The following is a 56,074-nucleotide window of genomic DNA, read 5'->3' as shown; positions in this document are numbered from 1 at the left end:
ACCCGATCAGGCCGCCACCGATCACCAGCAGTGATCCTGTTCGGAGAATGTCGGCGTGCAGCGGGGCGACGTCGGCGGCGCTGCGGAGCGTGAACACGTGACCCGAACCCAACCGATCGAGTTGCCGTGCACGAGAACCCGTTGCCAGCAGCAGGGCGTCGTACGGGACCTGATCGCCGTCGTCCAGTTGCACGGCCGAATCGCTGACCGCGGTAGCAGTGACGCCGGTGCGAACGTCGACACCGTCGATGGCTGCACCCAGCTGAACCTGATCGACCGATTTGGTACCCAGCAGCAGCTCCTTGGAGACCGCCGGACGACGATAGGTAGCCTCCTGCTCGTTGCCGATCAGCGTGACGGACCCGGTGAAGCCCTCGGCTCGTAGCACTTTGGCGGCGGTGTACCCGGTGGCACCGGTGCCGACGATCACGACGCGGCCGGGTTGCCGAGTATTCACCCGCGTTCGACCTCGACCATCTCGAAATCGGCCTTGGCAGCGCCACAATCGGGGCACGACCAGTCGTCGGGAATATCGTCCCAGCGCGTGCCTGGCTCGATGCCGTCCTCGGGCCAGCCCAGTTCTTCGTCGTACTCGAATCCACACTGAACGCAGCGGTAGAGCTTCATGCCTTACTCCTGAAGTCGATTTTCTCGCGGACACCACAGTCGGGGCACGGCCAGTCGTCCGGTACCTCGGACCATGCGGTGCCGGCCGGAAAGCCCTCGCGCGGTGCGCCGTTGGACTCGTCGTACACGAACTCGCACACCGGGCACTCGAAGGCAGCCATCACTTCGCTCCGTAGGCAGCGAGGATCTTCTCCCGCTTGGACGGCTGGATGTTGACGCGAGTGATGTCGCCGTCGTAGTGATCGAGAACGCGGTGGTCCATCACCTTGCGCCAGACGGGCGGGAAATAGGCCAGAGAGATCATGCTCGCGTAACCGCTCGGCAAGTTGGGTGCTCCGTCCATGCTTCGCAGCGTCTGGTAGCGCCGAGTGGGGTTGGCGTGGTGATCACTGTGTCGCTGAAGGTGATACAGAAAGATGTTGGTCACGATGTGATCGGAGTTCCAGCTGTGCTCGGGGGTGCATCGTTCGTAACGGCCGTTGTCCTTCTTCTGACGCTGCAAGCCATAGTGTTCGAGGTAGTTGACCGTCTCCAGCAGTGAGAAGCCATAGATTGCCTGAATGACCAAGAACGGCAGCACGATCGGACCGAACACGGCAACGAGAACGGCGTAGAGGACGACGGACATCAGCCATGCGTTGAGCACATCGTTGTGAATACTCCACGTGCTCTTGCCCAGACGCTCCATGCGAGTCTTCTCGAGCTCCCAGGACGACCGCAGACTTCCCCACACGCTACGGGGGAGGAAGGCCCAGAAACTCTCACCGAACTTCGAGCTCGCCGGATCCTCGGGAGTGGCGACGCGAACATGGTGGCCGCGATTGTGTTCGATGTAGAAGTGGCCGTAGAACGTCTGTGCCAGAGTGATTTTCGACAGCCAGCGCTCGAGCTCGTCCTTCTTGTGGCCGAGTTCGTGAGCGGTGTTGATGCCCACACCGCCCATGACGCCGATGCTGATGGCCAGGCCGATCTTCGAGACGAGACCCAATCCGCCGTCGATGCCGAGCCACGAGAGGTTGTCGGTGGACCAGAGGTAGCAGGCGAACACCAGGCTCGCGAGCTGGAACGGAATGTAGGCATAGGTGCAGTATCGGTAGTACTTGTCTTCCTCGAGCGCCTTCATCACCTCGTCGGGTGGATTGTCGCCGTCGGGACCGAAGAAGCGGTCGAGAATCGGGAGCAATCCATAGACGAGCAGCGCGCCGATCCACCACCAGACCGGGGCCACCGCATTCCAGCCGAGCTGGTTGAAGGCCCACACCAGACCGGTGGCCAGGAACACCGCCGTGGGCGGAATCAGGCCCATCAGCCAGAGATGTCGCTTGCGGTCGTGCCACTCGTCGACCGGCGTCTGTGCCTGATCGTCGATGTTCGATGCGGTCATCGTTACTCCTCGTGTAAGTCCGATCACTATGGATTGGACAATACACCGAATTTGTCAGCCTGATGGACAAATCTCGAAATTTGTACAAACTGCCGATGTGGGTGTGGCCACGCCCACAGCGACACTTTTCGGTCAGATCCAGCTGCTACCTTCCGATTCGTTGTGGCCGGTAACAGTCGGCCGTGACATTCGTAGGTCCGTCTGTATCCCGTCGGGGGTACTTCACAACAGGAGTAGCTATGGACGCATTCATCGCCAAGATCATCGTCGACGTCATCCTCGGGCTCATCGGCAGCGGAAGCGCCGAGAGCGGCAGCACTGCAGTGAGCGCATTCCTCGGTTCCTGACGACGGGGGCTGCGCCGGTGCGATACCGGCGCAGCCTGCCCGAGAGTCGAGTCGCGGTGAGGGGGACTCGTTTGTACTCTTGGCCGCGAGACAGGGAGACCGCCACCGCGCCATGAGCAATGACAACGATGACCCGCACGGTGACAGCCGTAACTCTCGCGGTCGCAGCAGGCACCGACGGCCCAAGAAGACGAATCGACGCATCCTCGGGGGCTTCGGCCTGCTGGTCGTCGTCGCTCTCGGCCTCGGTGCGTGGTTGGCATACACAGTCAACGCCGCGTACACCAACTTGAACCAGACCAACGAATACGCCCAAGCAGCGAAAACTGCACTGCTGGCAGGAGATACGAGCAAGGCCGAGGACTCCGTCGACGATGCGGTGCGGACCTCGACCCGCGCGAAGGACGCCACCGACTCGCTGATCTGGACTGCTGCTGCGGCAATTCCGTATGTGGGGCAACCGCTGGACGTCGTTTCTCGGATTGCCGACGTCGTGCACGGTCTGACAGTCGACGTGCTGACGCCGGCGGTCGCGGTGGGCACCGCTCTCGACCCGAGTCAGCTGCGCGGACCCGACGGGGCCATCGACATCGGTGCTCTGCGCGACGCCTCGCCGGCGCTGTCTCGGGCCGCCGCCGCGGCCGCCGAGCTCGATGCGCAGTCGCAGGCGATCGGGGAACCGACGTTCATCGCGCAGATCTCCGACGCTCGGACTCGGCTGCAGGATCGAACGCACGAGCTGAACTCTCTGTTGGCGAACACCGACATCGCGGCCGAGGTGCTTCCGGCGATGCTCGGGGCGGACGGCCCGCGCAGTTACTTCATGGCTTTTCAGACACTGTCGGAATCCCGAGGGACCGGCGGACTGATCGGCGGATTCGGGATCGTGCGTGCCGTCGACGGCACGGTGACGGTCGATTCGCTCGCCAGCAATGCCGAGCTCCGGATTCCCTACGACCCGATCGATCTCGGTCCGGACTTCTTCGATGCCTACGAGACTCGCTTCCAACCGACACAGAATTGGCAGAACAGCAACGTCAGCCCGCATTTCCCGTACGCCGGGCAGATCTGGCAGTCGATGTGGGAGCAGGAGACCGGGGAGCGTGTCGACGGGGCGCTGGCAACCGACCCGGTTGCGCTCGGGTACATCCTCGACGTCGTCGGTCCGATCACGATGAGCGACGGTGAAGTGATCGATGGATCCAACGTCGTACGAGTCACGCAGTCCGACGCCTACTTCCGCTTCGAGAACGACAACTCCGCACGCAAGGCGTACCTCCAGGACATCGCCGCCAGGGTCGTCGCGAAGATGCAGGGCAACATCGCGTCGCCGCGCGCAATTCTCGAAGCACTCGGAAAAGCGGCCAGCGAAGGCCACATCGCCGTATGGAGCGCCGACGCGGCACTGCAATCGATTCTGGGTCCCACCAAGATCGGCCACGAAGTACCGGACAGCCCCGACCCGTACGCCGCACTGGTGGTGAACAACGGTGCGGGCGGCAAGCTCGACTACTACTTACAGCGCAAGGTCACCTACTCCGCGCAGACCTGTGACGGCGCGACGCGGACCACCCATGTGGTCGCAGAGCTCACCAACAATGCGCCCCTGCAGGACTACACCACGTATATCGCAGGCAGACAGAACGATTCGACTCGATACGACGGGCCGCCGGGAACCAATCGATCGGTGGTAGCGCTGTACGCAACTCAGGGTGCAACGTTGACGAACGCGACGATCAACGGCACGCCCCTGTTCCTGCTGACCGCCGCCGAACGCGGCCACCCGGTGTTCTACGTTCCGGTCGTCATCGAACCGGGTAGGACCGAGACCATCGAGTACAACCTCGTCGAACCGAACGTCGACGGCGAGGCCTCGGCACCGGTTCAGCCGCAATCGGTTCCGGTACCGACAGAAGTGGATTTCCCTGACTGCTCGTGATCGCAACGTGGCATGGGAACGGTGGGGCCCATCGGCCCGCGACAACTGCGCGGATACCCGGTCTACCTCGCCTATCTGCGCACGCTGCGAACGGCGGTGCTCGCTGCGGACCCGGGCGCGCGAGTGGTGATGACGCCGGAGTGACGGACCGGGAGGTTCAGGATCGTCCGTCGGACGCGGGATCCCGCCGATAGGCGTCGATAACGGACAACGAGATCCGCGATCAGAGGCGGCCCTCATGGATTGCCAGGATGACCAGAACGACCACAGCAATCGTGAGGATTGCTAAGAGCGCCACGTGGATTGGATGTGTCGAGCCTGGCGGTCGAACCCCGTTCGGACCCCTCATCTGGAGCATGTCACAGACTGTAGGCCACCTTCTCGGATTGTGCACAGGATGAGTGGTACAAACCGCCGCCGCGAATCGACTCGCACACGTGTTCGATAAAGCGTAGTGTTGCGGTCGGCGGGGCTGGGAGGGAAGCCCGGCTCCGCCGCCCAATCTGTGCACAGCTCCCGTGAAGTGGACGGTGATCCGATGGACGACGTAATGCGCAAAGCGAAGGAACTCGAGGCGGTGGTGATCGAGCTCGAGGCGTTGGATCATCGGCGCGTCGGACTGGGGGATCGGCTGGTGGATCTCGAGCACTTCTTCCGGAGAGCCGGGTGCCCCGAACTGTCCCAGCAAGCGCTCGACGCGTTTGTGGTCACGTACGCGGGCAGGGTGCTCGAGTTGGCCGACGGTATGCGCGGTTAGCCCTACGTCGGGAAGTCACGACTTCGCAGACCGGGTGGTTTCGTCTGTGGTTGACTTGTCGATCCAGGTCCGGATACGAGGAAAGCCGCTCTTCACAGTGAACAGTCTTCGCCAATGGTGGTCGCTCCCGGTCGACTACGGGTGGAACGTCGCGTACGCGCGGTCGCAACGTGGATTGTCCATCACCAGGGTTCTCATCGGGATCTTCTGCTGGCTGTACGGCACTGCCGCGGCGATCGCCCTGACCATTCCGGGGCTCGGAGACGGCACTCTCGGTCGCTGGGCCTTGTGGTTCACCGTCATCACGACATTTCCGGTGGGTTCGGCCTGGTTGATCGGCGGCTGGCCGAAATGGCAGATGTCGATCGCATTCGTGCTGTACGCCGATATCGTGCTCGCCGCGGTTCTGCTCAGCGTGGACGGGCCGTCGGAGATTCTGCCCATGGCGGCTTTGTTCACCGTCATGGGCAGCTACGTCGTGGGATTTCACGGCCCGAAACTGTTCACCGCACATCACGTGTTCGCGCTGGTGACCACGGCCGCACTCTACGTCTCTGCCCTGGTGGACGGCCGGGAGCAGCGTCTGCAGACCAACCTCTACCTGATCATGCTGATCCTGGTGATGTTCTCGGCACCTCTGATCTGCCACCCGCTCCTCATGCTGCTGCGCCGCGACGCCACCGGCGCGTTCTACGACCCCTTGACCGGAATGCGGAACCGGCGGGGATTCGATGCGGCGATCGGAAATCTGGAGTTTCGATCCGGTTCGGACGCTTCGGTCACCGCAGTGGTGATCGACATCGACAATTTCAAAGCAGTCAACGACAGGTACGGGCACGAGCACGGTGATTCCGTCATACGAACGACCGCGACTCGAATTCTCGAGGCTTTCCCCGCGCCTGCGATCACCGTTCGACTCGGCGGCGAAGAGTTCGCGGTCGTTTGCGTGGACGACCGCGATTCGGTGATCGAACGATCCGAATTACTGCGAATCCGACTGTGTGACAAGACGGATCGATCTCCGCTGACCGCTTCGTTGGGCGTCGCGGAGGCGGTTGTCGAGGCGCGGGACATCGAGGCCGACATCAACGATCTGCTGAGCCGTGCCGATCAGGCGATGTACCAGGCGAAAAGGTTGGGCGGCGATCGCGTCGCGCTGTACGTGGACCATTCACTGCCGAGTGGAGCCGTGGACGAACGGCAGTGACGGCGTCGACCGATTCCGAATCCGGATCCGGTCGACGCCGCGAGTGTCTGCTATTACCTCTAGCGGGCAACCTCGGCTGCGATCGCGGACTGCGTGCCGACGTCGAAGACCGGGTTGGTCAGGTGCACGTCGAGGGTGTTGCCGGGGCCGGCGATGATGGCATTGAGCACCGAGGTGAACGCGCCACAGTTCTGGAACTGCGGAATCGTGTAGGTGCCCTTGACATGTGAGTCGGTCTGGTTGTTCTGGATCAGATCGATGGCATCGAGCGAACCGGTGAGGTTGGCGGTGGTTTCCGCGGTGACGCAATTGGCACCCGCGGGGATCAGATCGAGTGAGGCCGACCCTGCCGATCCGGTGTCGATACCCAGCGGCTTCACCGAATCGATTCGGATCTTGAAGCTCTGCTGAACATCGAGATCCAAGGTGGGTGCCTCGGCGGGTCCGCCCTGGACGAGGGTGCCGGACACCGGGGTCGCGTCGACGATGGAGATTGTGAACTTCGCCAGCGTCGCCGGGCCGAGCTTGAGGTTGGCGGACGCTTGCGGGAGGGCGAGCGAACCGGTGACCGTGCCGCCGACGAGGTCGACGTCGGTGACCAGGTCGGTCGTCGGGAACACCACCGGCTGACCGGTCTTGGCGATGGTGGTCGTCGTGTCTGCCTGGAACGTGATGGGAAGCGTGTCGGCAGCGTTGGCCGGGGCGGCCACCATCGTTGCGAGTGCGACGGACGATGCCAGTGCCGCCATGGTGACGACAGTCTTGTTGCGGATCTTCACGTAGTTTCCTTTTCGAGGATGGGTTGTTTCTCGGACGAGGTCGAGCGTCAGGACAGGGTGAAGGCCGGATTCGGCTGGACCGACAGGCTGTTGACCGTGCAGTTACCGGACATCGGCTGGTTGGTCGACGTCAGAGTGTTGGTCATGTTGTCGAACGAACCGGCCAGGGTTGCCGGTCCGCAGTTGTACCCGACCAGCGAGAAGCCCACGTTGGACACTTCGCCGGTGGTGGCGCTGGTGGGGGTGAGGGTCCAGGGCAGGTTCTTGAGCTGCGGCAGATTGCACAGACGATTGGAACCGCTGATCTTGGCGTCGGTGATCGAAGCCGAGGAGCCGTCGGCGCTGGTGGTACCGATGAGGTTGATGGAGCAACTCACCGGCACTCCGAACGAGGCCGGTGTGCTCACGACGATTGTTCCGGGTGCAGTGAAGGCGGTGCCGGCAGGCGAGATGGTGGCGGCACCGGCGCTGGCGGCACCGACCGTCGCTCCGGTGATGGCAACGGCGGCGAGTACGGCGGCGAGTGTACGAGAGCGGGTCGGCGGGTTGAGCGTCATCGATCGATCCTCCAAGTCCAGAAGCGGCTCCGGAGCCCTCTCGGGGCAGCCGGTGGCACCGGAGCTCCGGTAGCCAGGAGGGACGTTAGGGCGACGAAACGTATGTCGGAATTGTTTCATTTCAACTCTGTGACAAGTCACAATACGGTCGGTACGTTTGTTGTACGCAATAGTAATGAAACTGGCTCGAATCTCGAAAGTCCACTCCGTCATGGGTTTTCGGCCCGGTTTATGGTCGTCGACGGGCCCGGGGGAGGCATGGCCGCCGGGTACGGTGCCCGTTATCGGAACGTTATGCAAAGTTACCGAAACGAGATAGTTGCGACGTCGTTCGCGACACCTCTGTCGTCCACGATCGTGAGTGCGAAAAGAAACCGACGAAAGTCGGGTTTGAAACACGTATCCACCCCCGCCGGACGGGGGTCGATTTTTCGTGTCAAACTGTGGTGTGACGTTCGCGCTGGCCGAAGCAGGATCCGCAGTCGACACGGACACGGGAGAGTTGACGGTGCAGCCGTATTTCGCCCCGGTCTGTCGGCTGGACAACGGCGCGCTCGCAGCGATCGAAGTGCAGTTGCATGGGCCCGAGAACGGTCCACTTGCCTCCGCCGACGCCCTCAAGCGTGCGGCCAGGGCCATGGACGCCAAGCGTGAGCTCGACGCCCTGGCATGGGGGGTCGCTCGACTCGAGCAGTCGGTGCGACTGCCGATGCTCGTCTCGATGGATGTCGATTCGCTCGCCGCCATCGACTCCGCCACCGAAGAGCAACTTCGCCGCGACATCGTCGTCGTCACCGAAGCGGCGCTCGTGGACAGCCCGGCTCGTACTCTCGCGGCGATCGACAAGGCCCGGCGCGACGGCAAGGTCGTCGCCGTAGACGATGTCGGTCGTCGGCCACAGTCGATGACGCTCCTCCCGCTCATCGAACCGGACGTGATCATCCTGGCGGGAACGATGGTGTCCGCACGTCCCGACCTGTCCACCGCGCGAACCGCCCACGCCGTGTCTGCTCAGGTGGAACGAACGGGAGCGGTTGTCGTCGCCAGCGGCGTCGACACGGCGCTGCATCGAAGCCGCGCGCTCGGACTCGGTGCGACGTACGGGGTGGGCGAGCTGTACCCGGCCGCGCAGTCGACCGAAGAGCTTCCGGCCGACGCCGCCGAGGTGATGCCTCCGTTCCCCACCTGGAGCACGCCCGCGGTCGCTCTGGAATCGCCGTACGCCATCGCATCCGCGGGAAAGAACGCCACGCGAAGCACCAAGCGCCTGTTGGTCGCGATGAGCACGTCGCTCGAGATGCAGGCTGCATCGGCAGGACCGGAAACGTTGGTACTCGGCACTTTTCAGAGGGCCGAACACTTCACTCCCACCAGCCGTGCACGCTGGGTGTCGATGGCCGAGCAGATCTCGTATGCCGGCGTCTACGGGGTCGGGATGGGATACGTGCAAGAGGGCGGCATCGTGCATGCGCCTCTCGATCCGACGGACTCGCTCGTCGAGGAGTGGAACGTGGTGGTGCTCGGACCACACTTCTGCGGAGTGCTCGCTGCCATCGACCTGCACCGTGGTGAGGTCGACGCAGACCGTGAATTCGACTACGTGATGTCGTACGACCGAGCGACCGTAGTCCGTTGTGCGCGTGCAATTCTCGCGCGTTTCTGACATACCCGTGACGGCGCTGCCGGAAGGGATGTTTCGGGCAGCCCGGGCAGGGCATACCGGTCAGCAGGTAATGAAGTAGTCCGGACTGCCGCATTGCTCAGGCCCCGTACGTTGAAGAAGCAGCGTACGGGGTCGACTCAGCTATTACCGTTCGGTCGAGGCTCTGTCCACCAATTCCTGCGCGATATCGCGAAGCTTTCGATTGCTGTCCTGCGATCGGTCGACGAGCAGAGCGAACGCCGCGTCGGCAGAAATGCGATGTATTGCCATCAACATTCCCTTCGCCTGTTCTATCGGTGCTCGCTGCGAGAGTGCCCTCTGAACATCGTCCGGCAGCCCGAAGTGGGTTACGTGCGCTGCGGTCATGGAAGCATTGTTGCGCAACTTGTTCCGACGCAGGTCAGGCATGATAAGACACACCGAATTCGCGTCGAACAGAGCTGTTGGCGTTACCGAATTCGTAGCTTTTCGTGACCGCAGTGTTATCGAACGACTGGGTGATCAGGCGGCAGGGTTGGACAGCGGTCGTCCGATCAAGAATTCGAGAGTGCGGTACGCATCGGTCCGGCGACCGTTGCTCGCATTGTCGTGGTAAGCGGCACCGGCGACGACAACGCCGACCGGAATGCGACCCGACTCGATATCGCGCGCCGTTTGCTCCGCGCAGTTACGCAACACCGGGCAATCGGCGCACAGTCGCCATGCCTTTTCTGCGCGCTTGCGTCCATGGCGGGGGAGTTGCTGCGAGTCGTAGGCATCCATGTCGTCGATGCACGCACCCTTGAGGCGCCAGACCTGGTCATCTGTCATCGTCGTGATCCGTTTCGCGTCGTGCCGATCGTTCCACGACCCACATTCCCCACCTCGGGTAACTCGAAACACCCAAATGCCTTGCGGCGCCGCGGACCGTAGGAGTCAGACTGCGCGACGGGCCGATACCCGCGCGGCTGCGCCCGCCGCCGCGATGGTCACCAGGGCTCCGAGCACGATGGCCGGGCCCTCACCGGGAGCCAGGACGCCGCTTTGCGCGCCGAGTGTCACTGCCGAAACCGGAACGCCGAGTTGGGCTGCCGCGAGTATCCCGAGTCCGGCGGGTTGGCCGGTCAGGCGCATGGCAACGTGCACTGCCACGGCACCGCCTCCCAATACGAGCCCCAGCACGATCATGCCCGGATGACTGCCCAAGGCACGCAGATCGAGGGACGCTCCGAGCCAGACGAAATACAGTGGCCCCAGAAAACCTTCGGTGATGGCGAACAGTTGTTTCGTCAGACGTCTCGGTTCTCCGATTGCGGCGACGGCCAGACCGAAACCGAAGCCGGCGAGCATCACCGACGCGTGAGTGTGGACCGCAAGGGCCGCGAGGCCGAACAGCAGAACCAGGTTGAGGCGCAATTCGAGCGCGAGCTTGCGCTGGGCAGAGGCGTGGTGGATTCGGCGGCGCAGTCCGGTGAGGTCGAAGTGGCGCAGGACAACGAAGATCAGGCCGGCAGTTGCGATGACCGCCGCCGATCCGAGCGCGGCGGGGACGGCGCGCGGTGGATCGATCACGAGGGGCAGCGCGACGATACAGACTGCGTCGGCAAGCGCGATCTGAGGCAGAAGGGACATCAGCCCGGGTGTGGCCGTCTTGCTGGACTCGACGATCGGCATGATGACCGCGGCCGAGGACGAAGCCATCAGCACCGCGTAGAGACCGAGGTGTGGTGAATCGAATGCGGCGGAGACGGCCCAGCCGAGCGCGGTGGCCAGCAGCCCGACGGCCACAGCCCGCACAGCGCCTACCCGGAGGCCGACCCGTAGTCGCGGGTCACGAATGGGAACCTGGCTGCCGGCCACGAACATGACGAGCGCAAACCCCACCTGCGCCAGGAAGCTCAGTGTCTGTTCACTCGGATCGATGACGCCGAAGCCGGTGTGGCCGATGGCAATTCCGGCGACGAGTTCTCCGATGACGACGGGTATCCGAAGCCCGCGCGGCAGCGCCAGCAGTGGGCCGAACAATCCCACTGCGGCACACAGGGCAAGCGTCTCGAAGGTCATGCGACCGCGCCGTAGGGTCGCAATCCGCTGCTGCCGTTATCGTGCATCCTTCGAGCGGTGTCGGAACAGCGAATGATCGACGGCACTAGCACGAAGGATGATCGCGCGACCGCACGAAGCGTTGCCAGTCTTCGTCCCACTGCCGCATGCGTGAACGGTCGCCGGCCACGGTAATGAGGTGGACCAGACCGCCGATGACGATTGCGCCGAGAAACCACACGAACACGGCTGTGGCAGTTCCGTTGACGACGGCACCGGCAGCAGTAGCGGGTGTATGCGTGAGGTTCCCGCGCGCATCGAGCCACAGTGGCGTGGTGTCACCGATCGAGACGGGTGATGGCACCTGGGCCGAACCCGTGCGCGTAGTGCCGTCCGGTGCAGTCCATCGCACCGTCGCGGTACCGGTCGCATTCGTGCTGACGTAGTCGTCGGACTGGATCGGCTTCGGATAGTCGATGATTCGAGCATCGACCCGAAGATATTCTGCGCGTTGCTGTTGCGATCGGCGCGACAGGTCACTGTAGGTCACCGAACCGACCGTCGCGGCGACGGGTACGAGCAACAGAAGCATCGCGACCCCGACGACGAACACCGTTCGTTCGATTCTGTCGGGCAGTCGCATCAGGGGATTGGAGATCCATGGACTCCGTCGCCACCAACGGCGCACGTGTTCTGTGAACATGCCCGTCACCTACTCCCGCCGGCCGTGTGTTCGGCATCGACTACGAGTCTGCGCCGCTGTGCACTGGTTGCGTAAGGGCACAAGGTCCCGATACGCCGAGGGCGGTGGACCGCGAATTGCTCGATCGGACGTTGGATCAGTTCAGAAATACCGCGTCGATGACGACGTATCCGGCTACTGCGAAGACCAGGTAGGCGAAGAGGCGTTGCAGCCGCGCAGTATCGACTCGAGTTCCGAGGTGTGCGGCCAAGAGGGAGCCGACGATTGCCGTCCCTGCGAACGCGAGGGTGATGGACCAGTCGATGCTCGTGCCGGCCAGGTGCGAGACGAGACCGGCAACGGAGTTGGCGACGATGATGACCAGCGAGGTGCCGACCGCGACCGACATCTCGATACCCAGCATCAGCACCAGCACCGGGATGATGAGGAAGCCCCCGCCGACGCCGAACAGTCCGGTCATGAAACCGACGGCCAGGCCCGCTGGAATCGAGCGTGGCGCACAGCGTCTCCAGTTGATGCCCGATCCCGATGTCTTACAGGCTGTTCCGATATCCCCCCGCTCGGCGAGCATGCGGGCTCCGGCAGCAACCATCACGGCGGCGAAGCCGAGCAGCAGTAGCCTGTCCGGCAACAACCGGCCGACTGCGCTGCCGGCGAAGGTCGCGGGAATGCCGGTCGCAGCGAAGACGGCCGCAAGTCGCCATTCGACTCGGCGGGCCCGAAGCTTCGGAATCACGCCAACGGCCGAGGCGGAACCGACGACGAGCAACGAGACCGGGATCGCCTCCGCTACCCCGAGACCCAGGGCGAACACCAACACCGGTACCGCAAGAATCGATCCGCCTCCGCCGAGGAGGCCGAGCAGAATCCCGATCAGGGCGCCGAACCCGAGCGCCGGAGCCACTGTCATCGTGCAATCACTTCGTTTCGTAGAGTCGTTGCCATACCCCAGGGGGTACTTGACATACCCTAGGGGGTATTACACACTGTGTCTATCGCCCCGTGAATCGCGCCTGGCGACAGCAAGATGGAGGAAACCGTGATCCTCGAGCAGTACTACCTCGAATGTCTTTCCCACGCTTCGTATCTGATCGGTGACGAGACCACCGGACGTGCGATCGTCGTGGACCCGCGTCGCGACATCGCCGAGTACCTGGACGATGCGGCAAAGTACGGACTCGTGTTCGAAGGCGTCGTCAATACCCACTTCCACGCCGACTTCGTCTCGGGTCACCTCGAGCTGGTCGACGCGACCGGTGCATGGATCGGCTTCGGTGAATCCGCCGAGACCGACTACCCCATCCGGCGACTGCGCGACGGGGAGCGGTTGTCCCTCGGTGACGTCGAACTCGAAATCCTCTCGACGCCCGGTCACACCTGGGAGTCGATCTCGGTGCTGATTCGGCAATGCCCCGGCGCGACACCCACCGCGGTGCTGACCGGTGATTCCCTCTTCATCGGAGATGTCGGACGTCCGGACTTGGTCAATCTCGGAGATGGCTCCACCACAGACCTGGCCCGTGCGATGTACTCGACGATCCACGAGAAGCTGCTGACGCTGCCTGACGAAGTCGTGGTCATGCCCGCCCACGGTGCAGGCTCGTCCTGCGGCAAGAACCTGTCCACCGAGCTCACCTCCACCATCGGTGAACAGCGGGCGACGAACCCGTCGGTGCAACCGATGACCGAGGATGCCTTCGTCGCGCTCGTCACCGAGGGGCAGCCTGCGGCGCCCTCCTACTTCTCCGCCGACGCCGCGATGAACAAACGAGTCCACCCACTGCTCTCACGAAGCCGCACGATCCCCGCTCTGACGCCCGACCAGGTTCGAGACGAGCTGGCTGCGGGAACACGAGTGCTCGACGCACGAAGTGTGGACGACTTTGCGGCCGGTCATCTCCGCGGGTCGGTCAACGTGGGCTTCGACGGCCGCTTTGCCGAAACCGGCGGAATGGTCGCGGAGATCGGCGGGCGCATCGTTCTCCTCGCGTATCCGGGTGACGAGCAGGAGGCCGCAGTACGCTTGGCCAGAATCGGATCGGACAACGTGATCGGCTATCTGGGAGTCGGTGGGGACGGAGCATTTGCTGCGGGGCTGACCGAGCTGGTCGAGGCCGCGCCTCGTACCACCGTCGAGCAACTGGACGCGATGCTCGCAGCGGGTGAGGTGACGCTCATCGACATTCGTAACCCAGGTGAACGCGATCTCGGCACTATACCGGGAGCGATCCCGATCCCGCTGGCCCAGTTGAGGACTCGGCTCGATCAAGTTCCTACCGGTAAGTCCGTCGTGGTGCATTGTGCCGGCGGATGGCGTTCGAGCGTGGCGGCGTCACTGCTTCGAGCGCAGGGATTCGAGGGCGTCTCGGACTTGCTGGGTGGGTACGACGCCTGGGCCGACGCCCACGTTCCGGCCTGACGCACGACAGACCAGTAGAGGAGAAAATCATGTGTTATCCCGTTGCCTGCGCGAAGTGCCACAAGACCGGATGGGGTGGTTGCGGTCGACATGTCGACGCCGTCATGCGATCGGTGCCGGCATCCGACCGCTGTACCTGCCGTGAGAAAGCGACGCCGCCTCGCCAGGAACGTCGAACTGTGCGGTCGTTCTTTCGCCGCTGAATCGCGAAGTGGAGAGAAGTCATCGAGGCGGCGGACCGGTATTCGCATCGGAACGATGTGCCGAGGGGCAGACGTGTGTATGTATCTCGGCGGCCAGCTGCGCCACCGATTCGGTGAGGACGGTATTTGCCTCGATCATGTCCTGCAGCAGGGCCGTGTTCGAAAGTGTATGTACCGCAACCTCGCTGCTCACCGAATCCGCGCGTTTCGCCGAGATCAACAGGATTGCGCCCTGAAGTCCTGCGATCATCGAGAGGAACAGGTTCAGTAGGATGAAGGGGTACGGGTCGAATCCGTCGTTCTGGTTGTAGGCGGCCCACAGTGCCATCACACCGAGAAACAGGAAGACGAAGGGCCAGGAGCCCATTCCGTTCCGGACGTAGTCCGCTGCTCGTTCGCCGGTGGTCAGTGCGTCACCGGTTCGGACGCCCGGATGTCTCCTCCACAGGTTCATCGCTCGCAGGTCTTCGATCGGGAGTGTGCAGCAGAATCCATGCTGCCCAGTGTGTTCGGCGTGCCCGTGCTGTGCCAGGGACGAAAGCCCCTGTTCTCCGAGCCCTTCGGCTCCCGACCCGGCCTCGGGATACGTCCCGATCCGGCGGTGACTTCCGGCCCTACATGTCGATCGCGGCAGCGCCGACCATCGACAGTGTGCATTGCTCGATGGTCGAGAACGGCATTGGTTCGGATAGTTGGAGGTAGTCCACGATGAAAGCTGCTGTTGTCACCGAGTTCGGCAAACCCCTGGTCGTCAAGGACATCCCGATTCCGGAGCCCGCGCCCGAGCAGGTGCTGGTGAAGATGGAGACGTGCGGGGTCTGTCACACCGATATTCATGCTGCGCAGGGGGATTGGCCAGCAAAGCCGACCTTGCCGTTTGTCCCCGGGCACGAAGGCATCGGAGTGATCGAGGCGGTCGGGTCGCAGGTGTCGAAGGATCGAATCGGTGAGCGGGTCGCCATCGCGTGGCTCGGTTCGGCGTGCGGCGAATGCGATCACTGTGTATCGGGCTGGGAGACTCTGTGCGAGAAGCAGCAGAACAGCGGCTACTCCGTCGATGGGGCCTACGCCGAATACGCTGTGGCCCATGCGCGGTACGTCGTCCGCGTTCCTGACAGCATCTCCTCGTTCGACGCGGCTCCTTTGACTTGCGCCGGCGTCACCACCTACAAGGCAGTCAAGGTCGGCGGAGTTGCTCCGGCTCAGCGGGTGGCCATTTTCGGCGTCGGAGGGCTCGGTCACATGGCGGTGCAGTACGCCAAGATCGCGGGCGGGTTCGTCAGCGCTGTCGACATCGAAGACGAGAAACTCGAACTCGCGCGTGAACTCGGCGCAGACCACACCGTCAATTCGACGACGACCGACCCGGTGGACGCCATCCAGGCGCTCGGTGGTGCCGACGTCGCGATCGTTCTGGCCGTCATCCCCAGCGTCTTCGATCAGGCCTTCCGGTCACTGCGCCGCGGTGGTCGGCTGGTATGTGTGTCGATGCCGGCCCACGGTGTGTTCCCGGTGCCGATCTTCGAAACGGTGGTCGGCGGAATTTCGGTACTCGGTTCGATAGTCGGTACCAGGAAAGATCTACGTGAGGTGTTTGCTCTGCACGAGGCCGGTCGGACGACGGTGTCGGCGGTCTCCCGCAAACTCGACGAGGTCAACGAATGCTTCGACGACCTCATGGCCGGACGCGTCACCGCACGCCAGGTCTTCGAGTTCTAGCACGTTCGACGCCTGATTCACCACAAACGAGCGAGGTGGATCAGGCGATCGGCGTGCTCATCGATGCGGTCAGACGGACCGCGGCGCAGTTGTCGTCAGAGCTCGGCAGATGGTGCCGGCCCACTCGTCGACCTCGGCGCGTGACCTGTCGTCACCGTCGCCGGCCTCGATCATCCGAACCACCACTCGCTCGAACCTCGACAACGTGGATCGGTCCAACTTGCCGCCGAACAGCTTGTGCTCCATCGCCCAAGTTGCCTCGCTCCGTTCCGATTTCGGCGTGGGCTGCAGGCCGGCACCGATGGGACCACTGGAGAACAGCCACACCGGCATGGTCTCGAGTACGGCTTGCTCACGGGCAACCAGGGATCGGGCATCGCCGAGCCAACGGCCCATGTAGACGCCACTTCCGATGACCACGGCGTCGTACTCGGCGATGCTGTCCACATCGGCGGCGTCACGGACATCGACCGTCACCGATACCGCGGAGTCCGCGAGTCTTGCGGTGAGCGACGAGCCCAGCCATTGCCCGAGTTCACGGGTGGAACCATGACGGCTTGCCGTCGCGATCAGGATGCGCATGGTGGCCTTTCTTTCTCGAGTTTCCAGGGGCCGGTCACGTTCCCAGACCACGTTGCCGGGCCTAAGCATCGAGCAACAGGGACTTAGGACCCGGACCGGTCGCCGAACTGCTCGACATGGCGAAGGCTCCCATCGAGGTATCCGGACCCGGTGATTCGCGCGAGTCGGCGACCGGGCGACGGGACGACGGTGACCGGGCAATGCGCGCGTGCCAGCAACGACCGGCTGGTCGAGCCGAGCATCATCTCTCCGTAGCCGCCGCGCCCGTGACTTCCGATCACGAGAAGCTGAGCGCCCTGTGCATGATCGAGGAGTGCCTGCACCGGCCGGTCCTTGACCACCACGGTTCGCACCGACACCGTCGGATGACGCCGGGTGTGCGGCTCGAGCATCCGGGCCAGCTGACCGGCGGCAGCCGGGCGGTTCTCGGGCCATTCCAATCCTCGAATCGGAAACCCGACCGACAGATCCGCGTCGGACCAGCTGTGCACCGCCGTGAGCGGAGCCGACCGTGCGAAGGCCTCTTCGAAAGCCAGTGCCACTGCGGCTGCGCTCGCCTTCGTTCCGTCCACCCCGACTACCACCGGGTGCGTCGCGTCCACGCCGTCGCCCGACCAGCCACGCACGACCGTGACGGCGCATCGAGCATGGGTGGTGACGGCAAAACCGATGGACCCGAGCGATCGTTGTTCGGCCCCGCCGATGCCCCGGGTGGCGATGACCACCATGCGGGCGGTAGCCGACAGTTCGAGAAGCGTGGCGACTGCGGGGTTCTCGGACGAAACGGTGTCCACGGCGATCGCACCGGCCGTCGCGCTCTCGCGCGCCGCCATCATTCGGGCCTCGTCGAGGATTGTCCTGATCTCCGATCGCGATTGCTCCACAACGGGTTCGGGAAGAACGCCCATCCCCGTCAGCGCTCTCGGTAACGACCTCGCCGAGACGAGAATCAGATCGGACAGGTGTAAGTGTGCGTCGAGAACTGCCCAGCGCACCGCATCCAAGGCTGCAGCTGATCCGTCGACTCCGACGACGGTCGGTAGTGAGCCCATCGTGTGACCTCCTCGGTCGTGGTGTCGGAACACTCATCAGACGCCGCGCACGGACCCAGGCGCGGCAGGACAACAACACCGACACGAAGGACTTCGGTCACCTGTTTCGGTGACGAAAGATCACGTTGTACGCACCCGTGACCCGTAGGCTCGGAAGTCGAGGCGCCCAGCGTGGACGCAGGTGAGGTGTGTCGACGTGGTCACGGTTTTCTTGGTGGACGATCACGAGATCGTGCGGCGTGGTCTGATCGACCTCATCGACTCCGATCCCGACCTCGAGGTCGTCGGCGAGGCAGGCAGCTGTGCACAGGCGCTCGCTCGTATCCCGGCCCTGCAACCCGATGTCGCGGTGCTCGACGTGCGACTGCCCGACGGCAACGGAATCGAACTGTGCCGCGAACTTCTCGATCGCCTGCCGAACCTCAAGACCATGATGCTGACCTCGTTCACCGAGGACCAGGCCATGCTCGACGCGATACTCGCGGGCGCGAGCGGTTATGTCGTCAAGGACATCACTGGCATGGAACTGACCCGAGCGATCAAGGACGTGGGTTCCGGTAGGTCGCTGCTCGACAATCGTGCGGCCGCGGCGTTGATGGACAAACTGCGGTCCGGAACGGCGACCCCCGGACCGATCGACCACCTCACCAGCCAGGAACGCACGTTGCTGGATCTACTGGGCGAAGGCCTCACCAACAGGCAGATTGCCGCCCGGATGTTTCTGGCGGAGAAGACGGTGAAGAACTACGTATCCCGGCTGCTCGCCAAGCTCGGGATGGAGCGGCGTACTCAAGCTGCGGTGTACGCGTCGAAACTTGCCGACACCGCTCCGCCGACGGGGCGTCACCCGGGGTCGCGGGATGGATGACAAGCACGGTGACACCGGATCGTCGTTGCCCCAACTGCGACTCGGTGAATTGTTGGCCGAGGTGCAAGACCGCATCGGCCGAATCGCCGATGCCAGAGTCCAAGCCGACGGTCTGCTCGACGCCATGCTCGTCATCACCTCCGGTCTCGATCTGGAGGTGACGTTGCGGTCGATCGTGGAATCGGCTGTCGAACTCGTCGACGCTCGATACGGAGCCCTCGGTGTGCGGGGCGAAGGCCACGGGTTGAGTGCGTTCATCAACTACGGCATGGACGAGGACACCCGCGTCGCGATCGGCCCGCTCCCCACCGGCCGTGGGGTGCTGGGACTGCTCGTCGACCGGCCGAACGTGTTGCGCTTGGAAGATCTCAGTGCGCACCCGGAGTCGGTGGGATTCCCACCGAACCATCCTCCGATGAAAACGTTTCTGGGCGTGCCTATTCGGGTTCGTGACGAGATATTCGGCAACCTCTATCTCACCGAGAAGAAGGACGGCAAGCAGTTCACCGAGGACGACGAGGTCGTCACCAAGGCGTTGGCGTCCGCCGCCGGCATCGCCATCGAGAATTCCCGGCTGTACGAGGACTCGCGCACACGCCAAGCATGGATGGAAGCAACTCGGGACATCGGCACCGAACTCCTCGCCGGGACCGATCTCGACGAGGTTTTGCAGATGGTGTCTCGGAAGGCATTGCACCTGACCGGTTCCGATGCGGCGTTCATTGCGGTTCCCGAGGACACCGACCAACCGTTCGAGGATGTCACCGAACTCGTCGTCACGGTCAGCGAAGGAGTCGGAGCGGATCGAATGGTGGGTGCTGTCATCCCCATCGAGGGGTCGAGCACGGGAGTGGCGTTTCGGCGCAGAACAGCGTTGAGAAAGGGACGTCTCGAATACAAGGTGAGCGGTGTGGACGCTGTCTTCGGTCCCGCACTGATTTCACCGTTTCGCGTTTCCGATGGAGTCAGCGGTGTGTTGGTGGTGCTTCGCAAGGAAGGTAATGGGCTGTTCGACGATACGCAGCTCGACATGGTATCGAACTTCGCGAACCAGGCCGCATTGGTGATGCAGATGGCCGATGCCACCCGTCGGATGCACGAACTCGAAGTGTTGTCCGACCGTGACCGTATCGCCCGCGACCTGCACGATCACGTGATTCAACGAATCTTCGCTGCCGGCTTGGCTTTACAGAGCACCTTGCAGCGCGCCGAATCCGAGGACATCAGGAAGCGGTTGTCGCGAACGATCGACGATCTGCAGGACACTGTGCAGGACATCCGAACGACGATCTTCGACCTGCAGAGCACATCCCACTCGGCAACACGATTGCGCCAACGCGTCAACAGCGCGGTACTCGAACTCACCGAGAACGTCGATATCCGTGCTGTCGTCCGGATGTTCGGACCACTGTCGGTCGTCGACACCAAACTCGCCGATCATGCCGTTGCCGTCGTCCGCGAGACGGTCAGCAACGTTGTTCATCATGCGAAGGGCGACACGGTGACCGTCACCCTGTCGGTCGGCGATGACATGCAGATCATTGTGTCGGACAACGGGATCGGAATGCCCGAGGACACCACCGCCAGCGGACTGTCCAACCTCGGTGCCCGTGCCGTCGAGTGCGGTGGGTCGATGAACATCGGCCCCGGCCCTTCCGGCAGCGGCACCGAGGTGACCTGGTCGGTACCGCTGCCCTGACGGGTGCAGTCGTTGGTCACCTGTTTCGGTGACCTCCGACCGCTGCATCGAGTGGGTGTGCGCTCGTAGCGTTCTCGATGAAGCTGCAGAACCTATCGTCGCACCACCGAGAGGAACCCGATGAACATCGCAGACACCACCGGACCCGTTGTAGTCGGAATCGACGGATCGACGGCTGCGCTCGATGCAGTGCGCTTCGCCGTCCGCGAGGCTCGCGGTCGCGGGACATCAGTGCGTCTGGTGCACGTGATCCAACCCCATCTGCAGCGCGAAACGGTGTACGGCGCACCCGACGTGGACGGTGACTACGCCCGCATCGTTTTGGACCGTGCCGCGATCGCGGCGAAGACGAGCGATCCGGCCGTCATCGTAGAAGCCGTCGTGCTGCAGGGCCGACCGGAGACGGTGATGTTGTCCGAAGCGGCATCGGCGTGCCTGACGGTGTTGGGCACTACTACCGAAAACTCTTTTGCTGCATGGGTTCTCGGATCCGTGGTGCATACGGTAGTCGAATGCTCGGCCCATCCCGTGGCGATCGTCCGTACCTTCGACGTCGAACGCGCCGGCGCAGTCGTCGCCGCGTTGGGAGACGCGAAGGTCTCGGAGACAGATGTCGTCGTGGCACAGGCATTTCAGGAAGCGGCGATGCGCGGGGCCAGTGTGCTCGCCGTACACACCCAGGCAATCACGTCCATTCTGGTGAGCGCCATCAGCGGACCGGTCGACCATCTACACCCTGAATCGGCAATGGACGTCCGGTTGGAACCGTTCGGTGCGGACTACCCGTCGGTGCGTGTGGCGTCGGTCTACGCCGAAGCAGACTCGGGATCGGAGTTGATCGCGGTGTCCGACACCGCACAGCTGCTGGTGCTCGGTCACGAGCGCGATCGCGTGCCGGGAAGTACGTTGACCACCGTCCTGCGGCACGCCGAGTGCCCCGTCCTCGTCGTCCCGCACGCATGAGCACCTTCGGCTCGAAAGCGATAGTCGTCGGTGTCGATGGCTCGAGTTCGTCACTCGATGCGGTCGGCTGGGCTGCACGTGCGGCAGAGCTGCGCGGGGCACCGTTGAAGCTGGTGTCCGCCTACCAGGTCAAGGCCTTGTATACGAGTTTCGTGGCACTGCCACCTCGCATCGGCTCCGAAGAGCACACGGCCGCTGAGTCGATCCTGGCCTGGGCGTCGCTGGTTGCTCGACGTTCGGTGAGGGACCCGGACGCGCTCCGCATCATGAGTGAATCGATTGTGGGACCGACGATTCAGGCCATGTTGGAGCAGTCCTCCGATGCTTCGATGATGGTGGTGGGCTCGCGCGGCAACGGCGATTACTTCGCTGAACTGCTCGGCTCGGTGAGCACCGCAGTGGCCGTTCAAGCGCACTGCCCTGTGGTCATCGTTCCTGGAAGTGTGGAACTGCATCCGGCAGGAGGCCCTGTTGTCCTCGGAGTCGACGTGTCGGCGCACAACCAGAAAGCCGTCCGCTTGGCCTTCGAGGAAGCCTCGCTTCGAGGTACCGGACTGCTTGCAGTGCACGTGTCGACGGACGAACTGATCTCGTCGCCCGACGCGTCCGCCGCGGACAGGGCTGACGCGATCGTCTCCAACGGCCGAACCGTGCTGGCCGAGAGACTGTCCGGCTGGATCCATCAGTATCCCGACGTGGCGGTGGAACGAACAGTGTTGCGCGGCAACGTGGCCGACAAGATTCTCGAGGTGGCATCACGAGCCCAGGCCGTCGTCGTCGGTTCGAGTGGACGCGGTGGTTTCAGCGGTCTACTGCTCGGGTCCACCGTCCGGTCACTGGCCCACCGTGTCGACTGTCCGTTGATCGTCGCTCGCGGGTAGCTGCCGATCCGTCACGACCACCGCCACTGTCGAATCTCGGGCAGATCCTCGAAATGTTCTCGAATGTAGGTGTCGTGTCGGGTCAGTTGGTCTTGGCAGAACTGTCGAAGTTCCGCGCCACCGTCCGGTTCGCTCGATGCGCGATCGAGAGCTTCGAGGGCCAGATGGTACCGACTGATCTTGTTGAGCACGACCATGTCGAACGGCGTTGTGGTGGTGCCCTGTTCGATGAAGCCACGAACATGGAAACGCTGGGCGTTCGGGCGACCGTGCAGTAACTGGTGCACTGCTCGTGGGTAACCGTGAAACGCGAAGACGACATCGACCGCGTCGGTGAACAGATCGACGAACTGTTCGTCGGAGAACCCGTGCGGATGATCGACGACGGGCAGCAGTGCCATGAGATCGATGACGTTGACCACGCGAACCCGTAGCCCTGGTGTCCACGTACGCAGAAGGTCTGCGGCCGCGAGGGTCTCCTCGGTCGGCACATCGCCGGCGCACGCCAACACGATCTCGGGATCAGTTGACGCGTCGGTGTTCTCGGTACCGGCCCAATCCCACCGCGATGCACCGGCTGCTGCATGCGCGCGAGCCTCGGTGAGCGTCAGATACTGGGGATGGCTCTGCTTGTCGACCACCAACACGTTGACGTGACCTCGGCTGCGGAAGCAGTGGTCGGCGACGGCGAGCAGCGTATTCGAGTCCGGCGGAAGCCATACGCGGACCACCTCGGGGGCCAATGGGATCACCGCGTCGATCAGGCCGGGACCTTGGTGGCTGAACCCGTTGTGATCGTTGCGCCAACACGTGCTGGTGAGCAACACGTTCAGTGACGCGACAGGCGCTCGCCAGGGGAGAGAGCTCGCGTGCTGCAGCCACTTGGTGTGCTGAATCAGCATCGACACACTCACCATGGCGAAAGCCTCGTAGCTGGCGAACAATCCGTGCCGTCCCGACAACAGGTACGCCTCCAGCCAGCCCTCGCACAGATGCTCGCTCAGGACTTCCATGACGCGGCCGTCGGGGGCCAGGTTGTCGTCGAACTCGGTTGTCGGCAGCTGCCAGCATCGGTCGGTCGCCTCGAACACGGCCTGGAGCCGATTGCTGGCGGTTTCGTCGGGGCAGAACAGCCGAAAGTTACCTCCGCCGTCGGGTTGTGCGTTGTCGAGGTAGATGTCGCGCATCATCTCTCCGAGTACCGTGGTCGTCTCGTGCGAGGTGCGCCCCGGGGATTCGACGGTGAGTGCGTACTGCTCGAGCTCCCGAATGATCAAGGGTTGCAGCAGTAGACCGCCGTTGGCATGGGGAGTGGCCCCGAGCCGTGCGTCTCCTGTGGGAGTGAGTTCGCGGATGGACGTCGCCGGCGTGCCGTTCTCGTCGAAGAGGGATCCGGGATCGTACGAGAGCAGCCACTTCTCGAGCTGCGCAAGGTGCGACGGATTCTCACGAACACCGGACAGCGGCACCTGATGGGCCCAGTGGGTTCCCTCGATCAGTTTGCCGTCGACCTCGTGTGGTCCGGTCCAACCCTTCGGGGTGCGCAGCACGATTGCGGGCCACTCGATGCCGTGGTGCGGTTCGCCGGCGCGGGCGGCATGCTGAATTCTGCGGATCGTGTCGTGGGCGCGAGTGAGAGCGAATTCCATCGCCGGGAACACCTCTCGCGGATCGTCGCCCTCGACGAAGATCGGAGCCCAGCCCTGACCACCGAGATAGTCGGCAATCGACTGGTCGGTGCTGCGCCCGAGCACGGTGGGACCGGAGATCTTGGCGTCGTTGAGATGCAGGATCGGCAGCACTCCACCATCGCGAATTGGATTGAGAAAGGCCGGAATCTTCCAGGAGCCCGACAGCGGTCCGGTTTCGGCCTCACCGTCGCCGACGACGCAGGCGACCACCAGATCGGGGTTGTCGAATGCCGCACCCGCGGCGTGAATCAGTGCATAGCCCAGTTCGCCGCCCTCGTGAATACTGCCGGGGGTCTGCACGCTCACATGGCTCGGAATGCCTCCGGGAGTGGAGAATTGGCGGCACAGACGACGGACACCGTCGTTGTCGAGTGAAATGTCCGGGTAGATCTCGCTGTATGTACCTTCGAGGTAGGTATTCGCGACCAATGCCGGGCCGCCGTGGCCAGGTCCGGTGACATAGAGCCACTCCGAACCGGTTCGACAGATCAGTCGATTGATCAGCGTGTAGATCATCGACAGTCCGGGGCTGGTGCCCCAATGTCCGAGTAGCCGGGGCTTGATGTGCTCCACGGTCAGAGGGTGCCGTAGCAACACATTGTCCTGCAGATAGATCTGCGCCACCGTGAGGTAGTTCGCCGCCGCCCAGTAGCGTAGGTCTGCGTCGAGTTCGTCGGTGCTGTAGGTGGTTTCGGTGGTGGACGCGCTCATCGGTTCGTGGGTACGACGACGACGGGAACATCGACCGAGTGCAGCACCGCGCGGGAGGTGGAACCGAGAAGCATCGAGGCAAAGCCGCCCCGGCCACGGCTACCGACCACGATCAGCTGCGCGCTCTCGGACGCGCGGACCAGTTCACGAACCGGCCTGTCCTGAACCACCACTCGCCGGATTCCGACGTCGGGGTAGTCGATCGACCACCCCGCCAGGCTCTCGGCCAGCGATGTCTTCTCGGCGAGTTCGGAATCGGCCCATGGCCCCTCCTCGTCGCGCGTCAGGACGCTCCCGAGTTCGAGGTCGCTCCAGGCATGTACCGCAACGAGATCGACGCCTCGCATCGACGCTTCCTGCAGAGCGAACCCGATGGCGGGCTGGCTGTTGGACGTGCAATCCACACCCACGACGACCGGACCGTCGCTGACGATGTTCGACTTGATCACTGCAACGGGGCATTTCGCGTGCGACACGACGGCGGTACTGACCGACCCGACCAGGCCGCCGGTGAACTCGCCCAGGCCTCTCGAACCGACGACGATCAGCGCCGGCGCGGCATCGAAGTGCGTCAGATTGCGTGCAGCCGAGCCGTGTTCGAGACGAGTGTCGAGAATCAGCGAATTGCCTGCCGCGGTCTTGTGTGCAACGTCGACCGCGGCGGTCAGGACCCGCTTGGCCTCGACATCCGGATCTGCGAAGGCCCCGATGCGGAGGCTGATGGCATCGCCGTAGGTGCCGGGCGCGAACAGTGACGACGTGACCAACTCGAGCGGGGCGTGGCGTCGAACGGCCTCGCGTGTTGCCCAGCGGACCGCGTCCAGCGATGTGGCAGATCCGTCGACTCCGACGACGACTCGGCTCGATGCATTCATGATGTGTTCCCGTCCATTGACTTCTCGTGTGCCGATACGCCTCGAGTATGGCTGGATCGGACCCGACACCGACAGAGGCGGAAGTCCCTCGACTTCGGGCGGAAGTCCCGCAAGTTACCCCCCGGGGGTATCGCTGCTATCGTCGTGGCATGCACTCAGTGGATCGACACGGCCGCCGGGGCCGTGCCGTGGTGACGACAGTGCTGATCGCTGTGTCGATTTTCGGGGTGCTCCTCATGCACTCGGTGACACCGACGACAACGATGAGCGGCGAGCATGCCGCCATGGCGTCGGTGTCCCACCACGACAGTTCGATCGAGGTGGCGGCCGCTGAGCCCGACTGCCCGTGTGCACACCAGATGATGCATCCCTGCGCGGGAACCACGGCGTCGTGGCCTGCTCTGTCGGGACCCATGGCCGGCAACTCCATCGACGTCACGTACACGACCGTGGAGGGCATCGGTGGTCGTGCCCAGTTCGCCTCGGAGCGGGCACCGCCCTGGACTCTGTGGGAGTTGGACCGATCGGTGACCTTGCGAGTGTGACAGGGAGCCCGGTGGACGCGCGTCCACCGGCGGATCGACAGATCTCAGTTGCCTGTTTCAACCTCTCGTGCAAGGAGATTCACATGCGTACAAAACTGGTCGCTGCGCTGGCTGTTGCCACCGTGAGCGCATTCCTCGTCGCCGGTTGCAGTAGCGACAGCTCGTCGGAGTCGGTGCCGGCGGGGAGTTCGTCCTCGTCATCGGCGTCGTCGAACGTGTCCGAGGAGTTCAACGATGCCGATGCGATGTTCGCGCGAATGATGTACCCACATCATGCGCAGGCGGTCGACATGGCCGAGATGGTCGAGGGCCGCACCGACAACCCCGAGATCTTGACGTTGGCGTCGGCGATCGAGGCGGCGCAGCAGCCCGAGATGGATCGAATGGCCGCGTGGCTCACCGAGTGGGGCCAGCCCGCACCCTCGTCCGACATGGGTGAGATGAGCGGAATGGACCACGGTTCGGGCATGGGCATGATGTCCCAACAGGACATGGATGCGTTGACTGCTCTGTCGGGTGCGGAGTTCGACCGCCAGTGGCTGACGATGATGATCGCCCACCACACCGGTGCGATCGAGATGGCGAACACCGAAATCGCGGACGGCTCCAACGCGGACGCGCAGCAGATGGCTCGCGCGATCGTGACAACTCAACAGCAGGAAATCGACACCATGAGAGCGTTGCTCGGCTGATCCGAACCGATGTCGAGTGCCGCGCCCTCTCCTCGGGGGTGCGGCACTGGCGTTGCGATGGGCCTGCTCGAGTACGCTGAACACTCGGAGAATCCATCTCCGCAGTTCGGTCCGAGGGAGAACGTTCAGATGGCACGTCCACGGGTTTTGGTCCTCGGCGGCGGATTCGGCGGACTTCACGCTGCGCGTCGCCTCCGCAACGAGGACGTCGATGTGACCGTGCTCGAGCGCGGCACCTCGCACGTCTTTCAGCCGTTGCTCTACCAGTGCGCCACCGGTCTGGTGTCCGAGGGCTCGATCGCCAGCCCACTACGACACCTGCTGCGCAAACAGAAGAACGTGTATGTGGCACTGGGCGAAGCGACGTCCGTCACCGCAGTCGGCGACGGCGGAGTGGTGACGGCCAGTCGATTCGACGGGTCGACCTTCGAGCTGCCCTACGAGTACCTCGTCGTCGCCGTCGGAATGCAGCAGGCTTATCACGGACACGACGAATACGTGCAGTGGGCGCCGGGCATGAAGACCCTCGACGACGCCCTCGCGATTCGCCGAAAGTTGATCTCCGCCTTCGAGATGGCAGAATCCCTCCCCACCGCCGAGGAGCGTCGGCCGTGGCTCACCTTCGCCGTCGCCGGGGGAGGCCCGACGGGCGTCGAACTTGCGGGCCAGATACGGGAACTCGCCAGCAGGGCGCTGGCGAAGGAGTTCGATTCGATCCACCCGTCGGAAGCTCGCGTGCTCCTCTTTCACGGCGGCGACCGCGTACTCGAATCGTTCCCCGACTCGTTGACGAAGAAGGCACAGCGGACCCTCGACACCGTCGGTGTGGAAACCCATCTCGGGGTTCACGTCACTGATGTCACGGCCACCGACGTCGAAGTGACGGCCAAGGCCGAACCGAAGACGGTCACTCGCTACGACACGCACACAGTGCTGTGGACCGCAGGCGTGGAAGCCGTTCCGTTCGTGAAGCAACTTGCCGACGCGATGGGCGTGGAGCAGGACCGATCGGGACGCATCGCCGTGGAGCCCGACCTGTCGATCCCGGGACACCGCAACGTCTTCGTCGTCGGCGACATCATGTCGCTGAACAAGCTCGCCGGAGTGGCAGAAGTGGCGATGCAGGGCGGTAGAGCTGCGGGCGCCGCGATCGCGGCCGACGTATCCGGTTCTGCGCGTTCGGATTTCAAGTATCGAGACCTCGGCACCGCGGCCTACATCGCGCGCGGACACGCACTGGTGCAGGCCGGGCCGCTGAAGATGTCGGGATTCCTGGGCTGGGTATCGTGGGGCGTCATCCACATCGCGTTCCTGGCGGGCAACCGCAATCGCGTCGGGACGCTGATCAACTGGGCCGCAACCCTGGCCACCGGAACCCGACGCGAACGCGCCATCACCTACGGCGACCCGGCAACGGCGCGCAAGCCGTACAACTGACCTGAGCGTCCACTATTTGCACCCTCACACGGAATCCCGCTTTCGGGGGCGAAGAGTGGACACTGACGTCAGTTGCTGCTGGCGTCGACCGGATCAGCCGATGCCGGGGATGAAGCCGGGGTAGACGAAGTGCCCTGGGCCGCCGCCGGGGAGCAGGTGGCCCGTCGAACCCGGGTAGTCCATGTTCAACTGAATCAGCTTGTGCGGGTTGCCGTTCGAATCGGCCTGCCAGCATTCGAGCAGCACCCCGTGGAATCCGGTGCACACGATGCGGGTGCTGTTGCCGTAGGGCGAGGTCAGTCGATTCTCGCTGACGAAGGGATTCCAGTAGTCAGGGTCCTGAGGCGTGAGGAACACTCCGGCGACGTCCTGAGGAGCAGTCGGGCTCGGATACGGCGGCGGAGTAGGCCACTCGTCGGCGTTGGCGGTACCCATTCCGAGGGCGGCGGCACCTGCAATGACGCTGGCAATGACGGCTGTGCGACGAAACATCTCGATCGACTCCTTCGCGGGGCGGGCACCCAATAGACCACAGACACCCGTCTCGTGGGAACACATCTGCATTCGCCGCTCCCGGTCGGGGTGGTGACGGCGGTGATCGTCGTCGTGGCCTGTGTTTTCGCAATCCGCAGCGGCAATCCGGAGCATCACGATCGGGTGTCGGATTCCTCCGGTCCGTGACTCCCCGGTCGGTTGCTCGAGGTAACGTCACCTCATCTTCGGCCGATGTAGAAACTCGACCGGTGTAACTCGACGAAAAGGTGAAACAGCGTGCCACGATCTCGACGACACGGCTTCCGGCGAATCGGTTCGGCTACGGCCGTCGCCCTCGCAGTGGCGATTCTTCCGACCGCGCTGATGACGCCCGTCGCGTCCGCGGACGAGCTGCCCGCTTCGACGACCCAGTCGAGCAACGGATCCCGCATCGAGTCGGTGAGCACTCTCGACAACCGCCAGGTGCAGTTGCAGGTGTTCTCCGCGTCGATGAACCGCACCATTCCCGTCACGGTGCAGCGGCCTGCCGACGAGAGCGTGTCGCGTCCGGTGCTGTACCTGCTCAACGGTGCAGGCGGCGGCGAGGATGCTGCTTCGTGGCAGTCGCAGACCGACGCCGAGGCCTTCCTCTCCGACAAGAACGCCTGGATCGTGACCCCGCAGAAGGGGAAGTGGTCGTATTACACCGACTGGCTGCAGGACGATCCGAAGCTCGGCAGCAACAAGTGGAGCACCTTCCTCGGTGAAGAGCTTCCCCCGCTGATCGATGCTCAGTTCGACACCAACGGTCGCCAGTCGCTCGCAGCGCTGTCCATGACGGGTACCTCGGTCCTCAACATCGCGATCAAGTACCCGGGCAAGTTCACCGGCGTCGCGGCATACAGCGGTTGCGCACAGACCTCGGACCCGATCGGACAGCAGTTCGTCAAGCTCGTCGTCGAGACGTACGGTGGCGGCAACGTCGAGAACATGTGGGGACCGCTCGACGGCCCCGTGTGGCGCGAGAACGACCCACTGCTCAACGCTGAGAAGCTCCGCGGCACGCAGATCTACATGAGCACCGGCAGCGGCCTGCCCGGCATTCCGAACGACACCTACGCCAACCCGCGCTTGAACAACGATCCGGCGACCCTCGCCAACCAGGTCATCGTCGGCGGCGGTATCGAGGTGGCCACCAACTTCTGCACGTCGAACCTGGCGAAGCGACTCGACCAGCTCGGAATTCCGGCCACCGTCGACTTCCGTCCGGTCGGCAACCACTCCTGGGGCTACTGGCAGGACGACCTGCACAAGTCCTGGCCGTTCCTGGCGGGATCGCTCGGAATCTGATCTTCGTAGAACACGACAACGGCCCCTCGCACATCATGTGCGAGGGGCCGTTGTTCGTTTGCCGGGTGTGTGGATCGAGGTGGGTAATCGAACGTATGATCGAACGATGGCACGGCGCGCGCAACCTCGACCGGCGTCCGCCGTGCGCCCCTTCAAGCTGCTCCGACCGCCGCTGAAGGTGTGGATCGACCTGAACATCCTCTACCCACTACCGCCACACCACGCGTCGAAATTCAACCCCGAAGGATTCGATGTTCGACGCGTGGTGCCGGGCGATCTGGTCGAGTGGTCCATCACCGTGGACGGCGACTGGCTGGGCCGAGTCACGTACGAGCTGATGTCACGCGACCGCAGCGAAACCGTCACGCATTGGGTGCCCAGCCGCGCGCTCAAGCCGCTCTAGAGACGCGAAAGCCCCGCCTCGAACGACGAGGCGGGGCTTTCGTGTAATCACCTTCAGAAGCTGTGCTTGCGCGCCTTCTTGGCGAGCTTGCGGGTGGTGCGCTTCGACGGAACGAACAGGTGCGCGGCGCTGCGGCGACGGTTGCGTCGACGGATCAGCACGAACGCGACGGCACCGGCTGCGGCTGCGATGGCGGCGATGACCGGAGTGCCGACCTTCGCGGCCTGCGCGACATCGTCGCTGTCTATGTTGCGAACCGTGTTCTTCACGTCGTCCGCGACGGCGGAGGCCTTGTCGGAGGCCTTGTCGGCGACCTGGGAGGCCTTCTCCTTCACGTCGTCGACATCGACGTTCTGAACCTTGTCCTTGACGGTGTTCTTGACATCCTCTGCTACGTCGGCGGCCTTGTCGGCCGCATCGGAGGCTGCGTGCTTTGCCTCCTTGGCGGCATCGGCTGCGGTGTCGGCAACGTTCTCGGCTGCGTCGGACACGGAGTCCGCGGCCTGGTGGGTGTTGGCCTTGGCCTGATCCGTTGCACCCTCGGCGCGGAGGCTGTCGTCACCGGTGGCCTCGCCGACCTTCTCCTTCGCAGTCCCGGCCAGTTCCTCTGCCTTGTGCTGAGCCTTGTCGATGAAGTCGGCCATCGGTGCGTACCTCTTTCGTGTAGGTCATCTCCGGCAAACCCGGAGCTGGGGGCGTCGCGGACGACGCCGATAGGTATGAGTCGAAATCGACGCTCCGAAACATACGTCCGACGGGGCGTGTTTCGGGTCACTATCGGCGGGCAGGCTCGAGGCCGACGTCGCCCCCATGCCCGTGGGCATCTCGGGTAGCCGACAGACTCCTATGTCCTCGAGCGGAGCCAGTGCGTTCGGCGGGACGCGCGCGCTGTGCCCGACGCGTAGGCCATCGAGACCGAACGTCGGTCGAAGTCCAAACCGGAACCGCGCGAGGTGAGCAAGATCAGGGCGATGACTCCCGCGGCCCCGACCACCACGGGAGTCATCGGGCACTGGTCCCGAGTGCGATGGCGTCGCATCGGATGAGCCCACGGGTCGTTCCGCGAGCTCCACTTCTGGCGAAGGGCATGTGATTCATGAGAGTTCCTGTCTTCGGGGTGTTGTGAACGGTGCCATTGACATAGCCATTCGTCAATGGCACATTGTGTGATGTAGGTCGCGGTTGTCTGCTCGATCGGTCGAATCGCGAAGGTGCTCGGGGAGACAGCGAGGCGTGACGTGACGACAAGTGCAGGTCGATGGCCAGAGGTCGACGGTTTCGGAGACAACTTCAAGGACGTTCTCATCATCGGTGCCGGCATATCGGGAATCGGAGCCGCGTTTCGCCTGCAGCAGATGGCCCCGGGCCTGAGCTACTCGATCCTCGAAGGCCGGGAGCGAGCAGGCGGTACCTGGGATCTGTTCCGATACCCCGGAATTCGATCGGACAGCGACATCTTCACGTTCTCGTTCCCGCACACGCCGTGGCAGGGGGACACTCTGCTCGCCCATGGCGAGGACATCCGCAACTACATCGTCGATACCGCCTACGCCAACGGTATCGACGAGCACACACACTTCTCGACCATGGTCACGGCCGCGAACTGGGATTCGTCGACGGACCTGTGGACGGTCGACGCCCTGACGAACGGCGTGCCCACGACCTACCGCAGTCGATTCGTGTTCTTGTGCACCGGATACTTCGACTACTCGGGTGGGTACACCCCCGACCTTCCCGGGCTCGACGAGTTCACCGGGCAGGTGGTGCATCCCCAGCAATGGCCGGAGGGGCTCGACCACTCCGGCAAGAGGGTCGTCGTGATCGGGAGCGGTGCAACCGCAATCACATTGGTGCCTTCGCTCGCGGCCGACGCCGCGTCGGTGACGATGCTGCAGCGTTCACCGACCTATATCGCATCACTACCGATGACCGATCCGTTCACCACGATCACTCGGCGCGTACTGCCGGACGCACTGGCGCACAGTGCGTTGCGATGGCGAAACGCACTGTTGATGGTCGGCTCGTATCAACTCTGCCGACGCGCACCGAAGACGGCCCGCAGGGTGTTCCGGGCGATGACGAAGGCGCAGTTGCCGCGTGGGTACGACGTCGACAAGCACTTCGACCCGACGTATGCCCCGTGGGACCAGCGGTTGTGTGTCGTGCCGGACGGCGATCTCTTCAAGGCCATTCGCCGAGGTCGTGCGACGGTGGTGACCGACCGAATCGCGAGGGTGACCGCTGACGGCATCATGCTGGAATCCGGTGACCAGATCGCCGCCGACATCATCGTCACCGCAACAGGCCTCAAGCTCCAGGCCTTCGGCGGAATCGAGCTGTCGCTGGACGGAAATCCGTTCGAGGCGCACGACAAGTTCGTCTACAAGGGACACATGCTCGAGGATGTGCCCAACGTTGCCTGGTGCATCGGGTACACGAATGCATCGTGGACGCTCAAGGCCGACATGACGGCCAAGGCAGTGGCAAAACTGCTCATGTACATGCGCTCTCACGGCTATACCCATGCGATTCCGGACCGGGCAGGAAAGCCGGTGGAATCTCGGCCGGTCGTCGATCTCGCATCGGGATACGTCACCCGCTCGCTCTACGAGCTACCGAAATCCGGGACCGAACGGCCCTGGTCGGTGCGGCAGAACTATATTCTCGACAGAATCGACGCGCGGTTCGACGACCTGACGGAATCGATGACGTTCGGGCGAACCGTGCCTGCGATGGTGGCCGATCCCGCATCGGTGGACGTTCGGACCGGGTAGACGAGAAGAGATTGGATCGCAATGACTTTCGAGATCGACGGTCCCGCACTGGCGCACACCATCCGCGGAGAGGGCCCGACCCTGGTGCTGATCCACGGCATCGTGCACCGGCAACACGCGTGGGACAGTGTCATCGAGACACTGTCGCGGCACCGGCGAGTGGTGACGGTGGATCTGCCCGGCCACGGCGATTCGCCGGAACTCCCCACCGAGGCATTCGATCTCGGTCCCTGGATCGTGGCCGAACTGGAGCGCTTTCTCGAGCACGTGGCCGTGGACGGCGAGAAACCGCACGTTGCCGGAAATTCGCTGGGTGGGTACTTTGCACTCGAACTGGCCGCCCGCGGGTCGGTTGCCTCGGCCACAGCGCTCTCACCGGCCGGCTTCTTCCGCGGCCACTGGGATCAGACGCGGGCGCTGCTGGTATTTCGTTTGCTGCGGGCCTTGTCTCGAATCATCAGCCCCATCGCGCCCGCAATCATGCGTTCGGTCGTCGGACGCACCGTCGCCAACGGCGTGTTCTACGCCAAGCCGTGGCGAGTTCCCGCGGAGACGGCCACGATCGACGCGCTCAGCATCACCACCAACCGCGCGATCGATGCGGCCGGAAATGCGGTGCCGCGCTTCAGTATTCCGGTCGACGAGACCGTTCCCGTCACCGTGGCGTGGGGGCGTCGTGACTTGGTCCTGCCGGTGTATCAGGCACCGCTGGTGCGTCGAACGTTTCCGCAGGCCGAAGTGACGACGTACCCGGGTCTCGGGCACGTGCCGATGTCTGACGATCCCGAGCTGGTTGCGTCGATTCTGCTGCGGGGATCACGAGCGGTATCGCAGTCGGCATGAGCGTGGCGGTCAAGGTCGACGGGCGAAGCCTCCGGTGGCGCGACCACAGAATCACTCGGCGGCGTGAACTGCTCGATCGCACCCTGGTAGCCATTCGTGAGCACGGACACGACGTGGGTATGGATGCCATCGCCTCGGCGAACGGCGTCTCGAAAACCGTTCTGTACAAACACTTCACGGACAAGAAGGGTCTCGCCGACGCTGCGATGGCTCGATACGTCGAGACTGCACTGGTGCCCCGGATCCAGGACGCGATCTCCGAGGACCACGACGAGTACCACCTCACCCGTGCGGTGATCAGTGCCTACGTCACGACGGTGGCCACCGATCCCGATATCTACATCTACGTTCATGCCAACAATGCTGTCAGCGGCAACCAGGACATCATCACTGCGGCGGAGGGGCTGATCGCAGATTTGCTGGCCACCGTCATCGCCGACAGATTTCTACAGCGCGAATTCTCGACGGCCGGCTCGATGCCCATCGCGTTCGCCATGATCGGTGCGGTCCGGTTGGCGTCACATTGGTGGATCTTCGATAGAACGATGACGGCCGACGAACTCGTCGACTACCTCACCATGATGGTCTGGGGCGGAATCGCGGGGATAGCGCGCGCTGCGGGATCGGCCGCGACTTTCGCCTCGGAGCCCCACTCGTTGACGCTCGACGGCTGAGCGTCCGCCTGCGGCATCAGCGGTCGAACACCGCGCGAACCGTGGTGGAATCGGGCACGGACTGGCACGCCAATCGGACGCCGTGCTGGAGTTCGTGCTCGTCGAGAGTCTCGTTCGCGAGCATCGTCACGGTGCCTTCGGTGAGCGTGTATGCACACCCGCCGCAGTTTCCTTCGCGGCACACGTACGGCGGATCGAGACCGAGCTCGAGGAGTCGGTCGAGCAGCTTCGTGTCCGCATTCCAGGTGAACTCGGTATCGATTCCGTCGATCTCGACCTGAGCGGTGACGGAGTTCGCATCCGATTCGTCGGAGATCGTCACGTCGCCGGCCTGGAACGGATTGGAGTCGAAGGAGGAGAACACCTCTCGATGTGTTCTGTGCGCCGTCGTGCCGGTGCGGGTGAGCCACTCCTCGGCGACGTTCATGTACTGCGCAGGGCCGCACAGGAAGGCCTCGCATTCGGCCGGAACCGTTGTATTCATCGACGCCAGTCCGGCAGCGGTGGGTAGCCCCGAGTCCGAGGTGTACCAGTGCTGAACGTCGAGACGATCGGGAAAACGAGACTGTAGTTCGGTCAGTTGCTCCCCGAAGATCACGGAGTCGCGGTTCTGGTTGGCGTAGACCAGGGTGATCCGGTTGTCGTGCCGGAACAGGGCCGTTTTGATGATCGACATGATCGGGGTGATGCCGCTGCCGGCGGCCATGAGGACAAAATCCGCGTCCCAGCTCTCGGGTCCGAACATCCCCGACGGCTTCAGGGCCTTCAGTCTCATACCGCGAACAGCATTGTCGTGCAACCAGTGTGACGCTCGACCACTCTGGATGCGCTTCACTGTCACGGTGGGAAGCGCGTCACGGACCGGGGAGCTCGAGAAGGAGTAGCAGCGGGCCACCGAGCCGCCGTCGGTGCACGGAATCTCGAGGGTGAGAAATTGCCCCGGCTCGTACCGAAACTGGGCTTCGCGGTGCTCGGGGACCGCAAAACCGAGAGAGATCGCATCCTCGTTTTCATAGGTCACCTCGGCGATCTCCAACTCGAAGATCCTGTCCTCGGAACCGATGGCAGACGGATCGAGGTCCGCCCGTGGCCCGCTCCTGAACATCGTCACGTGTGCTCGCTCCCTTGCGCTTTCGGTGTTGGTCTTCACTGTTACATACTTCGCCACTAATTAATAGGCCATTGACAAATGGCGAATACCGGGTGACAGTGATGACGTGACTCCGACCACCGACGCCGACCACCTGCCTCGCGGCGCATTCAGCGCCGGGTCTCGGCGAACTCGTCTGGCTGCCTTGATGACTCGGCTGACATTGCGTCCGATGACGAACCTGCTCCCGACGTCCCGCGGCGGCATCGAGTTCTCCCGACGCCTGGTCGCGACCTCGATGAACCTATTCGGTCCCGTCCCTAAGGGCACGAGAGTGGACCTCGTGGCCGACGGCCCGGTTCGTGGCGAGTGGGTGCGTGCGCCCGGACTGACTCCGGGGCCGCGCGTGATTCTCTACATCCACGGCAGCGCATATGTCGTCTGCTCGGCGCGTACGCATCGTGGCCTGGCCGCGCGACTGTCCGGCTCGACCGGCCTGCCCGTGTTCACGGTGGACTATCGGCTTGCCCCGGAACACCCGTTTCCGGCCGCCGCCGACGACCTCGAAGCCGCCTACCGCTGGCTGCTCGGCCAGGGATACGAGGCGGCGAACATCGTCGTCGCCGGGGATTCTGCCGGCGGCCACCTCGCCGCCGACCTGCTCATCGAGAACGACCGCACCGGAACGCCTCAGCCCGGTGCGATGGTGTTGTTCTCGCCGCTGGTGGATCTCGACTTCGAGCTCTCGGCGCGGATGGAGCGCACGCGCAAGGATCCGATGATCTCGGCGAAGGCAGCGCGAGGACTCGTGGCGCTCTACACGGACGGTCACGACTCGAGCCTCCCGCGACTCCGACTCGATCTCGCTCGCATGCGCGATCTGCCACCCACGCTGATCCAGGTGGGCGGAACGGAGATGCTGCGAGGCGATGCGCGGCACCTGCACACGATGATCGAGGCGGCAGGCGGACGAAGCGAACTCGAGATCTGGCCCGATCAGATGCACGTGTTCCAAGCTCTCCCGAGGTTGATACCCGAGGCCGAGCATGCACTCGAGCATGCCGCCGAGTTCATCGCCCATACGCTCGACAGTCAAGTCGTGCAAGATGATTCGAAGGAACAGGTGAGCTGATGAGAACCAAGGCCGGAAAACCCTCGTACGGGTCGAGAGCGGTGGTGACCGGTGCAGGCAGCGGCATCGGCCGGGCGTTCGCACTCGAACTGGCGCGGCGCGGAGGAGCCGTCATGTGCGCCGACATCTCGTTGTCGCGAGCGCAGGAGACCGTCGCGATGGTGAACGCACTCGGGGCCACCGGATACGCCGTCGAGTGCGATGTGTCGATCCGCGAGAACGTCGAGGAACTGGCGCTGCGTGCCGGCATCGAATTCGACGGACCCACCACGGTGCTCATCAACAACGCAGGCGTCGGCATCGGCGGAAAGCCCGTCGGCAGCATCGGTTTCGAGGACTGGAACTGGGCGCTGGGAATCAACTTGTGGGGCGTGATCCACGGCTGCGAGGTGTTCACGCCTGGGCTTCGGGCCGCCGGTGAGGGCGGGATCATCAACGTGGCCTCCGCCGCCGGCTTTGCTGCCGCACCGCTGATGGGTCCGTACAACGTCGGGAAAGCCGCAGTGATGAGCCTGTCGGAAACGATGGCGGCGGAACTGTCGGGTACCGGGGTGCGGGTGTCGGTTCTGTGCCCCACGTTCGTCAAGACCAACGTTGCCGTCGACGGCCGGATCACCGCGAGTTCTTCCCGACTGGCCGAGTTCGCGATGCGCTGGACCGGACGGTCTCCCGACAAGATCGCCGCCCGAACGCTCGACGCCTTCGACCGGGGTCGGCTCTACGTCGTTCCCCAGTTCGACGCCAAAGCCGTCTGGCGATTCAAGAGACTGCTGCCCGCCGTGTACGTGCGTTTTCTCGGATTGCTCAATCGTGTGATGCCCGCCGAGCAGGAGCCGGCGAAGAACGAATCCCTCACCTCGACAACCTCAGGAGCCTGACATGGCAATGGATTTCGAAGACATGTTGACCAAGATCAAGGACCGTCAGTGGGCATTGGCCGACATCGATTGGGACGGCCCGGGAGCCGAGACCATCAGCCCCGAACTGCACGCCAAACTCAAGCCCTTCATGTCCGATCTGATGTGGATCGAGAACGTGGGCGCTCGCGGTTTCGCAGCGATGGCGCTCAAGGCTCCGAACGAGACGCTGGCGGAGATCTATCGCTACTTCCATGCCGAGGAGCAGAAGCACGCCAACGCCGAACTCGCCCTCATGCGGCGCTGGGGAATGCTCGACGGCGATCAGATGCCCGAGCCGAACGTCAACGTCAAGCTCGTGATCGACTGGCTGGACAAGCATTCCGACGGGCTGTCCCTGACCGTGCTGGGCACCGTCATACCGATGCTCGAGGTGGCACTGGACGGCGCGCTGGTGAAGTTCATCATGGACGAGATCGACGATCCGGTGTGTCAGGCAGTGTTCAAGAAGATCAACTCCGACGAATCTCGTCATCTGGCAGTCGATTTCGCCGTCATCGAATTGCTCGGGCATTCCCGGATGCGCAAGCTTGTGGTCGAGACCATCGGTGCGTGGATGAACCCGGCCCTCATCGTCGGATTGCTGCGATACATCCCACTGCTGAACAAGATGCGCGACAACATCGTGGAGATGGGTGTCGACGAAGAGCGGCTCTACACCGCGATGAAGCGATTCCGCAGTGTGGGGGAGCGTAGCCCCGAGGCACTCCGCGTGCCGATGTATCGATTTGTGCAGTGGCACAGCAGCATCGTGATCAACCGCAAGCATCCATACCACCGCCTTGCGGACGGCCTGGTGAAGCTCACCCGCCGGTACCCGACCAAGACTCTCAATTCCGAGCCCACCTGGGCCAAGGAACTGACCTACGAGCCCGTCGCATGAGCGAGTTCGACGTGCGCGAAGGCGTACTCGACGCCGTGATCGTCGGTGCGGGATTCGCTGGAATCGGTACCGCTATCCGACTGCGCAACAGTGGAATCGAGAACTTCGTCATTCTCGAACGCGGTAGCGCGGTCGGCGGAACCTGGCGCGACAACACCTACCCGGGCGCAGCCTGCGACATACCGTCCAGGTTGTACTCGTACAGTTTTGCCCCCAATCCGAACTGGTCGCACACGTACTCCGGTAGCGGTGAGATACTCGACTACATCCACACGATGGTGGGCGAGTTCGACATCGAATCGCGTATTCGATTCGGACACAACGTAGTCGACATCATCTGGAACGAGGCCGCCGGACATTGGCACCTGAGCATCGACGGGCGCGCCGATGTTCGGGCGCGCACGGTGGTGATGGCGTCGGGGCCGCTCGCCAATGCCAGCCTGCCGAACATTCGCGGCATCGACACCTACGAGGGGCACAAGATACACAGTGCTCGGTGGGATCACGACTACGACTTCGAGGGCAAGAAGATCGCCGTCGTCGGAACCGGGGCGAGCGCTGTGCAGATCGTCCCCGAACTGGTCAAGATTGCCGATACGGTCAAGGTCTTCCAACGCACCCCGGGTTGGACGCTGCCCCGAGTCAATCGAAAGACGCAGGCCGGTACCAAGCGTCGTTATGCGCGGTACCCGCAGACGCAGACCCTGGCGCGTTCGCTGTGGTTCTGGGGCCACGAGTCCGTTGCCCTCGGTGTCGTCTGGAAGACTCCGTTGACGCGCATCGTCGAACTGGTCGGTCGCGCCCATCTGCGTCACCAGGTTCGCGATCCGTGGCTGCGGCGACAGCTGACACCCCGGTTCCGGGCCGGCTGCAAGCGACTGTTGATGACCAGTGACTACTACCCGGCACTGCAGAAGCCGAACTGCACGTTGGTGACCTGGCCGATTGCAACGCTCTCGCCCAGGGGAATTCGGACCGTAGAAGGGGTCGAGCACCAGTTCGACGCCATCGTGTTCGCCACCGGATTCGACGTGTCCAACACCGGGACGCCCATACCGATCACCGGGCGCGACAGCCGCGTGCTGGCCGACGAATGGAGCGCAGGGGCCAAGGCGTACAAGAGTATTGCGGTCTCGGGTTACCCGAACATGTATTTCACCTTCGGTCCGAATTCCGGTCCGGGACACAGCTCGGCACTGGTGTACATGGAGGCTCAGATCGATTACATCGTCGAGGCGATCTCCCTGGTGCTCGAGGGAAATCTGCACAGCGCCGATGTGCGACAGGACGTCCAGGATGCCTACAACGATGACATGCAGCGCAAACTGGCCAAGACGACCTGGAATTCCGGTTGCAGCAGTTGGTATCTCACCGAGGACGGCTTCAACGCCACCATGTTCCCCGGTTTCGCCACCCAGTACGTCAACCAACTCAGAGGTGTCGAACAAGGCGACTTCACCATGGTTCCGCGCCGCGTCGACCTGCCGCGGGAACCGGCACGGGCCGTCGCGCACTCCTGAATCGCTCGCGAGCACGCTTGTCGCTGCGATGACGTTCGGACTCCGATTCGGAACTTCCTTCCGCCGCGTCGTCGACGTATATCCTGTGGGTCGACGCGCGGCGGAGGTAGGGAGCTCGGTGGAATATCGAATCGACGACTTGGCTCGAGAGGCCAAGACGACCACTCGCAACGTGCGGGCGTACCAGGAACGTGGACTACTGCCGCCGCCCACGCTCCGAGGACGAGTCGGTATTTACGGTGACGATCACCTGACGCGGCTCAAGGTCATCGACTCGCTGCTCCAGCGGGGTTTCACCTCGGCGCACATTGCCGATTTTCTCGCTGGCTGGGAGCAGGGCAAGGACCTGGAAGAAATCCTGGGCCTGCAGGAAATCGTGACTCGCAAGTGGTCGTCGGCCGAGACCACGATCATTCCCGTCGAACTGATTGCGCAGTTTCTCGGTGAGGACAACGACAGCATCGTTGCCCGACTGATCGACGCGAAACTGATCAGGATCGACGGGGATCAGGCCGAGATCCTCGACCCAACTCTCCTCGAGGTGTTCGTCGATCTGAGCCAGTACGGCTTCACTCTCGAACAGCTGCTGGACCAGCACGAGCGGACCGCGTCGAAGATGAACGCCATCGCGGAGTCGATGGTGGGGAGTGTGACCGACCATCTGGCCGCGAGACACGGTCCGGGTTGGCTTCCCAAGTCCGGGGAGGTGGCAGAGACGACCGAGATGTTCGAGAAGATGCGTAGCCTGGCGATGAAATCTGCGCAGGCAGAGCTGGCTCGCGCCCTCGATCGCGTCCAGGAACAGGCATTGAGTGACTATCTGTCGCAGACATTGTCCAGACAGAACGAATGACTGCGGTTTGAGGACTGCGACAATCGGACATACGTAACTCTCGACAGCCGAACGGCGGCTGACCGCCTAAGGGGGCACCATGAGGTTCGTAACGTTGATCGTTCTCGTCTGGCTGATCATCGGCGCATTCGCGTCGTACCAGCGTGGAGATTTCGAGAGCGCACCCGACAACTGCGCGGGCGCGGGCACCATCGCCCTGACCGTTGTCGCGGGACCGCTCAACTACTTCGGGGTCAACCCCGAGGTCACCGATTGCAACGTGACCGTCCCGCAGCCGAGTGAGTGATTCGAGTCTCTGACCGCGCGTACACGGAACACCTTCCTTAACCTGGTGAGGTGTTCCGTGGACGCTTGTTGCTGCTTCTCGCCTTCGCGATCCCGGTTGTATTGGTGTCGCTGGTGGGCGTGGGCGGATACGTCGCGTTCACCAAAGCCCGCGTCGATCCGCTGACCACCGCCGATGCCATCGTGGTACTCGGCGGCGAGCACGACGGCCGCGAGGCCTACGGCATTTCTCTCGCCCAGCAGGGTCTGGCGAAGACGGTGGTGCTCTCCGACCCGTACGGATCCAGCGACCCCACCATGAAGAAGGCCTGCGCGGCGTCCACGGCCGAGTTCGAGGTGCTGTGTATTCCGCCGACTCCGTCGACCACGCGCGGAGAGGCGATGTTCACCGAGGAGCTCGCCCGCGAGCGCGGGTGGAACCACGTCATCGTCGTCACGTGGCGCTACCACCTACCCCGCGCCCGGTACATCTTCGACCAGTGCTTCGACGGCACCGTCACGATGCGTCCGACGCCACGCGCCTACGACTTCTCCCTCGTCGAATGGGAGTTCACGTACCTCTACCAAATTGCGGGGTTCGTCAAGGCCGGCGTGCAGGGGTCGTGCCAGGACTCGGCGGGCGACTGACCCCGATGGGGCTCAGACGATCTTGTAGTAGAGCGTGACGCCCGACTTCCAGGCCAGGAATCCGAACATCGCCGCAGCGATACCTCCCACGACATTCGCGGCGAAGAAGGTTGCCGCGCTCCGGTACCGCCGCCGTCGGGCGAGTCCGATCGTGACCGATGCCAGTGCCGCCATCGGAGCCACCGAGGCCAGGAAGCCGACGCCGACCACAGACCTGAGAGCGTCCGGTGGATCGATCGCGAACACCAGCCCCAGCGCTGCGCATGCCATGAGATTCAGCGCGGACAACCGGCGGCGAGACGTGATCGCGAACGAGAACACGAACTGGAGGAGTGCTGCCAGTCCGCCCCCGACCGCCACGAGGACGATGGTCGTCATCGGATACTCGGTCTGGTTACAGCTGCGCCGATGGCCATGGCGATCAATGCGATCACGGGAGTCGACACGAGGTAGACCACCGAGTTCCAGGCACCGCGGTGCGTCACCGCCTGGAGCGCGTACAGGCTGAAGGTGGTGAACCCGCATGCCAGTCCGAACACTCCGGCGCGGGCAATCGGGGCCGATCGTCCCGACAGATAACCCAGGGCGGCTCCGACGACGAGGCAGCCGAACACATCGACACCGAACGTGCTCATCAACAGCCATCGCGGCGTGAAGCGCCACGTCCACACCTCGTACCGCATCGCCGCACCCACCGCACCGCCGACAGTGGCCGCGAGGTACTCACCGATCGATCGACGGCGGTCCGTTCCCTGCAGTCCCTCGATCACCGAAGCGAGCCTAATGGGAGTCGAGCAACTCGGCCGATCGGAAGAATGTCGGCCAGGGTGGACCAGGGTAAAGTCGCCGTGTGACTGTGGACGACATGGGCCTCGGGCCCCAGCACTTCGATGTGATCGTGGAATGGCGTGATCAGGATGTGGTTCTGGCCGTGTCCGGTGAACTGGATCTGGTGACCGCTCCCGACTTGTCCGAGTCGGTTGCTCTCGTGCTCGAGAAGTCGCCGACGGCGATGGTGATCGATCTCAGCAACGTGGGATTTCTCGCGTCCGCCGGTATGTCGCTGTTGGCGTCCACCCATCAGCAACTCGGCGGCGAGGCCGGGTTTGCGGTGGTCGCAGAGGGTCCGGCCACCGGTCGTCCACTCACTCTGGTCGGTCTGGACGAGGTGTTCGGTATCTATGCAACGGTCGACGAAGCTTTTGTTGCACTTCGTAAGGGTAGATCCTGAACTTTTGGGTAGACAGGACTCATGATGGCGACACTCTCCGGAGGTGACGACTCACGTTCCGACAGTTCGATCTCGACGGCAGGCACGCGAATGAAAGAACTGCTGTTCACCGGCGAGCCTGCCGACGCTGATCGAGCGTCGGCTATTCGTCGTGAGCTCGGTGAGTGGTTGGACAGCGTGGGCGTCGATCCGGATCGTGCTTACGACGTGGTGTTGGCAACGTACGAGGCGATAGCGAACAGCGTCGAGCACGCGTACCGGGATCATGCCGATCGCGGGACTCTCGATATCCGAGTGTTGTGGGTGGCGGACGGTCGGATCGATGTGAAGGTTGTCGACCGCGGGGATTGGGCGTCGCACAACTCCGATCCGAATCGCGGGCGCGGAGTCCCGCTGATGCGAGCATTGGCCGACAGCGCGGCGGTCACCTCGGATCAGAACGGCACGACGGTTCACATGATCTGGGATGCGATCCGTAGCACCTGATTCCTCCGGCACACTGGTGGCATGGTCGACATGCAGATCGCTACAGCGGAGAAGAAGAAGATAACTCTCCCCAACCTTCGTGTGCTGTGGCAGTTCGTTCGACCGCACAGCCGCACCCTTGCGCTCGGAATGACCCTCGGTCTCGTCGGAACGGGGGCCGCCCTTGCTACGCCGATGGTCGCGAAGGGAGTGCTCGATGGCCTCGGCACCGATGCCTCACTGATCTGGCCGATTCTGCTGCTCGTCGGTTTGCTCGTAGTGGGGTCGGTGGTGCTGTACTTCCAGTGGATCGTCCTGGGGGTGTTGGCCGAACGCATCGTTCTCGACGCCCGCAAGTCCATCGTTCGCAAGTACTTCGGAGCCACTGTCGGCAGTCTCGGCACGCGGCCCACCGGCGAGCTCGTCACCAGAGTCACCTCCGACACCGTTTTGCTGCGTGAGGCGGCGTCGAATGCGTTGGTGGGCATCGTGAACAGTGTGGTGGGCTTGGTGGGCGCACTGATTCTGATGGCAGTTCTCGACCTCGTTCTGCTCGGTGCGATCGCGACGGCCATTATCGCGATCGCGATTCTGTTCTCGCGTCTGATGCCGCCGATTGCCGTGGCGCAGCGGCAGTCTCAGGAAGCAGTGGGTCGGTTGGGCGGGATTCTGGACGGCACCCTGCGGGCAATCCGCACCGTCAAGTCGAGCAGGGCCGAGACCCGCGAATCGGAGCGGGTGATCTCCGAGGCGCGCACGTCGGCTCAGCACAGCGTGCGAGCGGTGAAGATCTCGGCACTGGCGTGGACGTTCGCCGGTGGCGGTGTTCAACTGGCAATCATCGGGATCCTCGGTCTCGGCGGCTATCGAGTCAGCACCGGAGCGCTCGCGGTGTCGAGTCTGATTGCGTTCCTGCTGTATGCATTTCAAGTGATGGGCCCGGTTCAGACCCTGGCCACCAACATCACCGCGCTGCAGGCCGGAATGGCGGCGGCTGCACGTATCCGCCAGATAGACGATCTGGTGACCGAGGTGGGCGTGGAAGGCGCAGCAAACTCGACGAGAACCGACTCGGTTTCACCCGCCCTCGAATTCCGCAGCGTCACAGCACGCTACGCGCCCGGTCGAGAACCCGCCGTGCACGGCATCGATCTCGAGGTGCCGGCACGTGGACACACGGCGATCGTGGGCCCGTCCGGTGCAGGCAAGACGAGCGTGTTCTCGTTGATCCTGCGTTTCCTCACGCCCGAGAGCGGTGAGATTCGGCTCGGTGGCACGCCCTACGACAACCTGACCATCGACGAGGTGCGATCCCGACTGTCCTACGTGGAGCAGGAGACACCGGTGATCCCCGGGTCGATCCGAGACAACCTGCTGTTCAGCCACCCCGAGGCCAGTGAGGCCGACATCTGGTTGGCACTCGAGTCTGTGCACCTGGACTCGACCATTCGTGCGTTGGACGACGGGTTGGACACCGATCTGATCGGCTCGACCGTCTCCGGCGGTCAGCGTCAACGAATCGCGTTGGCACGAGCCATCGTTCGTCGGCCCGAGATTCTTCTGCTGGACGAGGCCACGGCACAGGTCGACGGTCGCACCGAGGCGGCCATCCACGAGGTGATTCGAGCCATTGCGTCGGAAGCCGCCGTCGTCACCATCGCGCACCGGCTGTCCACCGTGCTCGATGCCGACACGATCCTGGTGATGGAGGACGGAGTGGTCCGCGCTCGCGGCACTCACGAGGAACTGATGAACTCCGATTCGCTGTACCGAGAACTGGTGGCTGCGTTGCGAATCGGCGACGCCACCGCGCTGCCGACCCCGAGTTGACCAGCTAGCGTCCGGAACCGGACTCCGTGGTGGTGGTCTCGTCGTCCGACTCGTCCTCGGACGTGGTGGTCGTTCGGTCGGCACCGGTCGTGCGACGCGAGCTCCGCGTCGTCGTCTCGGACCGATCCGGAGTGGTCGTCGTGGGACGAGCCGTGGTGGGCACCGCAACCTGCCACGTGGGGGACGGAGGCACGACGACGATGGTCGAGCTCGGCGACGACACGACCGAGCTCAGGTTGTCCGACTTCAGTGCGGGTGGACGCACCGTCTGACTCGTGTCGTCGAACGCACCGCCCAGAGCACCGATGGTCAATCCGACGGCGATGGCCACTCCCGCGCTTGCCACTGCTGCCAACGCGATGACCTTGTCGCGCATGCACAGACCCTAACGCCGTGGCCGAACCCGGATGGTCGGCAATGATGCGAGAACGTTACCTCAGCGAGCGAAGCGGTGAGGGGTGGACGTTCATTGCGGCGTCAACCGCAGCACGGTGGGCAACGCGTCCGCGATCAGTTCTCCGGCCAGCTCGTACTCCGAGGGCTCACGGCGGTACGGATCTCCGATGTCCAGAGTGTCGACCCGATGCACCGCCCGCGCATCCGCGAGAGCCGCAATCGACTGTGCACCCGACGCAGCGGCCAGGCCGGATGCTTCGAGGAGGGTGAATGTCCGACGCATCTGCCGCGGTGCGAGGGCCAGAACGGCGTCGCGATGGGCGGACGTCATCGTCAGGACCAGGTCTGCGTCGGCGGCGATCGCCGGGGTGAGGCGTCGGGCAACAAAACCGTCCGGATCGCCGCCGAGCTGAGTCAGCACCATCGCCGCCGTCGGGTCCATGGCGTGACCGGTCAAACCCTGGGTTCCGGCGCTGCTCGCAGTCACATCGAAGCCGCCTTCGTGGGCGAATGCGGCAGCGAGTCGCTCGGCCGTCGGAGATCGGCAGATGTTCCCGGTGCAGACGAACAGAACGCGCATGCGGCAACTGTAATGGTGTGGTCGACGCGAGATGTTGCGTCCACTGGGGCGCAGTCGCGGGACGCGCTACAGTGTGCCTTCGGGGGGATCGAGACTGGTTCGTGACATCGGGTCTCGGCGTGTGTTCACGGGGAAATCGACAAGAGGCGGGTAATGACCGAAGTTCTCGGTGTGTCGGTGGGAGCCAGTGCGGTGCGCATGGCTCGCCCTGACGCGCGCCCGCAGAATTCGGGTCGTCTGGGTTTTCACCACGACACCGTCGACGCTTACTGGGATCGCGCCGAGGAGTTGGCGGCCGAGTCGATCGGGGTGGTGCTGTCGCAACCGGGTGACGGCGGCCCCGTGCAGGCAACCGGAGTGGCGTACCGCGACCAGCAGCAGTTCGGTGAGATCCAGCAGGCGATGGCGAGCCAGCGGCTCTACAACTACCGGCTGGTGCCCGAGGCGCGTGCGGCGTTGCAGTATCTGGAGGCATCGGGCGAACTGGGCCACTTCGGCACGATCGGGCTCTACGACCTCGGTAGCTCCGGGTTGACGATCAGCGTCATCGACCGCGGCACCGGCCAGGTGCTGCTGGCCGAGCGCACCATCGACATCAGTGGTGACGACTTCGATCGGCTCATCTCGGACAACCAGCTCGCCAAGCAAGGCGTCGACATTGCCGACAATCAGGAACTGAGCCAGTTCACCGCGCGGTGCCGCGTGGCCAAGGAGCAGCTGTCGACCAGTGGCGCGGTGTGCCTGCCCGGTGACGGCGGCGTCATTCTGATCTCTCGTGAGGCGTTCGAGTCGCTGGTCACCGTTCCGATCGAGTACTCGGCTCGGTTGGTGCGCGACGTCATCGGGCGGTCACCGAAGCACGTCGACGCTCTTGTCCTCATCGGTGGCGGAGCGCGTATTCCGCTGGTGGAGTCGATTCTCAGCGCGTGGATCGGCCTTCCTGTCATCACCCCCGCAGATCCGGAATCCGTCGCCGCCCGCGGAGCGGCACTGCTGGCGACTCCGGTTGCCGACGCGCCGCGTCAGCCCACTCCGGCCCCGGGCGTTCGGCAGTCGTCGTCCGAGCCCGCATCGTTGTCCGGAGCTCCGGATTGGTTGAGCCCCGATCCCGCGACCGACAAGCCGGCCGACTCCAAGCGCAAGGTCCGCGGCGCGGTGCTCGTCGCGGGCGGTCTCGTTGCCGTTGCCGCGCTCGGCTTGTCTCTCGGGTACGGCGGTGGTTCGACGCAGCCGACGAGCGCTCCAGCGGAAACGACCGCTCCGATCACGGCGGTGCCCACCACGCCGAGAACAACGGTTCCGCCCACCACGGCGCCACCCACCACTACCACGGTGCCGCCCACGACCGAGGCCGCCCAGGCTCCGGCGCGCACCTATTCCGAGCCGGAATACGATCCGCCGGCTGCACCCGCGCCCGCACCCGCCCCGGCACCGCTGATCCCCGGCCTTCCTCAGATTCAGCTTCCGCAGATCCAGTTGCCGGCACCACCGGTCATCCAACTGCCGCGCTTCTAGCCCGCTTCGGCGTCAGGCCGCGATCAGGGCAGCTGCAACTCGGCGAGAACCGCCAGGTGATCGCTCTCGGGGATCGCGAGCGGCTGGACCGACAGGGCACGAACGGAATCGCTTGTCACCACATGATCCAGGCGGGCCAGTGGGCGCTCCGAAGGGAACGTGCGGAACAGGCCCGAGCCCGCTGCGTCGGCCGCGTCGGAGAACGGAGTCGACGCCAACGTTCGGAACTGCCGGTGATCGTTGGTGGCGTTGAAGTCTCCGGCAACAATTGCGGTGTCCTGGTAGGTCTCCATGATCGACCGCATCCTGGCCAGGTCGGCATCCCATTCGGCGGTGTGCCTGGGTGTTGCCGGCGACATCGCATGGAACGAGACGAGAGTCAGATCCTGCCCGTCGACGGTGGTGTGGGCCTGTACCGGCACGAAGCCGAAGTTGTCGAGACGGGTGCCCTCGGTCAGTGGGGTGCGGCTCCACAGGCCGGTGCCGTCGGCCACCGGCAGAGCTGCGGTGAAGGAGAACGGGAGTAGTTCGTCGATACCCGCAGCCTGCAGATCGGTCACTTCCTCGGGTGTCAGTTCCTGGACGGCGAGGATGTCGACATCGTGGTCACGGACGGCGTCGACGATGGCTGCAGCGTCGGCGTCCCCATGCGCGACGTTGACGGTCAACAGGGACAGCTCGGGGCCGGAGTTGTCCGGCCCGTCGGCCAGGAACATCGGCACCTGCACTCCGACGACAGCGATGGTGAGCAGCACAGCGACTGCCGACCCGACGCGGGCGCGGGCAGCGGCGAAGAGGATCACTGCGGCGAGGGAGGCCACGCCCAGATACGGAGCTCCGACTACCAGCGCCACGAAGGAGATCTCGGTCACTCCGACTTGCCGGATGACGAACATTCCGAGGGTCACGGCGACCAGAGCCCAGCCAACGACCTGCGCTGCGGTGCGAATGAAACGGCGCATCGCCGCGGTACCTCCTGTTGCGTGCCCGAGTTGGGCATGGATGTGTCTGGTGTTGTCTACACTCGGCATGTGCCCAGCTCAGAGCCGATATGCAAGTGCCATCACGAACAAGCTGCGCACCGGCATTACCGGCGTGGAACCAACTGTTCGCTGTGTGACTGCCCTCGTTTTCGGGGTCCGATACCGCTTCTGTCGAGATGGTGGCCCAGAAAATAGTTCGCCGGACAAAAACAATCTTACCGTCCGATCCTGTGCGAATAATAAATCCAGTCGATAGGATTAGGGGCCTGGATACAGGCAATACGGACAAATGCGGCTCGGGGACCGTCCGACATTCGATCCGGTAGGAGAGGCTTCATGTCGAACGATGCAGTGCTGGACAGGCTCGGAACCGGATTACGGGTCCTCGAGCTGGACCCCATCACGTACCGACCGCACCCGATTCACAACCACGACCGCATCTGGACCGAAACCAACTGTTACGTCGATCTCTGGATAGAGGTTCTGCACTCTCTCGGCGCGGATCCCACTCCCGCTCTGGCGTTCGTGCTCAGCGCCGGGTGCGACGGCAGGCAATGGGACTTCGTGAAGATCATGCCCGAGGACCTGCGCACCCTCTACGGCATCGACGTGGCTGAGATGAACGTGTGGCGGCCCGTGCTCGAGCATGTGGTCGAGGGTCTGAACGACGGCATCCACGTTACCGTCGAAGTCGACGGCTTCTGGCTGCCCGACACCGCAGGCACCAGCTACCGAAACCAACACACCAAGACCACCATCGTGCCGAACCTCGTCAACCGCGAGGACAAGGTGATGGGGTACTTCCACAATCGCGGGTACTTCGATCTCACCGGGGCCGACTTCGACGGGATCTTCAACCTCGCTCCCGAACCGCATGCCGAGGTGTTGCTGCCCTACGTCGAGCAGATCCGCGTGGACTCTGCGGTACTCGATGCCGGATTCGGTGATCGAGACCTCGACGTCGCTCGCGCGCACCTGGCACGGCGGGCACCGGGAAACCCGGTCGACGCGCTTGCTCGGCGCATCGTGGCCGACATTCCGCTCGTCCAAACCGCCGGGCCCGACGCATTCCACCTGTGGTCGTTCGGACTGCTCCGCCAATTCGGAGCCACCGCGGAGCTCGCGGCGAATTACGTCGAATACCTCGACGGCCGCGGCGCGCCCGGTGCTGCCGCGGCAGCACCACACTTCCGCGATGCCGCCTCCGGTGCCAAAGCCGTGCAATTCCGAATGGCACGCGCCGCACGTGGCCGAGACGTCGTGCTCGACGAGCCGCTGATCGAGATGAGCAAGAACTGGGCGGCAGCCATGGATCTCGTTGCAGGCGCAGTGGGCACGTGATCGATCTGCTCGACGGCGCTCGGTGGCAGCTGGCCAGAACCGACGCCGGCTCCGTTCTCGACCCCGGTGATCTACCCGCCGATCTGGAGTGGATCGATGCGGAGGTGCCAGGAACGGTGGCGTCGGCCCTCGGCGCGTCGCTTTCCGGAGTGAACCCGGACGATCACGACTGGTGGTTCGTCGCGGAGGTCTCCACCGCCGACCACCGTCGGGTGCGAGTGACGTTCGGCGGCATCGCAACTCGTGCCCAGATCTGGATCGACGGCAGCCACCGCCGAACGGTGACGTCGATGTTCGTTCCCGAGATCGTCGATCTGACCGAATGCGGCCCCACAGTTCGTATTGCCCTGCACGTCGAATCGCTTGCTGCGCAACTGAAGTCCCGACGTCCACGCGGGCGATGGCGATCGTCGTTGATTGCAGCGCAAGGGCTTCGGCACGTGCGCACGACGATGCTCGGCCGGGCACCCGTGTACGGGCCCCTTCCGATCGCCGTCGGACCATGGCGTCCGGTGTCGATGGCGCCGATTCCCGATGTTCGTCGCAGCGAACTGTCGGCAGCTGTGTCCGGCACGGACGGGATCGTGGTTCTGCGCGCCGAGCTGGATTCGCCACGAGACGCGCGAATCGTGATCGACGACACCGTGTCTCCGGTTCACACAGTCGAGCTCGGCACGGTCGAGCGCATCGATTCGACTCTGACGTTGCCGGATGTCGAACTCTGGTGGCCGCACACGCACGGCCGACCGCGAACGTACCGGGTGGCGCTCGAGATCGACGGCACCGTTCATCGCATGGGGGTCGTCGGGTTTCGTACGGTGGAGCTGGACCGCACCGCGGGCGGCGCGCAACTCGTGGTCAACGGAGCGGACGTGTTCTGCCGAGGTGGAACGTGGACGCCGCTGAATCCGGTGCGGTTGTGGTCCTCGGAGGCGGAACTGCGTGCCGCGCTCGAACAGCTCCGATCCGCGGGTCTGAACATGGTGAGGGTGGTCGGCACCCTGGTGTACGAGCAGCCCGAATTCTGGTCGCTGTGTGCAGAACTGGGCATCATGGTGTGGCAGGACGTCATGTTCGGCACCGTCGACCCGCCCACCGACGAGACCTTCACGGCGTCGGTCACCCGCGAGCTCGACGCGTTGGCCGATACCGTGTCGGCGAACCCCGCCCTGATGGTCGTCAGTGGGGGAAGCGAGACGCAGCAGCAACCGACGATGCTGGGGCTTGCCGCCGACGATCAGCGAATGGAGATGCTGGACAGCGTTGTTCCCGACATTCTGGCCGGTCGCCTGCCCGCGGCGGCGTATGTGACATCGAGCCCGTCCGGTGTGCAGGGGGAATTGCACACGCATGTGGGCGACGGTATCGCCCACTACTTCGGGGTCGGCGGCTATCTCCGCCCGTTGTCCGATATCCGCACCGCCGGTGTACGTTTCGCGGCAGAGTGTCTGGCTTTTGCCGTTCCTCCGGAGCGAGCGTCGGTGGAGAGGTTCTTCGGGTCCGCCGCAGTTGCCGGCCACCACCCGGAATGGAAAGCTGCCGTTCCACGCGATCGCGGCTCGTCCTGGGATTTCGAGGACGTGCGAGATCACTACGTACGCAGCATCTTCGGAGTCGATCCGCATCTGATTCGCCGGGACGACGCCGAGCTGTACCTCGATTACGGCAGGGCCGCGACGGTCGAAGCGTTCACGGAAGCATTCGGCCATTGGCGTCGGGCGTCCTCGGGGTGCGCCGGTGCCCTGGTGCTCACGTTGCGGGATACGGTTCCCGGTGCCGGCTGGGGCATAGTCGATAGCGCCGGTGTACCGAAAGCGCCCTTCTACGCATTGGCGCGGGCGAGCACGCCGGTGGCCCTACTGTTGTCCGACAACGGACTCGACGGTTACTCGGTGGAAGTGGCCAACGACGGCCCGGCGCGCACGGGCACCGTTCGAGTGGTGCTGCACGCGTCTCGGGGCAGTCACGAATTCGAGCAGTCGGTGAAGGTGGGCACGAACTCCTCGGTGGCGCTGACGGTGGACTCCATCGTCGGCACGTTCACCGACCTCAATCATGCTTACCGCTTCGGCCGCCGAACATACTCCGCCGTCACCGCTGCATTCCTGGACGCCAGTGGGGTGGAGGTGACGCGAACCACCGTGCTCGTCGGCCCGCAGGCCCGTCAGAACACTGTGGGGCTGTCGGCCGAGGTCACCGAAAAGTGTTCCGGTACATGGGAATTGACAGTCAGATCCGAGTGGGCAGCGCAGTACGTCTGTGTCGACATCGACGATTACCAGGTGTCCGACTCGTGGTTCCACCTGGCACCGAACGAACCCCGGACGTTGACTCTTGTCGGTGGTGGGGCGACTGCACCACGTGGGCATGTGCGTGCGCTGAACTCCGTGGAGCGGGCCTCGGTGGCACCGACGGTCGTGAACAGAACTTCGTAGTGGACTACGAAGTCGGTCCATGGCCCAAGCCGCGCACGTGCCGCTAGCGGCTCGTGCTGAGTTTGCCTCGGGCATAGCCGATTCCGGCCGCGCCGACGCTTGCCACCACGGCCATCGCACCCCAGGCGCGCACCGGATTACCGCGGGCAGCGGCACTGGTTTCGCGACCGACTGCGCGAGGCAGGATCTTGGCGGTGTAGGCCCGCTCCGAGGACAGGGCGTCCTCGGCCCCGATCAAGCGGGCGATAGCTGCCTTCGAGACGCCCTCGGCGTAGCTGCGTGTGATGAGGTAGCGCGGACGAGTGCGGTCTGCGCTGACCGTGTGATCGACGACGATCGAGGGATCGAACACGATCTGGGCATCGGGATGCGTCTGGCGTAGACGGATGCACAGTTCCGTTTCCTCGCAGCCGAGCGGAACGCGACCGATTCGGCCGATGCCGGAGACGAATCCGCCGAGTGCGACGACCGGTTCGCGGCGGAACGACATGTTCGCGCCCATGAGGTTGCGGACCTGAGCGGTTTCCGTTGGCTGCCCGCGGTAGGTGCACCCGACGACCCAATCGAGTTCGCCGGGTTCACCCACTACCTCGGCCGGTAAGAAGGCCGGACGTTTGTCCGGCCATACCGGGTATGCAGAGCCCCCAACGGCGTACACGGCATCGTCCGAGTAATGGGACAGAATGGCTCCGAGCCACTCTGTGGTGCGCGGTGACGCGTCGTCGTCCAGGAAGACGACGATGTCACCGGTAGCGAGATCCAGAGAGGTGTTGCGCGCACCGGACAAGCCGCGCGGGTGGTTGTTCTCCACCACGTTCACGGTGTCGTGCAGCGGCAGGAACTCCTCGCGTGCGCGCTCGGCCAGCTGTGCGTTGTGATCGATGACGACGATCAACTCATCGGCCGGTACGGCCTGATCGAGGACGGCACGCACGGCGGTCCGAAGTTCGGACCACCGAGCCAACGTGTACGCGCAGATGACGACCGAGGAAGTCGGCAGACTCACGCCGTCCTCTCGCGCAGTTCGAGTACCTCGTTGTACGACTCCAGGGCCTCGAACTCGAGGTCCATGTCGGTACGAGCGTCGATCGACTCACGCAACGGACGAACGATGGACTTGCGCTTGATGCGGCGAGCCCGCATGCGCTCGGTCATCAGCGTGCGCAGTACTCGGAAGCCGTCGGAGAAGGTGCGCAGGTTGCTCTGGCCGTAGATCCGGGCCAGTTCGACGCTCGGCACCTCTTCGATGCGAACCGAAGCCTCGGCGAAGCGGCAGTTGATGATGGTCTCGATCTCGAAGCCGTCGCCCCAGAGCATCATGCCCTCGGCTCCGGGCTGATCGACGACGGGCAGATCCAGCACCGGCACCAGGTCGCGCCAGAAGGCGTTGTAGCCGTAGCAGAGATCGGAGAAGCGGGTTCCGAACAGCGTGTTCGCCACCAGGTGCAGGCCGCCGTTGCCGGCGCGACGCAACGGCGTGATGTCGTGGCTGCCGCCGCCTTCGCAGAACCGGCTGCCCTTGGCGAAGTCTGCGCCGGCGATCAAGGCCTCGACGAAGCGCGGGATCTCGGCAGCATCGGCCGAACCGTCGGCGTCGAACATGACGATGATGTCCCCGGTGGCAGCTTCGAAGCCACAGGCGAGCGCATTGCCCTTGCCCTTGCGGGTCTGCTTGATGATGCGGATGTCGCCGCGGATCTCGCGAGCGGCATCGATGGTGCCGTCGACGGATCCACCGTCGACGAGCACGAGCTCGTAGTCGTGGGAGAGCAGGGGGAGGACATGGCGAAGGTTCGCGGCCTCGTTGAGCGTCGGGATGACGACACTGACGCGGGGATTCTGACGATTCAACATATCCATTCCACAGGGGTCGAGTGCGATGGGCAGATGTCTCCGAGCTCCGTGAAACGACCCCCGCCGCATCCACAGACAGTGTCTTGACGCTTGTTGTAAAGCGTTAGAACCTGTTTCCATTGACTGATAGCAAGCTTAAAAGATGCGACGAGATTGTCAAGCCGCAAACAAACCAACTGGAAGATTGTTTGGAGACGCTCGTCATAGTTTGTGATCCGGTTACCGAGATCGGTACTGGTAGACGATCGTGTCGGCATCCTGGTACCGAACCGACCACGCCGAGTTGGTGCGCAACCACTGCCGGAAACGGTTCACGGCGTCGTCGGGAACGAACCCGTAGTAGTGCATCGCTTCCAGCGACTGCCGAGTCAGCACCATGTATGTCGGTGTTTCGCTGACCGACGCGTTGTAGTCGATCTGGCCGAGCTTCTCCGGCGTCGGGAACCCCTGCATGTACTCGGGGCCGAGAGCGTACAGAGGAACGTCCCAGTAGTCGTTGGCCTCGGTCAGGCGGCCGTAGTCCGATGTCGACCGAGCCGGGTAGCCCGAGGAGTAGAGCATCGTGACGGCGGTACCGGAGGGCGACTGTGCGGCCACCGCGCGGGCATCGTCGATCTGGTCGCGATGCTCGAGCACGATGGGCCACAGTCCGAAGTACGCCTGCAGGCCGAGGACAGCCGAACCGATCGCGCCGGCCGTGGCGACCGCGACCGAGGTACGGGCGGTGAGCCTGCGGGCCCGCGACGGCCGGTCCTGGGACGGCTGACGGTCGAACAAGGCGAGGAACATCGGCGTGATCAACAGAACGCACCCGGGGATCGCGTAGAGGTACACCCGGAAGATCGCCTCGCCGCCGTAGCTCTGCCCGGCGAGCAGCATGATCGAACCGAATGCCATCACCATCGGGGCCCAGAACGTCTTCTTGGTACGCCAGGCGTAGATCGCCGAGACGAACGCCAGGCCGAACACCCCGCCGGACAGCGCCCGGCAGACCAGTGACGTGATCTGTTTGCCCAGCACGCCCTCTTCCTGGACGTTGCTCGCCGCGTTCTGAACCGGATCGAACCCCTGGAAGAGCCCGTACGGTGCCACGATCGGCAACCGTGGATACAGGTACCCCAGCAGGATGACGCCGAGCGGAATCATCAGCCACCACGGCTTGGCTCGTCGCGTCACCAGCAGTACCCCGGTGACGGCCATCAACCAGTACGGAGTCAACTGATGCGTCGGCACCAGCGCTGCGAACGGAACGATCGACAGAAACGCCGCGGATCGGGTCAGCTGCGAGGACATCAGC

At 63.9% G+C, this 56,074-nt stretch carries 61 protein-coding genes (2 of these 61 only partly in view); 33 read left to right on the top strand and 28 right to left on the bottom strand.

From position 1 onward, the window contains the following. The 4 genes in view from CH305_RS04805 to CH305_RS04790 are tightly spaced (each overlapping or abutting the next) and all read right to left on the bottom strand, a layout consistent with a single transcriptional unit that may run on beyond the window. Positions 1–457 carry the beginning of an NAD(P)/FAD-dependent oxidoreductase gene (locus CH305_RS04805; protein WP_094702941.1) on the bottom strand. The gene continues 758 nt to the left of window position 1, outside the view, so only the first 457 of its 1,215 coding nucleotides appear in the window; its start codon is at positions 455–457; the stop codon falls past the left edge of the window. Next, positions 454–627: a rubredoxin gene (locus CH305_RS04800; protein ID WP_027495558.1), complete on the bottom strand. Its 174-nt coding sequence runs from the start codon at positions 625–627 to the stop codon at positions 454–456. Before CH305_RS04800 ends, CH305_RS04805 begins: the two co-directional genes overlap by 4 nt. Continuing rightward, positions 624–788 carry a rubredoxin gene (locus CH305_RS04795; RefSeq protein ID WP_032405486.1) on the bottom strand — a complete coding sequence of 55 codons (165 nt, stop codon included), beginning with the start codon at positions 786–788 and terminating at the stop codon, positions 624–626. The genes CH305_RS04800 and CH305_RS04795 overlap by 4 nt, the downstream gene beginning before the upstream one ends. Further along, positions 788–2,011, bottom strand: a complete 1,224-nt coding sequence (locus CH305_RS04790; protein ID WP_032405487.1) for an alkane 1-monooxygenase — start codon at positions 2,009–2,011, stop codon at positions 788–790. Before CH305_RS04790 ends, CH305_RS04795 begins: the two co-directional genes overlap by 1 nt. A 459-nt stretch (positions 2,012–2,470) precedes the next feature. Here CH305_RS04790 and CH305_RS04785 point away from each other — a divergent pair, with 459 nt between their 5' ends. The 4 genes from CH305_RS04785 (at position 2,471) to CH305_RS04775 (ending at position 6,261) form a co-directional block, all read left to right on the top strand. After that, the gene (locus CH305_RS04785) at positions 2,471–4,297 is read left to right on the top strand and encodes a DUF4012 domain-containing protein (RefSeq protein ID WP_094702940.1); all 1,827 of its coding nucleotides are present in this window, start codon (positions 2,471–2,473) and stop codon (positions 4,295–4,297) included. Between the two features lie 12 nt (positions 4,298–4,309). Continuing rightward, on the top strand, positions 4,310–4,441 hold the full coding sequence (locus CH305_RS29405; RefSeq protein ID WP_256983538.1) for a hypothetical protein: 132 nt from the start codon (positions 4,310–4,312) through the stop codon (positions 4,439–4,441). Positions 4,442–4,835: 394 nt separating this feature from the next. After that, on the top strand, positions 4,836–5,054 hold the full coding sequence (locus CH305_RS04780; protein ID WP_032376460.1) for a hypothetical protein: 219 nt from the start codon (positions 4,836–4,838) through the stop codon (positions 5,052–5,054). A gap of 97 nt (positions 5,055–5,151) precedes the next feature. Next, positions 5,152–6,261: a GGDEF domain-containing protein gene (locus CH305_RS04775; RefSeq protein WP_094702939.1), complete on the top strand. Its 1,110-nt coding sequence runs from the start codon at positions 5,152–5,154 to the stop codon at positions 6,259–6,261. A gap of 59 nt (positions 6,262–6,320) precedes the next feature. On the opposite strand, the gene CH305_RS04770 is transcribed toward CH305_RS04775, so the two are convergent. Together CH305_RS04770 and praA are read right to left on the bottom strand one after the other, a co-directional pair. Beyond that, positions 6,321–7,040: a hypothetical protein gene (locus CH305_RS04770; RefSeq protein ID WP_037146979.1), complete on the bottom strand. Its 720-nt coding sequence runs from the start codon at positions 7,038–7,040 to the stop codon at positions 6,321–6,323. A gap of 47 nt (positions 7,041–7,087) precedes the next feature. Next, positions 7,088–7,597 (bottom strand): alkane oxidation protein activator PraA, encoded by a 510-nt coding sequence (gene praA, locus CH305_RS04765; protein ID WP_032405490.1) that lies wholly within the window; start codon positions 7,595–7,597, stop codon positions 7,088–7,090. 448 nt (positions 7,598–8,045) lie between these two features. Here praA and CH305_RS04760 point away from each other — a divergent pair, with 448 nt between their 5' ends. Continuing rightward, positions 8,046–9,260, top strand: coding sequence for an EAL domain-containing protein (locus CH305_RS04760; protein WP_094702938.1), 1,215 nt, complete (start codon positions 8,046–8,048; stop codon positions 9,258–9,260). Between the two features lie 144 nt (positions 9,261–9,404). On the opposite strand, the gene CH305_RS04755 is transcribed toward CH305_RS04760, so the two are convergent. The 5 genes from CH305_RS04755 to CH305_RS04735 form a co-directional block, all read right to left on the bottom strand. Then, positions 9,405–9,626 (bottom strand): ANTAR domain-containing protein, encoded by a 222-nt coding sequence (locus CH305_RS04755; RefSeq protein WP_080734223.1) that lies wholly within the window; start codon positions 9,624–9,626, stop codon positions 9,405–9,407. A 135-nt stretch (positions 9,627–9,761) separates the two neighbouring features. Continuing rightward, a complete protein-coding gene (locus CH305_RS04750; RefSeq protein ID WP_032405493.1) occupies positions 9,762–10,070 on the bottom strand; it encodes a WhiB family transcriptional regulator in 309 nt (102 codons plus the stop codon). Positions 10,071–10,175: 105 nt separating this feature from the next. Then, a complete protein-coding gene (locus tag CH305_RS04745; protein ID WP_032405494.1) occupies positions 10,176–11,303 on the bottom strand; it encodes a cation:proton antiporter in 1,128 nt (375 codons plus the stop codon). 85 nt (positions 11,304–11,388) lie between these two features. Continuing rightward, positions 11,389–11,985 carry a hypothetical protein gene (locus CH305_RS04740; RefSeq protein ID WP_141216450.1) on the bottom strand — a complete coding sequence of 199 codons (597 nt, stop codon included), beginning with the start codon at positions 11,983–11,985 and terminating at the stop codon, positions 11,389–11,391. A gap of 136 nt (positions 11,986–12,121) precedes the next feature. Further along, positions 12,122–12,895 (bottom strand): sulfite exporter TauE/SafE family protein, encoded by a 774-nt coding sequence (locus CH305_RS04735; RefSeq protein WP_094702936.1) that lies wholly within the window; start codon positions 12,893–12,895, stop codon positions 12,122–12,124. Positions 12,896–13,024: 129 nt separating this feature from the next. Here CH305_RS04735 and CH305_RS04730 point away from each other — a divergent pair, with 129 nt between their 5' ends. Then, positions 13,025–14,404, top strand: coding sequence for a rhodanese-like domain-containing protein (locus CH305_RS04730; RefSeq protein ID WP_094702988.1), 1,380 nt, complete (start codon positions 13,025–13,027; stop codon positions 14,402–14,404). A gap of 222 nt (positions 14,405–14,626) precedes the next feature. Here CH305_RS04730 and CH305_RS04725 read toward each other — a convergent pair whose 3' ends face one another. Beyond that, on the bottom strand, positions 14,627–15,061 hold the full coding sequence (locus CH305_RS04725) for a DUF1003 domain-containing protein (RefSeq protein ID WP_094619113.1): 435 nt from the start codon (positions 15,059–15,061) through the stop codon (positions 14,627–14,629). A 254-nt stretch (positions 15,062–15,315) separates the two neighbouring features. On the opposite strand from CH305_RS04725, the gene adhP reads away from it, so the two are divergent. After that, on the top strand, positions 15,316–16,326 hold the full coding sequence (gene adhP / locus CH305_RS04720; protein ID WP_032405496.1) for an alcohol dehydrogenase AdhP: 1,011 nt from the start codon (positions 15,316–15,318) through the stop codon (positions 16,324–16,326). Positions 16,327–16,395: 69 nt separating this feature from the next. Here adhP and CH305_RS04715 read toward each other — a convergent pair whose 3' ends face one another. Both CH305_RS04715 and CH305_RS04710 read right to left on the bottom strand, forming a co-directional pair. Continuing rightward, complete coding sequence (locus CH305_RS04715; protein WP_037146967.1) at positions 16,396–16,908, bottom strand: flavodoxin domain-containing protein; 513 nt, start codon at positions 16,906–16,908, stop codon at positions 16,396–16,398. 83 nt (positions 16,909–16,991) lie between these two features. Next, positions 16,992–17,960: a universal stress protein gene (locus CH305_RS04710; RefSeq protein WP_094702935.1), complete on the bottom strand. Its 969-nt coding sequence runs from the start codon at positions 17,958–17,960 to the stop codon at positions 16,992–16,994. Positions 17,961–18,156: 196 nt separating this feature from the next. Between CH305_RS04710 and CH305_RS04705 the strand changes: the two genes are divergently transcribed. The 4 genes from CH305_RS04705 to CH305_RS04690 all read left to right on the top strand — a co-directional run bounded on the left by CH305_RS04705 (position 18,157) and on the right by CH305_RS04690 (position 22,371). After that, positions 18,157–18,828, top strand: coding sequence for a response regulator transcription factor (locus tag CH305_RS04705; protein ID WP_032405498.1), 672 nt, complete (start codon positions 18,157–18,159; stop codon positions 18,826–18,828). Then, positions 18,821–20,527, top strand: coding sequence for a GAF domain-containing sensor histidine kinase (locus CH305_RS04700; RefSeq protein ID WP_094702934.1), 1,707 nt, complete (start codon positions 18,821–18,823; stop codon positions 20,525–20,527). The genes CH305_RS04705 and CH305_RS04700 overlap by 8 nt, the downstream gene beginning before the upstream one ends. A 120-nt stretch (positions 20,528–20,647) precedes the next feature. Next, complete coding sequence (locus CH305_RS04695; RefSeq protein WP_094702933.1) at positions 20,648–21,490, top strand: universal stress protein; 843 nt, start codon at positions 20,648–20,650, stop codon at positions 21,488–21,490. Continuing rightward, entirely contained in the window at positions 21,487–22,371 is an 885-nt protein-coding gene (locus CH305_RS04690) for a universal stress protein (protein WP_094702932.1), read from the top strand. The genes CH305_RS04695 and CH305_RS04690 overlap by 4 nt, the downstream gene beginning before the upstream one ends. A gap of 11 nt (positions 22,372–22,382) precedes the next feature. Here the strand turns inward: CH305_RS04690 and CH305_RS04685 are convergent, their stop codons facing one another. Then, entirely contained in the window at positions 22,383–24,773 is a 2,391-nt protein-coding gene (locus tag CH305_RS04685; RefSeq protein WP_094702931.1) for a phosphoketolase, read from the bottom strand. Then, positions 24,770–25,648 carry a universal stress protein gene (locus CH305_RS04680; protein WP_094702930.1) on the bottom strand — a complete coding sequence of 293 codons (879 nt, stop codon included), beginning with the start codon at positions 25,646–25,648 and terminating at the stop codon, positions 24,770–24,772. Before CH305_RS04680 ends, CH305_RS04685 begins: the two co-directional genes overlap by 4 nt. A 149-nt stretch (positions 25,649–25,797) precedes the next feature. Between CH305_RS04680 and CH305_RS04675 the strand changes: the two genes are divergently transcribed. From CH305_RS04675 to CH305_RS04665, 3 genes are all read left to right on the top strand, one after another. Continuing rightward, on the top strand, positions 25,798–26,193 hold the full coding sequence (locus CH305_RS04675; protein ID WP_094702929.1) for a DUF6153 family protein: 396 nt from the start codon (positions 25,798–25,800) through the stop codon (positions 26,191–26,193). An 83-nt stretch (positions 26,194–26,276) separates the two neighbouring features. Beyond that, complete coding sequence (locus tag CH305_RS04670) at positions 26,277–26,885, top strand: DUF305 domain-containing protein (RefSeq protein ID WP_094702987.1); 609 nt, start codon at positions 26,277–26,279, stop codon at positions 26,883–26,885. Between the two features lie 129 nt (positions 26,886–27,014). After that, positions 27,015–28,322, top strand: coding sequence for an NAD(P)/FAD-dependent oxidoreductase (locus CH305_RS04665; RefSeq protein WP_094702986.1), 1,308 nt, complete (start codon positions 27,015–27,017; stop codon positions 28,320–28,322). Positions 28,323–28,415: 93 nt separating this feature from the next. Here CH305_RS04665 and CH305_RS04660 read toward each other — a convergent pair whose 3' ends face one another. Then, positions 28,416–28,814 carry a hypothetical protein gene (locus tag CH305_RS04660; protein ID WP_032405505.1) on the bottom strand — a complete coding sequence of 133 codons (399 nt, stop codon included), beginning with the start codon at positions 28,812–28,814 and terminating at the stop codon, positions 28,416–28,418. Positions 28,815–28,868: 54 nt separating this feature from the next. On the opposite strand from CH305_RS04660, the gene CH305_RS29400 reads away from it, so the two are divergent. The 3 genes from CH305_RS29400 (at position 28,869) to CH305_RS04650 (ending at position 30,549) form a co-directional block, all read left to right on the top strand. Further along, the gene (locus tag CH305_RS29400; RefSeq protein WP_256983535.1) at positions 28,869–29,003 is read left to right on the top strand and encodes a hypothetical protein; all 135 of its coding nucleotides are present in this window, start codon (positions 28,869–28,871) and stop codon (positions 29,001–29,003) included. A gap of 177 nt (positions 29,004–29,180) precedes the next feature. Next, complete coding sequence (locus tag CH305_RS04655) at positions 29,181–30,146, top strand: alpha/beta hydrolase (RefSeq protein ID WP_371828295.1); 966 nt, start codon at positions 29,181–29,183, stop codon at positions 30,144–30,146. 106 nt (positions 30,147–30,252) lie between these two features. After that, complete coding sequence (locus tag CH305_RS04650; RefSeq protein WP_032376174.1) at positions 30,253–30,549, top strand: hypothetical protein; 297 nt, start codon at positions 30,253–30,255, stop codon at positions 30,547–30,549. A 53-nt stretch (positions 30,550–30,602) separates the two neighbouring features. Here CH305_RS04650 and CH305_RS28935 read toward each other — a convergent pair whose 3' ends face one another. Further along, complete coding sequence (locus CH305_RS28935; RefSeq protein WP_094702928.1) at positions 30,603–31,193, bottom strand: CsbD family protein; 591 nt, start codon at positions 31,191–31,193, stop codon at positions 30,603–30,605. 200 nt (positions 31,194–31,393) lie between these two features. Further along, positions 31,394–31,555 (bottom strand): hypothetical protein, encoded by a 162-nt coding sequence (locus CH305_RS28930; RefSeq protein ID WP_155289401.1) that lies wholly within the window; start codon positions 31,553–31,555, stop codon positions 31,394–31,396. Positions 31,556–31,787: 232 nt separating this feature from the next. Between CH305_RS28930 and CH305_RS04640 the strand changes: the two genes are divergently transcribed. Genes CH305_RS04640 through CH305_RS04630 form a run of 3 tightly spaced genes read left to right on the top strand, consistent with a single transcriptional unit; the run spans position 31,788 to position 34,840 of the window. Then, positions 31,788–33,323 (top strand): NAD(P)/FAD-dependent oxidoreductase, encoded by a 1,536-nt coding sequence (locus tag CH305_RS04640; protein ID WP_094702985.1) that lies wholly within the window; start codon positions 31,788–31,790, stop codon positions 33,321–33,323. A gap of 21 nt (positions 33,324–33,344) precedes the next feature. Continuing rightward, positions 33,345–34,166, top strand: a complete 822-nt coding sequence (locus CH305_RS04635; protein WP_032405508.1) for an alpha/beta fold hydrolase — start codon at positions 33,345–33,347, stop codon at positions 34,164–34,166. After that, a complete protein-coding gene (locus CH305_RS04630) occupies positions 34,163–34,840 on the top strand; it encodes a TetR/AcrR family transcriptional regulator (protein ID WP_037146940.1) in 678 nt (225 codons plus the stop codon). Before CH305_RS04635 ends, CH305_RS04630 begins: the two co-directional genes overlap by 4 nt. Positions 34,841–34,856: 16 nt before the next feature. On the opposite strand, the gene CH305_RS04625 is transcribed toward CH305_RS04630, so the two are convergent. Beyond that, the gene (locus tag CH305_RS04625) at positions 34,857–35,945 is read right to left on the bottom strand and encodes a ferredoxin--NADP reductase (RefSeq protein WP_080734222.1); all 1,089 of its coding nucleotides are present in this window, start codon (positions 35,943–35,945) and stop codon (positions 34,857–34,859) included. A gap of 112 nt (positions 35,946–36,057) precedes the next feature. Between CH305_RS04625 and CH305_RS04620 the strand changes: the two genes are divergently transcribed. The 7 genes from CH305_RS04620 to CH305_RS04590 all read left to right on the top strand — a co-directional run bounded on the left by CH305_RS04620 (position 36,058) and on the right by CH305_RS04590 (position 42,147). Then, positions 36,058–37,062, top strand: coding sequence for an alpha/beta hydrolase (locus CH305_RS04620; protein WP_306436913.1), 1,005 nt, complete (start codon positions 36,058–36,060; stop codon positions 37,060–37,062). Further along, on the top strand, positions 37,062–37,940 hold the full coding sequence (locus CH305_RS04615) for an SDR family NAD(P)-dependent oxidoreductase (protein ID WP_094702927.1): 879 nt from the start codon (positions 37,062–37,064) through the stop codon (positions 37,938–37,940). Before CH305_RS04620 ends, CH305_RS04615 begins: the two co-directional genes overlap by 1 nt. A gap of 1 nt (position 37,941) precedes the next feature. Continuing rightward, positions 37,942–38,862 carry a hypothetical protein gene (locus CH305_RS04610; protein WP_027495608.1) on the top strand — a complete coding sequence of 307 codons (921 nt, stop codon included), beginning with the start codon at positions 37,942–37,944 and terminating at the stop codon, positions 38,860–38,862. Then, the gene (locus tag CH305_RS04605) at positions 38,859–40,382 is read left to right on the top strand and encodes an NAD(P)/FAD-dependent oxidoreductase (RefSeq protein ID WP_094702926.1); all 1,524 of its coding nucleotides are present in this window, start codon (positions 38,859–38,861) and stop codon (positions 40,380–40,382) included. The genes CH305_RS04610 and CH305_RS04605 overlap by 4 nt, the downstream gene beginning before the upstream one ends. A gap of 118 nt (positions 40,383–40,500) precedes the next feature. Further along, on the top strand, positions 40,501–41,235 hold the full coding sequence (locus CH305_RS04600) for a MerR family transcriptional regulator (RefSeq protein WP_094702983.1): 735 nt from the start codon (positions 40,501–40,503) through the stop codon (positions 41,233–41,235). A gap of 79 nt (positions 41,236–41,314) precedes the next feature. Continuing rightward, positions 41,315–41,521, top strand: coding sequence for a hypothetical protein (locus CH305_RS04595; protein WP_032376182.1), 207 nt, complete (start codon positions 41,315–41,317; stop codon positions 41,519–41,521). 50 nt (positions 41,522–41,571) lie between these two features. Next, positions 41,572–42,147 (top strand): YdcF family protein, encoded by a 576-nt coding sequence (locus CH305_RS04590; RefSeq protein ID WP_094610912.1) that lies wholly within the window; start codon positions 41,572–41,574, stop codon positions 42,145–42,147. 12 nt (positions 42,148–42,159) lie between these two features. Here CH305_RS04590 and CH305_RS04585 read toward each other — a convergent pair whose 3' ends face one another. Beyond that, on the bottom strand, positions 42,160–42,525 hold the full coding sequence (locus tag CH305_RS04585) for a CrcB family protein (RefSeq protein ID WP_032405513.1): 366 nt from the start codon (positions 42,523–42,525) through the stop codon (positions 42,160–42,162). Further along, complete coding sequence (locus CH305_RS04580; RefSeq protein WP_094702925.1) at positions 42,522–42,917, bottom strand: CrcB family protein; 396 nt, start codon at positions 42,915–42,917, stop codon at positions 42,522–42,524. The genes CH305_RS04585 and CH305_RS04580 overlap by 4 nt, the downstream gene beginning before the upstream one ends. A gap of 125 nt (positions 42,918–43,042) precedes the next feature. On the opposite strand from CH305_RS04580, the gene CH305_RS04575 reads away from it, so the two are divergent. Genes CH305_RS04575 through CH305_RS04565 form a run of 3 tightly spaced genes read left to right on the top strand, consistent with a single transcriptional unit; the run spans position 43,043 to position 45,673 of the window. Beyond that, positions 43,043–43,378, top strand: a complete 336-nt coding sequence (locus CH305_RS04575; protein WP_371828296.1) for an STAS domain-containing protein — start codon at positions 43,043–43,045, stop codon at positions 43,376–43,378. 21 nt (positions 43,379–43,399) lie between these two features. Then, complete coding sequence (locus tag CH305_RS04570) at positions 43,400–43,864, top strand: ATP-binding protein (RefSeq protein ID WP_052057768.1); 465 nt, start codon at positions 43,400–43,402, stop codon at positions 43,862–43,864. Positions 43,865–43,885: 21 nt separating this feature from the next. Next, positions 43,886–45,673 (top strand): ABC transporter ATP-binding protein, encoded by a 1,788-nt coding sequence (locus CH305_RS04565; RefSeq protein WP_094702924.1) that lies wholly within the window; start codon positions 43,886–43,888, stop codon positions 45,671–45,673. Between the two features lie 4 nt (positions 45,674–45,677). Here the strand turns inward: CH305_RS04565 and CH305_RS04560 are convergent, their stop codons facing one another. After that, a complete protein-coding gene (locus tag CH305_RS04560; RefSeq protein ID WP_032376185.1) occupies positions 45,678–46,049 on the bottom strand; it encodes a hypothetical protein in 372 nt (123 codons plus the stop codon). A 90-nt stretch (positions 46,050–46,139) separates the two neighbouring features. Continuing rightward, positions 46,140–46,649 (bottom strand): low molecular weight phosphatase family protein, encoded by a 510-nt coding sequence (locus CH305_RS04555; RefSeq protein WP_080734186.1) that lies wholly within the window; start codon positions 46,647–46,649, stop codon positions 46,140–46,142. 153 nt (positions 46,650–46,802) lie between these two features. On the opposite strand from CH305_RS04555, the gene CH305_RS04550 reads away from it, so the two are divergent. Continuing rightward, the gene (locus CH305_RS04550) at positions 46,803–48,164 is read left to right on the top strand and encodes an Hsp70 family protein (protein WP_052057766.1); all 1,362 of its coding nucleotides are present in this window, start codon (positions 46,803–46,805) and stop codon (positions 48,162–48,164) included. 23 nt (positions 48,165–48,187) lie between these two features. Here the strand turns inward: CH305_RS04550 and CH305_RS04545 are convergent, their stop codons facing one another. After that, positions 48,188–49,126: an endonuclease/exonuclease/phosphatase family protein gene (locus tag CH305_RS04545; RefSeq protein WP_094702982.1), complete on the bottom strand. Its 939-nt coding sequence runs from the start codon at positions 49,124–49,126 to the stop codon at positions 48,188–48,190. Between the two features lie 357 nt (positions 49,127–49,483). Between CH305_RS04545 and CH305_RS04540 the strand changes: the two genes are divergently transcribed. Next, entirely contained in the window at positions 49,484–50,488 is a 1,005-nt protein-coding gene (locus tag CH305_RS04540) for a DUF1839 family protein (protein ID WP_094610913.1), read from the top strand. After that, positions 50,485–52,923: a glycoside hydrolase family 2 protein gene (locus CH305_RS04535; protein ID WP_094702923.1), complete on the top strand. Its 2,439-nt coding sequence runs from the start codon at positions 50,485–50,487 to the stop codon at positions 52,921–52,923. The genes CH305_RS04540 and CH305_RS04535 overlap by 4 nt, the downstream gene beginning before the upstream one ends. A gap of 43 nt (positions 52,924–52,966) precedes the next feature. Here the strand turns inward: CH305_RS04535 and CH305_RS04530 are convergent, their stop codons facing one another. The 3 genes from CH305_RS04530 to CH305_RS04520 all read right to left on the bottom strand — a co-directional run. Further along, complete coding sequence (locus CH305_RS04530; protein WP_032405515.1) at positions 52,967–53,929, bottom strand: glycosyltransferase family 2 protein; 963 nt, start codon at positions 53,927–53,929, stop codon at positions 52,967–52,969. Next, complete coding sequence (locus tag CH305_RS04525; protein WP_080734185.1) at positions 53,926–54,783, bottom strand: glycosyltransferase family 2 protein; 858 nt, start codon at positions 54,781–54,783, stop codon at positions 53,926–53,928. Before CH305_RS04525 ends, CH305_RS04530 begins: the two co-directional genes overlap by 4 nt. 213 nt (positions 54,784–54,996) lie before the next feature. Further along, positions 54,997–56,074, bottom strand: partial view of a hypothetical protein gene (locus CH305_RS04520; RefSeq protein WP_094702922.1) — the end only. 1,175 nt of this gene lie beyond the right edge of the window; the window shows 1,078 of its 2,253 coding nt (coding positions 1,176–2,253); the start codon falls outside the window, past its right edge; its stop codon occupies positions 54,997–54,999.

The sequence above is a fragment of the Rhodococcus sp. 15-649-2-2 genome (assembly GCF_002258645.1).
Taxonomy (GTDB): Bacteria; Actinomycetota; Actinomycetes; order Mycobacteriales; family Mycobacteriaceae; genus Rhodococcoides.
This window is presented reverse-complemented; position numbering and strand designations above follow the sequence as displayed.

Coding starts and splice junctions, on each gene's coding strand:
- CH305_RS04725 (WP_094619113.1), bottom strand. CDS start 15,061: ATGAACCTGTGGAGGAGACATCCGGGCGTCCGAACCGGTGACGCACTG.
- CH305_RS04670 (WP_094702987.1), top strand. CDS start 26,277: ATGCGTACAAAACTGGTCGCTGCGCTGGCTGTTGCCACCGTGAGCGCA.
- CH305_RS04585 (WP_032405513.1), bottom strand. CDS start 42,525: ATGACGACCATCGTCCTCGTGGCGGTCGGGGGCGGACTGGCAGCACTC.
- CH305_RS04790 (WP_032405487.1), bottom strand. CDS start 2,011: ATGACCGCATCGAACATCGACGATCAGGCACAGACGCCGGTCGACGAG.
- praA (WP_032405490.1), bottom strand. CDS start 7,597: ATGACGCTCAACCCGCCGACCCGCTCTCGTACACTCGCCGCCGTACTC.
- CH305_RS04695 (WP_094702933.1), top strand. CDS start 20,648: ATGAACATCGCAGACACCACCGGACCCGTTGTAGTCGGAATCGACGGA.
- CH305_RS04525 (WP_080734185.1), bottom strand. CDS start 54,783: ATGGATATGTTGAATCGTCAGAATCCCCGCGTCAGTGTCGTCATCCCG.
- CH305_RS04655 (WP_371828295.1), top strand. CDS start 29,181: ATGACGCCCGTCGCGTCCGCGGACGAGCTGCCCGCTTCGACGACCCAG.
- CH305_RS04615 (WP_094702927.1), top strand. CDS start 37,062: ATGAGAACCAAGGCCGGAAAACCCTCGTACGGGTCGAGAGCGGTGGTG.
- CH305_RS04610 (WP_027495608.1), top strand. CDS start 37,942: ATGGCAATGGATTTCGAAGACATGTTGACCAAGATCAAGGACCGTCAG.
- CH305_RS04675 (WP_094702929.1), top strand. CDS start 25,798: ATGCACTCAGTGGATCGACACGGCCGCCGGGGCCGTGCCGTGGTGACG.
- CH305_RS04690 (WP_094702932.1), top strand. CDS start 21,487: ATGAGCACCTTCGGCTCGAAAGCGATAGTCGTCGGTGTCGATGGCTCG.
- CH305_RS04750 (WP_032405493.1), bottom strand. CDS start 10,070: ATGACAGATGACCAGGTCTGGCGCCTCAAGGGTGCGTGCATCGACGAC.
- CH305_RS04625 (WP_080734222.1), bottom strand. CDS start 35,945: ATGTTCAGGAGCGGGCCACGGGCGGACCTCGATCCGTCTGCCATCGGT.
- CH305_RS04560 (WP_032376185.1), bottom strand. CDS start 46,049: ATGCGCGACAAGGTCATCGCGTTGGCAGCAGTGGCAAGCGCGGGAGTG.
- CH305_RS04545 (WP_094702982.1), bottom strand. CDS start 49,126: ATGCGCCGTTTCATTCGCACCGCAGCGCAGGTCGTTGGCTGGGCTCTG.
- CH305_RS04630 (WP_037146940.1), top strand. CDS start 34,163: ATGAGCGTGGCGGTCAAGGTCGACGGGCGAAGCCTCCGGTGGCGCGAC.
- CH305_RS04800 (WP_027495558.1), bottom strand. CDS start 627: ATGAAGCTCTACCGCTGCGTTCAGTGTGGATTCGAGTACGACGAAGAA.
- CH305_RS04685 (WP_094702931.1), bottom strand. CDS start 24,773: ATGAGCGCGTCCACCACCGAAACCACCTACAGCACCGACGAACTCGAC.
- CH305_RS04665 (WP_094702986.1), top strand. CDS start 27,015: ATGGCACGTCCACGGGTTTTGGTCCTCGGCGGCGGATTCGGCGGACTT.
- CH305_RS04755 (WP_080734223.1), bottom strand. CDS start 9,626: ATGACCGCAGCGCACGTAACCCACTTCGGGCTGCCGGACGATGTTCAG.
- CH305_RS28935 (WP_094702928.1), bottom strand. CDS start 31,193: ATGGCCGACTTCATCGACAAGGCTCAGCACAAGGCAGAGGAACTGGCC.
- CH305_RS04780 (WP_032376460.1), top strand. CDS start 4,836: ATGGACGACGTAATGCGCAAAGCGAAGGAACTCGAGGCGGTGGTGATC.
- CH305_RS04650 (WP_032376174.1), top strand. CDS start 30,253: ATGGCACGGCGCGCGCAACCTCGACCGGCGTCCGCCGTGCGCCCCTTC.
- CH305_RS04700 (WP_094702934.1), top strand. CDS start 18,821: ATGGATGACAAGCACGGTGACACCGGATCGTCGTTGCCCCAACTGCGA.
- CH305_RS04635 (WP_032405508.1), top strand. CDS start 33,345: ATGACTTTCGAGATCGACGGTCCCGCACTGGCGCACACCATCCGCGGA.
- CH305_RS04795 (WP_032405486.1), bottom strand. CDS start 788: ATGGCTGCCTTCGAGTGCCCGGTGTGCGAGTTCGTGTACGACGAGTCC.
- CH305_RS04605 (WP_094702926.1), top strand. CDS start 38,859: ATGAGCGAGTTCGACGTGCGCGAAGGCGTACTCGACGCCGTGATCGTC.
- CH305_RS04740 (WP_141216450.1), bottom strand. CDS start 11,985: ATGTTCACAGAACACGTGCGCCGTTGGTGGCGACGGAGTCCATGGATC.
- CH305_RS04735 (WP_094702936.1), bottom strand. CDS start 12,895: ATGACAGTGGCTCCGGCGCTCGGGTTCGGCGCCCTGATCGGGATTCTG.
- CH305_RS04570 (WP_052057768.1), top strand. CDS start 43,400: ATGATGGCGACACTCTCCGGAGGTGACGACTCACGTTCCGACAGTTCG.
- CH305_RS04565 (WP_094702924.1), top strand. CDS start 43,886: ATGGTCGACATGCAGATCGCTACAGCGGAGAAGAAGAAGATAACTCTC.
- adhP (WP_032405496.1), top strand. CDS start 15,316: ATGAAAGCTGCTGTTGTCACCGAGTTCGGCAAACCCCTGGTCGTCAAG.
- CH305_RS04680 (WP_094702930.1), bottom strand. CDS start 25,648: ATGAATGCATCGAGCCGAGTCGTCGTCGGAGTCGACGGATCTGCCACA.
- CH305_RS04660 (WP_032405505.1), bottom strand. CDS start 28,814: ATGTTTCGTCGCACAGCCGTCATTGCCAGCGTCATTGCAGGTGCCGCC.
- CH305_RS04710 (WP_094702935.1), bottom strand. CDS start 17,960: ATGGGCTCACTACCGACCGTCGTCGGAGTCGACGGATCAGCTGCAGCC.
- CH305_RS04715 (WP_037146967.1), bottom strand. CDS start 16,908: ATGCGCATCCTGATCGCGACGGCAAGCCGTCATGGTTCCACCCGTGAA.
- CH305_RS04555 (WP_080734186.1), bottom strand. CDS start 46,649: ATGCGCGTTCTGTTCGTCTGCACCGGGAACATCTGCCGATCTCCGACG.
- CH305_RS28930 (WP_155289401.1), bottom strand. CDS start 31,555: ATGACTCCCGTGGTGGTCGGGGCCGCGGGAGTCATCGCCCTGATCTTG.
- CH305_RS04595 (WP_032376182.1), top strand. CDS start 41,315: ATGAGGTTCGTAACGTTGATCGTTCTCGTCTGGCTGATCATCGGCGCA.
- CH305_RS04550 (WP_052057766.1), top strand. CDS start 46,803: ATGACCGAAGTTCTCGGTGTGTCGGTGGGAGCCAGTGCGGTGCGCATG.
- CH305_RS04540 (WP_094610913.1), top strand. CDS start 49,484: ATGTCGAACGATGCAGTGCTGGACAGGCTCGGAACCGGATTACGGGTC.
- CH305_RS04785 (WP_094702940.1), top strand. CDS start 2,471: ATGAGCAATGACAACGATGACCCGCACGGTGACAGCCGTAACTCTCGC.
- CH305_RS29405 (WP_256983538.1), top strand. CDS start 4,310: ATGGGAACGGTGGGGCCCATCGGCCCGCGACAACTGCGCGGATACCCG.
- CH305_RS04745 (WP_032405494.1), bottom strand. CDS start 11,303: ATGACCTTCGAGACGCTTGCCCTGTGTGCCGCAGTGGGATTGTTCGGC.